This is a genomic window from Streptomyces sp. NPDC052910, from assembly GCF_055585605.1.
In genome coordinates this window covers 680,727-737,837 of record NZ_JBVJJR010000002.1, presented here as the reverse complement: position 1 = coordinate 737,837, position 57,111 = coordinate 680,727, and the positions used below count along the sequence as shown (strand labels likewise).

At 74.4% G+C, this 57,111-nt stretch carries 49 protein-coding genes, 2 pseudogenes and 1 riboswitch (2 of these 52 running past the window's edge); of the genes and pseudogenes, 32 read left to right on the top strand and 19 right to left on the bottom strand.

The window, feature by feature from the left end:
* The 3 genes from ACZ6X9_RS08935 to ACZ6X9_RS08925 all read left to right on the top strand — a co-directional run.
* Positions 1–464: the 3' portion of a carbonic anhydrase gene (locus ACZ6X9_RS08935; protein WP_469777253.1), read on the top strand. It extends 214 nt beyond the left edge of the window; only the last 464 of its 678 coding nucleotides appear in the window; the start codon falls outside the window, past its left edge; its stop codon occupies positions 462–464.
* Between the two features lie 168 nt (positions 465–632).
* Positions 633–1,103 (top strand): cyanase, encoded by a 471-nt coding sequence (cynS, locus tag ACZ6X9_RS08930; RefSeq protein WP_469777252.1) that lies wholly within the window; start codon positions 633–635, stop codon positions 1,101–1,103.
* Between the two features lie 80 nt (positions 1,104–1,183).
* Entirely contained in the window at positions 1,184–1,681 is a 498-nt protein-coding gene (locus tag ACZ6X9_RS08925; protein WP_469777251.1) for a nucleoside deaminase, read from the top strand.
* A 163-nt stretch (positions 1,682–1,844) separates the two neighbouring features.
* Here ACZ6X9_RS08925 and ACZ6X9_RS08920 read toward each other — a convergent pair whose 3' ends face one another.
* The 4 genes from ACZ6X9_RS08920 to ACZ6X9_RS08905 are packed head-to-tail and all read right to left on the bottom strand — an operon-like array spanning position 1,845 to position 6,964.
* Entirely contained in the window at positions 1,845–2,591 is a 747-nt protein-coding gene (locus ACZ6X9_RS08920) for an ABC transporter permease (protein ID WP_469777250.1), read from the bottom strand.
* Positions 2,588–5,278 (bottom strand): ATP-binding cassette domain-containing protein, encoded by a 2,691-nt coding sequence (locus ACZ6X9_RS08915; protein WP_469777249.1) that lies wholly within the window; start codon positions 5,276–5,278, stop codon positions 2,588–2,590. The genes ACZ6X9_RS08920 and ACZ6X9_RS08915 overlap by 4 nt, the downstream gene beginning before the upstream one ends.
* Complete coding sequence (locus ACZ6X9_RS08910; protein WP_469777248.1) at positions 5,268–6,170, bottom strand: glycosyltransferase family protein; 903 nt, start codon at positions 6,168–6,170, stop codon at positions 5,268–5,270. The genes ACZ6X9_RS08915 and ACZ6X9_RS08910 overlap by 11 nt, the downstream gene beginning before the upstream one ends.
* Positions 6,167–6,964: a PIG-L deacetylase family protein gene (locus ACZ6X9_RS08905; RefSeq protein ID WP_469777661.1), complete on the bottom strand. Its 798-nt coding sequence runs from the start codon at positions 6,962–6,964 to the stop codon at positions 6,167–6,169. The genes ACZ6X9_RS08910 and ACZ6X9_RS08905 overlap by 4 nt, the downstream gene beginning before the upstream one ends.
* Before the next feature lie 502 nt (positions 6,965–7,466).
* Here ACZ6X9_RS08905 and ACZ6X9_RS08900 point away from each other — a divergent pair.
* The 3 genes from ACZ6X9_RS08900 (at position 7,467) to ACZ6X9_RS08890 (ending at position 12,675) form a co-directional block, all read left to right on the top strand.
* On the top strand, positions 7,467–10,454 hold the full coding sequence (locus ACZ6X9_RS08900; protein ID WP_469777247.1) for a CHAT domain-containing protein: 2,988 nt from the start codon (positions 7,467–7,469) through the stop codon (positions 10,452–10,454).
* Between the two features lie 207 nt (positions 10,455–10,661).
* Positions 10,662–11,075: a hypothetical protein gene (locus tag ACZ6X9_RS08895; RefSeq protein WP_469777246.1), complete on the top strand. Its 414-nt coding sequence runs from the start codon at positions 10,662–10,664 to the stop codon at positions 11,073–11,075.
* Positions 11,068–12,675 (top strand): CATRA conflict system CASPASE/TPR repeat-associated protein, encoded by a 1,608-nt coding sequence (locus tag ACZ6X9_RS08890; protein WP_469777245.1) that lies wholly within the window; start codon positions 11,068–11,070, stop codon positions 12,673–12,675. Before ACZ6X9_RS08895 ends, ACZ6X9_RS08890 begins: the two co-directional genes overlap by 8 nt.
* Before the next feature lie 337 nt (positions 12,676–13,012).
* Here ACZ6X9_RS08890 and ACZ6X9_RS08885 read toward each other — a convergent pair whose 3' ends face one another.
* Positions 13,013–13,273, bottom strand: a complete 261-nt coding sequence (locus ACZ6X9_RS08885; protein WP_469777244.1) for a hypothetical protein — start codon at positions 13,271–13,273, stop codon at positions 13,013–13,015.
* A gap of 246 nt (positions 13,274–13,519) precedes the next feature.
* On the opposite strand from ACZ6X9_RS08885, the gene ACZ6X9_RS08880 reads away from it, so the two are divergent.
* Positions 13,520–14,758 carry a hypothetical protein gene (locus ACZ6X9_RS08880; RefSeq protein ID WP_469777243.1) on the top strand — a complete coding sequence of 413 codons (1,239 nt, stop codon included), beginning with the start codon at positions 13,520–13,522 and terminating at the stop codon, positions 14,756–14,758.
* 388 nt (positions 14,759–15,146) lie between these two features.
* The gene (locus tag ACZ6X9_RS08875; RefSeq protein WP_469777242.1) at positions 15,147–15,308 is read left to right on the top strand and encodes a hypothetical protein; all 162 of its coding nucleotides are present in this window, start codon (positions 15,147–15,149) and stop codon (positions 15,306–15,308) included.
* Between the two features lie 175 nt (positions 15,309–15,483).
* On the opposite strand, the gene ACZ6X9_RS08870 is transcribed toward ACZ6X9_RS08875, so the two are convergent.
* The 3 genes from ACZ6X9_RS08870 to ACZ6X9_RS08860 all read right to left on the bottom strand — a co-directional run bounded on the left by ACZ6X9_RS08870 (position 15,484) and on the right by ACZ6X9_RS08860 (position 18,033).
* A complete protein-coding gene (locus ACZ6X9_RS08870; RefSeq protein WP_469777241.1) occupies positions 15,484–16,122 on the bottom strand; it encodes a hypothetical protein in 639 nt (212 codons plus the stop codon).
* Positions 16,123–16,127: 5 nt separating this feature from the next.
* Positions 16,128–16,571, bottom strand: coding sequence for a hypothetical protein (locus ACZ6X9_RS08865; protein ID WP_469777240.1), 444 nt, complete (start codon positions 16,569–16,571; stop codon positions 16,128–16,130).
* Between the two features lie 790 nt (positions 16,572–17,361).
* Positions 17,362–18,033 carry a hypothetical protein gene (locus tag ACZ6X9_RS08860; RefSeq protein WP_469777239.1) on the bottom strand — a complete coding sequence of 224 codons (672 nt, stop codon included), beginning with the start codon at positions 18,031–18,033 and terminating at the stop codon, positions 17,362–17,364.
* Between the two features lie 387 nt (positions 18,034–18,420).
* Here ACZ6X9_RS08860 and ACZ6X9_RS08855 point away from each other — a divergent pair.
* A pseudogene (locus tag ACZ6X9_RS08855) lies at positions 18,421–18,646 on the top strand (IS5 family transposase); the annotation flags it as partial.
* 64 nt (positions 18,647–18,710) lie between these two features.
* On the opposite strand, the gene ACZ6X9_RS08850 reads toward ACZ6X9_RS08855, so the two are convergent.
* Positions 18,711–19,184: a MarR family winged helix-turn-helix transcriptional regulator gene (locus ACZ6X9_RS08850; protein WP_469777238.1), complete on the bottom strand. Its 474-nt coding sequence runs from the start codon at positions 19,182–19,184 to the stop codon at positions 18,711–18,713.
* A gap of 225 nt (positions 19,185–19,409) precedes the next feature.
* On the opposite strand from ACZ6X9_RS08850, the gene ACZ6X9_RS08845 reads away from it, so the two are divergent.
* Positions 19,410–20,609, top strand: a complete 1,200-nt coding sequence (locus ACZ6X9_RS08845) for a flavin-containing monooxygenase (RefSeq protein WP_469777237.1) — start codon at positions 19,410–19,412, stop codon at positions 20,607–20,609.
* 473 nt (positions 20,610–21,082) lie between these two features.
* On the opposite strand, the gene ACZ6X9_RS08840 is transcribed toward ACZ6X9_RS08845, so the two are convergent.
* The 3 genes and pseudogenes from ACZ6X9_RS08840 to ACZ6X9_RS08830 form a co-directional block, all read right to left on the bottom strand.
* Positions 21,083–21,535 (bottom strand): cupin domain-containing protein, encoded by a 453-nt coding sequence (locus tag ACZ6X9_RS08840; RefSeq protein ID WP_469777236.1) that lies wholly within the window; start codon positions 21,533–21,535, stop codon positions 21,083–21,085.
* A gap of 302 nt (positions 21,536–21,837) precedes the next feature.
* Positions 21,838–21,966 (bottom strand): annotated as a pseudogene (locus tag ACZ6X9_RS08835) (winged helix-turn-helix transcriptional regulator); the annotation flags it as partial.
* Positions 21,967–22,138: 172 nt separating this feature from the next.
* Positions 22,139–22,273: a hypothetical protein gene (locus ACZ6X9_RS08830; protein ID WP_469777235.1), complete on the bottom strand. Its 135-nt coding sequence runs from the start codon at positions 22,271–22,273 to the stop codon at positions 22,139–22,141.
* Between the two features lie 536 nt (positions 22,274–22,809).
* On the opposite strand from ACZ6X9_RS08830, the gene ACZ6X9_RS08825 reads away from it, so the two are divergent.
* A complete protein-coding gene (locus ACZ6X9_RS08825; protein WP_469777234.1) occupies positions 22,810–23,730 on the top strand; it encodes an NADP-dependent oxidoreductase in 921 nt (306 codons plus the stop codon).
* 120 nt (positions 23,731–23,850) lie between these two features.
* On the opposite strand, the gene ACZ6X9_RS08820 is transcribed toward ACZ6X9_RS08825, so the two are convergent.
* Positions 23,851–24,642: a phytanoyl-CoA dioxygenase family protein gene (locus tag ACZ6X9_RS08820; RefSeq protein WP_469777233.1), complete on the bottom strand. Its 792-nt coding sequence runs from the start codon at positions 24,640–24,642 to the stop codon at positions 23,851–23,853.
* Between the two features lie 406 nt (positions 24,643–25,048).
* On the opposite strand from ACZ6X9_RS08820, the gene ACZ6X9_RS08815 reads away from it, so the two are divergent.
* Entirely contained in the window at positions 25,049–26,362 is a 1,314-nt protein-coding gene (locus tag ACZ6X9_RS08815; protein ID WP_469777232.1) for a cytochrome P450, read from the top strand.
* Positions 26,363–26,471: 109 nt separating this feature from the next.
* Here the strand turns inward: ACZ6X9_RS08815 and ACZ6X9_RS08810 are convergent, their stop codons facing one another.
* On the bottom strand, positions 26,472–27,596 hold the full coding sequence (locus tag ACZ6X9_RS08810; protein ID WP_469777231.1) for a terpene synthase family protein: 1,125 nt from the start codon (positions 27,594–27,596) through the stop codon (positions 26,472–26,474).
* 171 nt (positions 27,597–27,767) lie between these two features.
* Positions 27,768–28,451: an adenosylcobinamide amidohydrolase gene (locus ACZ6X9_RS08805; protein ID WP_469777230.1), complete on the bottom strand. Its 684-nt coding sequence runs from the start codon at positions 28,449–28,451 to the stop codon at positions 27,768–27,770.
* Between the two features lie 270 nt (positions 28,452–28,721).
* Between ACZ6X9_RS08805 and ACZ6X9_RS08800 the strand changes: the two genes are divergently transcribed.
* The 9 genes from ACZ6X9_RS08800 to ACZ6X9_RS08760 all read left to right on the top strand — a co-directional run bounded on the left by ACZ6X9_RS08800 (position 28,722) and on the right by ACZ6X9_RS08760 (position 39,862).
* Positions 28,722–29,081: an STAS domain-containing protein gene (locus ACZ6X9_RS08800; RefSeq protein WP_469777229.1), complete on the top strand. Its 360-nt coding sequence runs from the start codon at positions 28,722–28,724 to the stop codon at positions 29,079–29,081.
* Positions 29,078–30,007 carry an anti-sigma factor RsbA family regulatory protein gene (locus ACZ6X9_RS08795; RefSeq protein WP_469777228.1) on the top strand — a complete coding sequence of 310 codons (930 nt, stop codon included), beginning with the start codon at positions 29,078–29,080 and terminating at the stop codon, positions 30,005–30,007. Before ACZ6X9_RS08800 ends, ACZ6X9_RS08795 begins: the two co-directional genes overlap by 4 nt.
* Before the next feature lie 581 nt (positions 30,008–30,588).
* Positions 30,589–32,109, top strand: coding sequence for a DUF8189 domain-containing protein (locus ACZ6X9_RS08790; RefSeq protein WP_469777227.1), 1,521 nt, complete (start codon positions 30,589–30,591; stop codon positions 32,107–32,109).
* Between the two features lie 107 nt (positions 32,110–32,216).
* Positions 32,217–34,277, top strand: coding sequence for a DUF8189 domain-containing protein (locus tag ACZ6X9_RS08785; RefSeq protein WP_469777226.1), 2,061 nt, complete (start codon positions 32,217–32,219; stop codon positions 34,275–34,277).
* Positions 34,278–34,446: 169 nt separating this feature from the next.
* Positions 34,447–35,283 carry a serine/threonine protein kinase gene (locus ACZ6X9_RS08780; protein ID WP_469777225.1) on the top strand — a complete coding sequence of 279 codons (837 nt, stop codon included), beginning with the start codon at positions 34,447–34,449 and terminating at the stop codon, positions 35,281–35,283.
* Positions 35,284–35,352: 69 nt separating this feature from the next.
* Positions 35,353–37,041 (top strand): serine/threonine-protein kinase, encoded by a 1,689-nt coding sequence (locus ACZ6X9_RS08775; RefSeq protein WP_469777224.1) that lies wholly within the window; start codon positions 35,353–35,355, stop codon positions 37,039–37,041.
* An 829-nt stretch (positions 37,042–37,870) separates the two neighbouring features.
* The gene (locus ACZ6X9_RS08770; protein WP_469777223.1) at positions 37,871–38,851 is read left to right on the top strand and encodes an alpha/beta hydrolase; all 981 of its coding nucleotides are present in this window, start codon (positions 37,871–37,873) and stop codon (positions 38,849–38,851) included.
* Positions 38,852–39,008: 157 nt separating this feature from the next.
* Complete coding sequence (locus tag ACZ6X9_RS08765; RefSeq protein ID WP_469777222.1) at positions 39,009–39,440, top strand: hypothetical protein; 432 nt, start codon at positions 39,009–39,011, stop codon at positions 39,438–39,440.
* A gap of 140 nt (positions 39,441–39,580) precedes the next feature.
* Positions 39,581–39,862, top strand: a complete 282-nt coding sequence (locus ACZ6X9_RS08760; RefSeq protein ID WP_469777221.1) for a ribosomal protein L7/L12 — start codon at positions 39,581–39,583, stop codon at positions 39,860–39,862.
* A 414-nt stretch (positions 39,863–40,276) separates the two neighbouring features.
* On the opposite strand, the gene ACZ6X9_RS08755 is transcribed toward ACZ6X9_RS08760, so the two are convergent.
* Complete coding sequence (locus tag ACZ6X9_RS08755) at positions 40,277–40,687, bottom strand: peptidase inhibitor family I36 protein (RefSeq protein WP_469777220.1); 411 nt, start codon at positions 40,685–40,687, stop codon at positions 40,277–40,279.
* Positions 40,688–41,292: 605 nt separating this feature from the next.
* Between ACZ6X9_RS08755 and ACZ6X9_RS08750 the strand changes: the two genes are divergently transcribed.
* Together ACZ6X9_RS08750 and mmsB are read left to right on the top strand one after the other, a co-directional pair.
* Entirely contained in the window at positions 41,293–41,430 is a 138-nt protein-coding gene (locus tag ACZ6X9_RS08750) for a hypothetical protein (protein ID WP_469777219.1), read from the top strand.
* The gene (gene mmsB, locus ACZ6X9_RS08745; RefSeq protein ID WP_469777218.1) at positions 41,427–42,386 is read left to right on the top strand and encodes a 3-hydroxyisobutyrate dehydrogenase; all 960 of its coding nucleotides are present in this window, start codon (positions 41,427–41,429) and stop codon (positions 42,384–42,386) included. The genes ACZ6X9_RS08750 and mmsB overlap by 4 nt, the downstream gene beginning before the upstream one ends.
* 135 nt (positions 42,387–42,521) lie before the next feature.
* On the opposite strand, the gene metE is transcribed toward mmsB, so the two are convergent.
* Positions 42,522–44,840, bottom strand: coding sequence for a 5-methyltetrahydropteroyltriglutamate--homocysteine S-methyltransferase (gene metE, locus ACZ6X9_RS08740; protein ID WP_469777217.1), 2,319 nt, complete (start codon positions 44,838–44,840; stop codon positions 42,522–42,524).
* Positions 44,841–44,999: 159 nt separating this feature from the next.
* Positions 45,000–45,223, bottom strand: a riboswitch (cobalamin riboswitch).
* A 135-nt stretch (positions 45,224–45,358) separates the two neighbouring features.
* Here metE and ACZ6X9_RS08735 point away from each other — a divergent pair.
* The 5 genes from ACZ6X9_RS08735 (at position 45,359) to ACZ6X9_RS08715 (ending at position 50,210) form a co-directional block, all read left to right on the top strand.
* Positions 45,359–45,934: a 2'-5' RNA ligase family protein gene (locus ACZ6X9_RS08735; RefSeq protein ID WP_469777216.1), complete on the top strand. Its 576-nt coding sequence runs from the start codon at positions 45,359–45,361 to the stop codon at positions 45,932–45,934.
* Positions 45,935–46,330: 396 nt separating this feature from the next.
* Positions 46,331–47,362, top strand: coding sequence for an alpha/beta fold hydrolase (locus ACZ6X9_RS08730; RefSeq protein ID WP_469777215.1), 1,032 nt, complete (start codon positions 46,331–46,333; stop codon positions 47,360–47,362).
* Between the two features lies 1 nt (position 47,363).
* A complete protein-coding gene (locus ACZ6X9_RS08725) occupies positions 47,364–47,603 on the top strand; it encodes a hypothetical protein (protein ID WP_469777214.1) in 240 nt (79 codons plus the stop codon).
* A gap of 267 nt (positions 47,604–47,870) precedes the next feature.
* The gene (gene abc-f / locus ACZ6X9_RS08720) at positions 47,871–49,505 is read left to right on the top strand and encodes a ribosomal protection-like ABC-F family protein (RefSeq protein ID WP_469777213.1); all 1,635 of its coding nucleotides are present in this window, start codon (positions 47,871–47,873) and stop codon (positions 49,503–49,505) included.
* Positions 49,506–49,649: 144 nt separating this feature from the next.
* Positions 49,650–50,210, top strand: a complete 561-nt coding sequence (locus ACZ6X9_RS08715) for a CGNR zinc finger domain-containing protein (RefSeq protein WP_469777660.1) — start codon at positions 49,650–49,652, stop codon at positions 50,208–50,210.
* 81 nt (positions 50,211–50,291) lie between these two features.
* Here ACZ6X9_RS08715 and ACZ6X9_RS08710 read toward each other — a convergent pair whose 3' ends face one another.
* Positions 50,292–50,903, bottom strand: a complete 612-nt coding sequence (locus tag ACZ6X9_RS08710) for a TetR/AcrR family transcriptional regulator (RefSeq protein WP_469777212.1) — start codon at positions 50,901–50,903, stop codon at positions 50,292–50,294.
* Positions 50,904–51,298: 395 nt separating this feature from the next.
* Between ACZ6X9_RS08710 and ACZ6X9_RS08705 the strand changes: the two genes are divergently transcribed.
* The 4 genes from ACZ6X9_RS08705 to ACZ6X9_RS08690 all read left to right on the top strand — a co-directional run bounded on the left by ACZ6X9_RS08705 (position 51,299) and on the right by ACZ6X9_RS08690 (position 56,688).
* A complete protein-coding gene (locus ACZ6X9_RS08705; RefSeq protein WP_469777211.1) occupies positions 51,299–51,856 on the top strand; it encodes a 2Fe-2S iron-sulfur cluster-binding protein in 558 nt (185 codons plus the stop codon).
* Complete coding sequence (locus ACZ6X9_RS08700; RefSeq protein WP_469777210.1) at positions 51,853–52,854, top strand: FAD binding domain-containing protein; 1,002 nt, start codon at positions 51,853–51,855, stop codon at positions 52,852–52,854. The genes ACZ6X9_RS08705 and ACZ6X9_RS08700 overlap by 4 nt, the downstream gene beginning before the upstream one ends.
* Positions 52,851–55,481 carry a xanthine dehydrogenase family protein molybdopterin-binding subunit gene (locus ACZ6X9_RS08695; protein WP_469777209.1) on the top strand — a complete coding sequence of 877 codons (2,631 nt, stop codon included), beginning with the start codon at positions 52,851–52,853 and terminating at the stop codon, positions 55,479–55,481. The genes ACZ6X9_RS08700 and ACZ6X9_RS08695 overlap by 4 nt, the downstream gene beginning before the upstream one ends.
* Positions 55,482–55,770: 289 nt before the next feature.
* Positions 55,771–56,688 (top strand): alpha/beta hydrolase, encoded by a 918-nt coding sequence (locus tag ACZ6X9_RS08690; protein WP_469777208.1) that lies wholly within the window; start codon positions 55,771–55,773, stop codon positions 56,686–56,688.
* Between the two features lie 114 nt (positions 56,689–56,802).
* Here the strand turns inward: ACZ6X9_RS08690 and ACZ6X9_RS08685 are convergent, their stop codons facing one another.
* Positions 56,803–57,111, bottom strand: partial view of a VOC family protein gene (locus tag ACZ6X9_RS08685; protein WP_469777207.1) — the 3' portion only. The gene runs 111 nt beyond the window's last position; the window shows 309 of its 420 coding nt (coding positions 112–420); the start codon falls outside the window, past its right edge — the gene reads right to left on this strand; the stop codon is at positions 56,803–56,805.

Below are 57,111 nucleotides of genomic sequence, written 5' to 3'. Positions count from 1 at the left end.
CCGGCGCCAACGGGGTGGCGGCGAGCATCGAGTACGCCGTCGGCGTGCTGGGTGTGCGCGACATCGTGGTGTGCGGCCACTCCGCCTGCGGTGCGATGACCGCCCTGGCCGAAGGACACGACCTCACCGGCGCGCCGGCGGTCGCGGAGTGGCTGCGGCACGCGGACGCCGCCGTGGCCCGTACCGCCGGCATGGCGGCGGGCCCGGAGAAAGTCGGCGCCCTGGTCCGCCGGAACGTGTACGCGCAGATGGCCAACCTGGCCACCCACCCCTCCGTCGCCCGGGCGCTGGCGGAGAGGAAAGTGACGCTGCACGGCTGGGTCTTCGACATCGCCACCGGGCGCGTCGAAGCTCTCGACGTCACTGGCGTCAATGGCGTCGCTGGCATCACCGACGCCATCGGCGTCACCGGCGCGGGCACCACCCAAGCCACCCACGCCACCCGCACCACCCACGCCGCCTGACCGGGACCCGGCCCCCGCCCGCCCCGGCCCCCGCCCCGGGCCCTGCTCCGAGGCGTTGACGGCACCCGGTCCGCGACCCGACGGGACGCGGACCGCCCCCACCCGAGAATCCGCCGGTCCCCTCCTTTCCCCGAGGACCGGCGCCACCGCACACGTAAGGAACCCCTGATGGTGCACGCCCAGTTCGACCCCACCGCCCGCGAGGCCCTGGCCAACGCCGCCGTGGAGGCAAAGATCCGCAAGAACCTCACCTGGGAGCGGATCGCCGAGGCCTCCGGCCTGTCGGCCGCCTTCACCACCGCCGCGATCCTCGGCCAGCACGCCCTCCCCGAGGCCTCCGCCAAGGCCGTCGCCGAGCTGCTGGGTCTGGACGAGGACGCGGTGACGCTGCTCCAGACCATCCCGACCCGCGGCTCGATCCCCGGCGGCATCCCCACCGACCCGACGATCTACCGCTTCTACGAGATGCTCCAGGTCTATGGCACCACCCTCAAGGCCCTCGTCCACGAGCGGTTCGGCGACGGCATCATCTCCGCGATCAACTTCAAGCTGGACGTGAGGAAGGTCGCCGACCCCGAGGGCGGCGAACGCGCTGTCATCACCCTGGACGGCAAGTACCTGCCGACCAAGCCGTTCTGATCCGGCACGGGCGGGGCCGCACGGTCCCGCCCGGCCCGGCCCCGTCGCCCCCCTCCCCGCACACCGGAAAGGCCCCGTTCATGGACTTCGCACAGCGCACCATCGATCTCGCCCGGCAGAACGTCGCCGAGGGCGGCCGCCCGTTCGCGACCGTCATCGTCAAGGACGGCGAGGTCCTCGCCGAGAGCTCCAACAAGGTCGCCCAGACCGGCGACCCCACCGCCCACGCCGAGATCCTCGCCATCCGCGAGGCGTGCCGGAAGCTGGGCACCGAGCACCTGACCGGCACCACCATCCACGTCCTCGCCCACCCCTGCCCGATGTGCCTGGGCTCGCTCTACTACTGTTCGCCGGACGAGGTCGTCTTCCTGACCACCCGCGACGCCTACGAGCCCCACTACGTCGACGACCGCAAGTACTTCGAACTCGGCTCCTTCTACGACGAGTTCGCCAAGCCGTGGCACGAGCGCCGCCTGCCCATGCGGTACGAGCCCCGCGACGCCGCCGTCGAGGTCTACCGCTTCTGGCAGGAGCGCAACGGCGGCGAACGCCGCGTCGCCGGCGCCCCCACCGCCTGACCTCGCCGCCTGATCCCGCCGCCCGAATCCGCCACCCTGCCCGAGGTGATCGAGAGGGGGGCCCGGATCGCTCCGGACGCCGCTCGACTCCTGGTCTCCGGCGTCCGCGACGCTCCCCGGGGACACGCCGCCCGGGGAGCGTCACCGGGTGCCCGGGCGGGCTTCAGGCGTCGGCGTCCCAGCGGAACGCCCGCAGGGCGATCCCGGTGACGGCGACCGTGAAGAGCGTCAAGGCGAGAACGGGCCGCCACAGGGCGACGAGGTCGCCATGGGGGCTGAGGACGGTGCTGATCGTTCTGTTGAGGTGGGCGAGCGGCAGGAGCCGGGCGGTGTGCTGAAGCCAGAGGGGTGACCGGTCGAGGGCGAAGAAGGTGCCGGAGAGCAGGGCCATGGGCATGACCAGGAAGTTCGCCAGCGCCGAGGCGGCTTCCTCGGTCCTGCAGACCGCACCGACGAGGAGCCCGAGAGCCGAGAAGCTCAGCGCGCCCACCAGGACGGCCGGGACGGCGAGCCACCACCGGGCGCTGGGGCCGGCGCCGAAGGCCGGGAGCGTCGCCACGGCGAGGAACACCCCGGTCTGGGCGAGGGTGACGAGGAGGTTGGTCGCCAGCCGGGCGAACAGGACGGCCGGGACGCCGACCGGGGCGAGCCTGATGCGTCGCAGGAGCCGCCGGTTCCGCCAGGACACGACCGTCACGCCCATGCCGAACACTCCGGTACCGGCCACGGCCCAGCCGAGCATGGGGATCATCCGGGGCAGCGCGCCCTGTGACGTGCCGGAATCCTGGCCGTGCCGGAGCCCGAAGGCGAAGACGAACATCAACGGGAACAGGAAGGTGAACAGCAGGGCGATCCGGTCGCGGACGAAGCCCTTGAGCATGGCCGTCGACAAGGCGCGGAACGCGGTCACGTGAGGGCTCCACCGGTGGTCGCGGCGAGGCGGTGGAACACGTCTTCCAGGGAGGGCGTGGTGACGCCCGCCCGGCCCGGATCCGTGTGGGCGGCCAGTTCCGAGAGCAGCAGGTCCGGCTTGCGGGTGATCAGTACCAGCCCCGAGACGGTGTCGTGGACTTCGTCGGCTCCCGCCAGGCGCTCGGCCTGCGACCTGGTCAGCGCGCCGCCGGGAACCGTCACTCTTGTGCCGCCCCCGTGCTCGGCGACGAGCCGCTCCGGCGTGTCGCAGGCGCGCAGCCTGCCGCCGTCCAGGAAGGCGACGCGGTCGCAGAGCACTTCGGCTTCGTCCAGGTGGTGCGTGGTGTACACGATGGTCGTGCCGCGTGCCTGGACGTCCCGGAGGACCTCCCACAGTCGGCGGCGGGAGCCGGGGTCGAGGGCGGCGGTCGGCTCGTCGAGGAAGAGGATCTCGGGTTCGTGCACCAGGGCGCAGGCGATGGCCAGGCGCTGGCGCTGGCCGCCGGAGAGCCGGCTCTCGGGTACGTCGGCGTGGTCGGCCAGTCCGACGAGGTCCAGCGCGGCGGCGGCCCGCCCGGCCGGCACCCGGTGGAGGGCGGCGAAGGTCCGGAGCTGCTCGCGGGCCGTCAGCCGGTCGAAGAACGCCGAGGTCTGCAGTTGGACGCCCATGCGCGGCAGCAGGCGGGGGTTGCGCGGCCAGGGCGGCTCGCCGAGCACGCTCACCCGGCCGGACCCGGCCGGGCGCAGTCCTTCCAGGATCTCGAGCACGGTGGTCTTGCCCGCGCCGTTGGGGCCGAGCAGTCCGAAGAACTCACCCGCGGCGATGGTGAACGACACCCCCGCGATGACGTCGCGGCCCCCGTAGGCGCGGCGGAGGTCCTCGACCACGACGGCGGGAGCTCCGGCTCGGGGCCGGGGGCGAGGCGACTCGTGCGGCTTGTCGGTGCGCCCGGTGATGTCCCGGGCGGGGGGCCGGGGCGTCGTGGCGCGCGTCCCGTACGCCGCGTACGCCAGGGCGACGGCCGGCCCGCACCCGTAGACCACGGCCGGCACGGCGGCCAGCGCGGCGAGAAGGGGCAGGCCCCGCACGGCCGCCGCCACCGCGAGGGCCACGGCGACCGCGCACAGCACCGTTTCCGCCGTCACCGTCGACAGGGCGGACGTCCACCGCCCGGCCGTTCCGGACTTCGGTGTCCGGTGGAACGACGCCCGGCGACGGTACAGGGCCCCGGCGCATGCACGGGCCATGACCCAGGACTGGGCCCAGTGGACGGCGACCCCCGCCGCCGCTGCCGCCAGGGCGCCGCGCTCGGCGCCGCGGACGGCCAGCAGCAGCCGCACCACCGCGGCCCACACGTACAGCCCGAGCCCGACGGCGGCGACCGTGGCCGTCGCCGGGGTGGGGGCCGGCAGCCCCGCACAGGCCGCGGCCACCGGGACGGTCGCGGCGGCCGGCACCCATTCGGTCAGATACTGCACGGCCAGCCCGCCGTAGGAGAGGCGCTGGGCGAGGGTGAGCCGTCCCGCGGACGGTTTCCCGCCCCACAGCAGGCGGTGGTGCGTCCGCAAGGTGCGGATCATGCCGAAGGCCCACCGGTAGCGCTGCCGGCACAGTCCGGCGAAGTCCACGGGCATCAGCCCGGACCCCAGCACCCGCGGGTCGTACCCGCCGCGCCATCCGGAGGCGAGGAGCCGGAGGGAGAGTTCGGCGTCCTCGGTGACCGAGTCCTCGCCCCACATCCCCGCCTGCTCGACGGCGCCGCGCCGCAGGAGGGCCATGGTGCCCACGCAGATCAGCCCGTTGGCGTCCTGCCGCGCGGGCACGATGGCCGCGTAGTACTGCTCGTACATGTGGAACACCGCCTCGTGCAGTGGCGAGGCGTGCCGGTCGCGGTAGTGCTGGGGGTTCTGCGTGAACGCGACCCGGGGGTCGTCCAGCCTTCGGGCGGCATCGGTCAGGAAGCCCGGTTCGACGTGGTAGTCGGCGTCCACGACGGCGAGGAGTTCCACCCAGTCGGGCAGTCGCCGGATGCCCTCGTTGAGGGCCCCCGCCTTGTGACCGGGCCAGTCGCGCAGCCGGAGGAAGGACACCCGGTCGCCGTGGCGGGCGCAGAACTCCGCCACGGGCCGCCAAGTCGCCTCCTCCGGTGTGTTGTTGTCGATGACCTGGATCGTCCAGCGGCCGGGGTAGTCCTGGGCGAGCAGCCGGCGGACGGTCTCGACGACCAGCTCCGGCGGCTCGTCGTGGGTGGGCACCTGGACACACACCCCCGGCCACGTCGGGGCGCCCGCCCGGCCGGACTTCCCGTCGGAGGGAGAGCCGGCCATGGGTTCCGCGACGCGGGGAGGCCGGCGGCCCAGGGCGAAGACGAGATCGAGGACGGATGCCGTCACCAACACCACCGGGACCACGCCGAGCACCCCGAGCGCCGTGACCGGCCCCGAGCAGAGCCCGGCCACGGCGACGAGACCCGCCTCGGCGACGCACACCACGTACGGCCACAGCCACCAGGGCCGTCCGGCCCGCAGGCCCGGCACCAGGGCCGCGGCGACGCAGGCGGCCATGGCCCAGCCGGCCGGGCCGTCGCCGTTGGCGACCAGCCAGGACACCCACGCCACCGCCGGGGCCAGGCCGAGCGCCCGGGCCGCCCGGTCGCGCCGGCGCCACCGGGGCTCAGCGCGCATCCGCGGGCCATCCCCACAGGTCGAGCCCGGCGAACGCCTCCGGGCCGTGCTCGGCCCACAACCGCTCGCACTCACCGACGTACCAGGTCTCGTGGTCGGGGTCGATCAGCTCCCGCCGGTACCCGTCCCACCAGGCGCCCGGCACCTTCGACCGCTTCATGTCCCGCTCGTCCAGCGCCCGCGAGTACTTCGCGTCGAGTTCCGCCACCGACTGGCGCCCGGGCCAGCGGGCCTGCTCGAACAGCTTGTACGCGCGGTGCTTCCACACCAGCCGTTTCCACGCCGCCCACTGGAGGTGCATCACGCCGCCCGCCCGGTGGGTGAGCACCGGGGTCGGGACCACACCGTCCAGCGCGCCCCTCGGCGCACGGTGGTGGTGCTGGTACCCGTCCCCTCGCTCCGGCGCCCAGTGCAAACCGTCCCGGTCGGCCACCGCCACCGAGACGAACGACCGGCACCACTCTGAGCCGTCGTCACGGAAATGATCCAGATCCCGCCAGACGGGGATCTGCGGCAGGTCCAGCACCTGGCCCGGGGCCAGCGCGGTGATCCACCCCCGCAGACGGGGAAGGAGATTCGCCGTCAGCACCTCGTCGGCGTCCACCAGACCCAGGTGCGTGCCGCCGGCCGCGCGCGCGAGCTCCAGGAGCCGCTGCCGCTGGTGCATCTCGTCCCAACGCGACGTGTCGGGCCAGGTCTCCGTCACGACCCTGCCCGGCCCGGCCTCCGCCGCCACCTCGGACACGATCCGGGACGTGGCGTCCGTGGACGCGTGTTCCAGCACCACGACGGTGTCGCACCACCGCAACGCCCCACGCAACGAACAGCCGAGCACCCAGGACTCGTTGCGCACCAGCATGCATCCGACGACCTTCGCGCGTCCCGCCGTCACGCGTCCGCTCCCTCCGCCAGGACACCGACGCGGTCCGCGCCCGCCTGCCCCCCGACCGGCACCTCGCGGGCGGCGTCGGTGCGCACCCGCCACGCCATCTCGTACCGCAGGAACGACTCCCACCTGACGCCGTCGGCGGGATCGAGGGGCAGCGCGGCCAACTGGGACGCGTAGGCCAGGACCGCGGCCTCCTTCACGGCCCGCTCCCGGGCCGACAGCGCCACGGACTCACCCACCGGGTCCCGCGCCGAGAGTCCCCGCACGGCCAGCTCGTTCTCCAGCCAGTAGTCCGGATCGAGGCAGGGCCTCGGCCCCTGGCCGCTCACCCAGGACGGCCAGCCGGCGAACAGCGCGTACGGCAGCTCCGCGTAGCACACGACGGCCGGCGGCACGACCGTCGACTCGACGGCGGTGAAGACCGCGTCCCGTACCGCCACATGGTCGGGATGGCCGCCGATCCCCGCCGGCACCCACACCTCGGACGCCGACCGCGCGAACTCCGCCAGCCGGGCCGCCAGGCCGGCCGGATCCGGCGGGGCGTCGCGATACTGGCCGTCCAGCTCGTCCAGCCGCCGGAAGGGCACGCCCAGCGTCCTCATCGCCGCGTCGTCCTCGGCCACCCGTTCCGCATGCCGACGCGCCGAGGACCGCGCCCGGGTCAGCCGGTCCCAGTGCGTCAGCGTCACGTGCGCGGGCGGCGCGCCCGCGAAGACCGTCACCACCTCGGAACCCGGCCGCATCAGCCGCACGGCAGCGGACAGCACGGCGTCGTCCATGTGGGGAGAGAACACCACGGTCGTCAATCGGCCCACCTCCGCCGGGGATTACAGCACGGGCGTGACGGATGCTCCGCGTCACGGATCCGGCGCGAGGGCCGCCCCTCCGCACGTCCTGAGGTGCCGTCGCGCTGCGTCGGCACGGGACCGAGGCGAGGTCGGCGCAACGTCTCCGCCGCCATGAACCTTCACTCGATCGAGGGCGTCCGGTCGGCCGTTTCCGCCCGGCCGGACTCAGCCGGTGCGGCCGGACCCGACCGGTGCGGCCGGACTCGACCGGTGCGGCGGGGGAAGACGGGTGACTCACCGCGCCGCGACGGCCGGAGCGGCTCACTCGGCGGCCGACGGGGGCGTGTGGTACGGGTGGCGTGCGCGGGTGGCGCGCCTCGAACGCTCCTACAACGGAGGGGGATCGGCTGCCTAGCATGTCTATTCGGGGGTCCCCTCCTACGGGTGGACGCGCCTCGCGGCACGCCGGCCCCGCCACCCGGGGCGCCGGGCCGGGAGACAGGAGCGCACGATGACCGACACGGGCGTGGTGAGGGCGGTCGAGCGCCGGCTCCGGGAGGCCCTCGCCGGCGAGGACGCCGCCACCCTCGACACCCCGGAAGCGCTGGCCGAGGCGGCCGGGCTCGCCGAGGCCGTGCTGACCGCGCACCCGCCCACCGGCGCCGGCCCGCCGCTCGAAGAGCTGCGCCCGCTGCGCCTGCTGGGCCTGTTTCACTGGTTCCGCTACCTCGGCCGGGACGAGGACGACCTCCGGCACCTCGACCGGGTGACCGCCGCCCGCTGCTTCGCCGCCCTCGGCGACCGGGCGCCGGACGGCGTCCCCGCGGAAGCCCTGCCGGACGTCGACTTCATCCGGGCGGCGGCCGGTCCGCACCCGCCCGCCGCCGACGGCACGACGGCCGCGATCCGCGCCCACCTGGAGACGCTCTTCGACGAACTGCGGCACCACCGCGACCGGATGGTCCTCGAAGGCTTCCTGCGCACCTTCTGTGCCCTCGTCGACCACCCCGCGTCCCGCCGCGCCGCCGACCACGACGACCTCCTGGACGACCTGGGCCGGGCCGTCCTGCTCGCCGCCGAACTCAACCCCGAGGGACGGCGGCAACTCGGCGTCGACATCGTCCGCGAACGCCTCCTGCGGGGCGACGACGACCCGTCGCGGCACACCCGCTACCGCCTGGTCCTCGCCCGGGCCCTCCAGGCCCGCTTCGTCCGCACCGGGGACTCCAGCCTCCTCGACACCGCCCTCCACGAGGCACGCCTGGCCGTCGAACGGCCGGCCCCGGCGGGAGACGTCAGACTGCGGCACGCCGCCGTGACGACCCTCGGCACGGTCCTGCGCCACCGGTACGAACGCTCCGGCTCGGTCGACGACCTGACCGAGGCCGTCGACTGCTTCGGCCTCGCCGTGCACATCGCCGTGGGCACCCCGCTGTACGGGGCGGCCCTGGCCAACTACTCCGACGCGCTGCGACTCCGCCACCCGGGCTCGGCACCCCGGCTCTCGCAGGCCGTGGACGCCGCCCGCGCCGCCCTCGCCACCGCCGCGCCCGGGGGCCGCGCCTGGCTCCGCTTCGCCTCCGTCCTCACCAACGCGCTCCGGATGCGGTTCGACGCGGCCGGCCGGCCGGCGGACCTCGACGAGGCCATAGAGCTGGGCCGGGCCTGCGTCCGGCTCAGCCGCCCGGACACCCCCGAGGGCGCGGTCTTCCGCACCAACCTCGTCAACTCGCTCCAGTACAGGGTGGCGGGGGACCCCGGCGGCCCTCCGGAGGCGGAGCCGCTCCGGCACGAGGCCGCCGGCCTGCTGAGGGAAGTGGTCACCTCCGCCGGGAGCCAGGCCCCGGTCCGGCTGGCCGCCGCCCGGGCATGGGGCCGGCTCGCCGCCGAGGTCCACGACCGGCCCGGCGCCGAGCGGGCGTACCGCGAGGCCCTGGCGATCCGCGGGGCGATGAGCCAGACACACCTGGAACCGGCCGACCGGGAGCGCGCGCTCACCCTCTTCGAGGACCTGGTGACCGACGCCGCCGCCGCGGCGCTGGAGGTGGGCGACCCGGCGGCGGCCGTGAGACGGCTGGAGGACGGGCGCGGCATCCTCCTCTCCCAGATGGCCGACGAGTGGGACCTCGAAGCGCTCGCCGGACACGACCCCGGCCTGGCGCACGAGGTCCGCGCCCTGGACCGCCGCCGCCACGAGACCGGCCCGCACCCGGGCGATCCCGACGACGATCCGGCCTACGCGGACACGCTGGGCCGGATCCGCCGCCTCCCCGGCTTCGAGCGCTTCCGGCGCCCCGCCCCCGCCGACCACCCGGCGGACGCGGGACCCGACCCCGTGGTACTGATCAACGTCAGCGTCCACCGTTCCGACGCCCTCGTCATCCGCGCCGGCGAGCCGGGCGGCGCCGGGGCCTTCCTCGGCCCGGACCGCGAGGGCGGCCGTGTCGAAGTCGTCCCGCTGCCCGGAGCCACACCGGCCGCGGTCGACGAGCAAGTGGCCCGCTGGTGGGACGAGTCCGGAGCCGGCCGGGACGGCCGGCTCCGGAGCGTACAGACCTGGCTCTGGCGGTACGTCGTCGGACCCGTGCTCGACCACCTCGGGTACGGGCGGCCGGTCAGCCCCGACACCGCCCGCTGGCCCCGGGTCCAGTGGTGCCCCACCGGCCGCCTCGCCCTGCTGCCCCTGCACGCGGCCCTCGACCCCGGCTCCGCCTCTGGGGCGTGCGCCGTCGACCGCGTCGTCTCCTCCTACACACCCACCCTGCGGATGCTGCGCCAGGCCGGCCGGCGCGCCGCCGAAAGCGCCCGCACCGAGGGTCGGTTGCTCACCGTCGCCATGGCACGGACGCCGGGGCAGAGCCGCCTGCACGACACGGTGGCGGCGGCGGGCCGGATCGCCGCCGCGTACGACGGCGAGACGCTGGTCGACGCCGGCGCCCGCGCGGCCGACGTGGAACGGGAGCTCGCCCGCCACGCGTGGGCCGTCCTGTGCGCGCACACCGAGGAGAACCCCGACGACCCCAGCGCCTCCGGGCTGCTGCTCCACGACGAACCGCTGCGCGTGGCCCGGATCAGGGCGCGGCGCTTCGGCAGCGGCCGGTTCGCCTGCCTGCTGCTCACCTGCCACGGCGGTTACGCGGGGAACAGGTACACCAACGAAGCGGCCCACTTGGGCGCGGCCTTCCAAGTGGCCGGTTATCCCCACGTGATCAGTTCGCTGATGCCGGCCTTCGACAACGCCGCCGCGAAAATCGCCCTGCACTTCTTCGACCTGGACCCGGCCGCACGGACCGAGACGACCGCCGGTGGGCACCGGAACGGGACGCCGCCCGTTCGCCGGCCCCCGGCGGCGGGCCCGGCGCGGCGCCGGATCGACCCCGCCCTCGCTCTGCACGACGCGGTGCGGAGCGTCCGGCGGAGCGCCCCGCGCAACCCGTTGATCTGGGCGCCCTACCTGCACTTCGGGCCCAGCCGGTCCGCCGCCGTCATCACCGCTTGAACAGCCGTACTGCGTGAACAGCCGCACTGCATGAACAGCCGTACTAGTTGAGAACCGTACCGACCGAGCGGCCTTACCGCGCGGAGGCACTGCTTGGAGGGCGGCACCGCTGGGGAGGCAGCACCGCTGGGGAGGCAGCACCGTCCGCGAGGGCGCATACCGCGTACGCCACCGCCTGTCGAGCGACACCGAGTGGAGGGAGTCACCGTGGGAGACCCGGACCCGGCCGAGGAGTGGGAGTACCTGCGCTCCGAGATCGTGGCCTACCTGTACCCGCCGGACCGCTGGGCGGCGGCGTCACCGGACACGTGGGCCCGGGCGGACGCCCAACTCGACCTGCTGGCCAACGCCTTCGCGCGGAGCGAACTGGAGCGGGCGCAGGACGCCTACGGGCACCTCCAGGAGATACTCTCCACGCGCATGGCCAAGGCGGCCCGGCCTCCCGATCCGGACGACCTGGTCGAACTGCCGGAGTCGACCCTCCTCCGGATGAACACCTTCATCAGGGACGTGGCGCCGTACCCGCCGGAGCCGGCCGGTCCGCCGGAGCCCGCCGACCCACCGCGGCCCGCCGATCCGCCCCGCCCGCCGGACCGCTCCGGCACGGGTTCCGGTGGCTGAGCCGGTCCTGCGCGGCCGGGCGCTCCTGGTCCTGGCCGCCGCCGCGCCGGAGGAGCCGCAGGCGGTCGCGGCGTTGCGGACGCTGTGGGAGCACTGCGGGGAGTTCGCCATGGACGTCCCTCCCGCCGGCTGGAACCTGGAGGCCGGCTTCCCGACCGGCCGGCAGCTCCGCGACGAACTCGCCCGCACCCGGGCCGGCGGGCCGCGGGTGATCCGTGCCCGCGAGCGGCCGAGGCCGGGGCCGGACGGCGGATCCTCCGTCCATCAGGCGTTCCTCTTCATCGAGCACGACGTCCTGGGGATGACCGTCATGCTGGCGCCGGGAGAGACCCCCGAGGCGGGGGAGACCGCCGACTGGGCGGAGCTGGACCGCCGCTGGTCCGCCCGGCGCACCACCCTGCCCACCGGTCGGCTCCTGTTCCACCACCGCGTCTACACCGCGCTGGCCGGGCCGCCCGGAGACCCGGGCGATCCCGGGGACCCCGACGTCCTGGCGACCGACGCGGGCGCGGCGGCCGCCGCCGACCGCCTCGCCCGGGACGTCCCCGGCGTACGGCCGGGTGCCTGGCAACAGCAGTGGCAGCGCACGGCCGAGGGCGCGCTGATCTGGCACCTCGGCACCGTCGGCGGACCGGCGTCCCCGGAGCGCCGCGTCGCCGCGCTCGTCGCCGCGGAGGGGGAGGACCGGCTGGACGCGTGGCTGTGGCAGCCCCGAGGACCGTACGCGGTCGCGCCGTTCGTCCGGTACACCGTGCACGTCGGCAAGATGCACCGCCAACTGGCGGCCTACCGCACGTCCCGCGACTTCGGCGCCCTGCACCGTGAACTGACCGACCGCGCCGACCGGCTGGCCCGGCTGCACAGGGACTTCACCGCCCGGGAATCCCCGGCGCTGTTCGACGAGTTGCTGCGGGCGCAGGGCCTGGTGAAGGACCTCCAGGTCGGCACGGCCGGGCTCGTCCGCACCCTGACCCTGCGGCGGTCGGCGCTGCGCACCGTGGAGATCGCGCTGTACAACATGGAGGACGCCGTCCCCTTACGCCCCTCGGAGGTCCGGCCGCACTCCCTCTTCGACACCGACCGCCGGGAGGGCGCGCGGTTCCGGCACGTCGTGGAGGACGACACGTGCTACCTCGGTGACCTGAGGGAGCAGGTGAGCGAGCTCGTCCGGATCACCGACACGACAGTGGCCGTCCAACTGGCCCGTCGCGAGCAGCGCATGACTCTGCTCCAGACCGCCTTCCTCGGTGCCGTGCTCACGGGGCTGACGGCCGTCCAGGCCCTCGGCTACCACGTACCGGCGCCGGGATATCTGCACGGCGCGGTGGTGACCGTTCTCGCGGTGCTGGCCTTCGCCCTTCCCCTGGCCGCCCACCGCAAGGCGACGGGCCGCGCGGCGGCCTCCGCTGGGCCGCTCACCCGGGTCGACACGGCCGTCTTCGCGGGCGCGGGCGCGGCGGGCGGCTGGCTGCTGACGGCGGTGGTGTCCTGGCGTCTGTGGTCGTCGGCGGCGGAGTGGTGGTGGTCGGTCATGGGCGCGGCGGGGGGAGCGCTGGTGGTGGGGGCGGGCGGATGGTGGCGGCGGCGGAGGGCCGGGTAGGGGGGCGTAGGGGGGCGCGTCGGGGGACCGGTGAGGGCGGGGGGCGCGCGGCGGCCCGGGGCGCGACCGAGGACGCGGCGAGGGAGGTGGCGAGGGGAGCCGCTTGGCGGCCGCCGGGCCCGTCCTCCCCGGGCGGCCTACCAATCCGCCCGCGGCGCACCGGGCGGTCGGCTGTCGGGCGGCACGCGACGTACCCGACGGCCCTACCGGGCGGCGTGCCCGGGCGGCCGGCGATGCCGCCGCCGGGCGCGGCCCAGGGCGGCGCTCAGCACAGACGCGGTCGGTGGCTGACAGCCCGCACGCCACTCTGTCACCCGAAGAGCTGGTGCTGCCGCGATCACCCGTCCAGCCCCAGGCAACGGCAGGCACGGCGGGCAGTGGACAGAGCGCGGTCCATCTCGGCCTGAGCGGGCCAGCCGTCCTCCGGGTGGGCGCAGCGGTTGCGTACCAGCCGCAGGTGTTCGAGATCGTGAAGGGCGAGGTCCGTGTGCCGGGCGAGATACGTGACGCACCGCTGCGGGCGGGCCCGGCGCTGCAGTACCCCCCAGGCGTACAGGAGTTCATGAAGTCCCTGGGGCGAGTGAAACGTGAGGGTCACGGCAGCTCCGGACACAGCGAGGCCGAGGCGCGAACGGTGCCTGGCCGGTCGGGTGGGATGCCTTGATTGCAAGGCCCGGCGCCGTCATTCGCCACTATTCCGTAGAAAGTTGGAGCACTTTGGATGGCGTTGAAGAGGACTGGAGCCCGTTGGACGGATGCCGCCACCTGTCCGGGCGGCCCGGTCTAGGCTGCGCTCCACCGACCGCCCGGGGAAAGGGCGGAGGAGTGCGGGAGGGGTACGGACGTGGTCGATAGCGAGGACGCGGCGGCGCAGGAGGGCGCGGTGCAGGAGCTCGCGCGGTACATGCGCGAGCTGTGGGTGAGGAACGGATCGCCCAGCTACGAGGACATCGTCAAGCGGGTCTGTAAGAACGACCCGTCCGCGTCGCTGTCCAAGAGCACCTTGACGCACGTCTTCAACGGCCGCGGCTTGCCACACCGCAGGAACATCGAGGCCGTCGCCCGGGCGCTCGGCGACCAGGCGGCCGCGACCGAAGCACTGCGGATGTGGGACACGGCGCGCAGGCAGCGCAACGAAGCCGCGGCCGCCGGCCGCACGGTGAAAACGGCGAGAACAGCGAGAGCGGAGACAGAGGGGGCCCCGAACGACGCCGCGCCGGCCGGGGGTCCCGGCACCGGCCGGCGTCGGCTCGTGCCCAGGAAGGTGACCACCGTCGCCGCGGTCGTATTGCTTGCCGCGGGCGCCGGCATCTGGTGGATGACCGATCACCAGGCCCCGGCAAAGGCCGCCGACGGCCGTACCGGTGCCTCGGCGGCGTCCGCCGCCGGGCACGGACGACCCGCTCCCCTGTCGTCGGCAGCCGGCGCGTCGCCGGACGGACCGGTCTGGACGGGCAAGTCGCCCCTGGCCGTGCGCGCCGCATGGTCCGACGACGTGTGCGGCCCGACCATCTGGTACGACGGCCCGGCGGAGCGGTACTTCACCGCGTGGAAGAACCACACGAAGGACGCGACGGCGAAGGAGTTCGTCAGTGACCAGTACAGTCCGCCGGTGGCCATGACGGTGCAGGGCCGCACCGAGGAGTCGGTGATTCTCACGGGCGTGGAGGTCACGGTTGTACGCAGCGCTCCTGCGCCGACCCGAGGCGTCGTCATCAACACCGCGTACGGCTGCGGTGGGGAGCAGCCCCAGCGGCCGTTCACCGCGGACTTCGCTCGCCGGCCGGTGAAGGTGACCGCCGACGCCGGCCAGGACAACGACGGCAAAGCGATCCCGCCGGTGCGCTTCCCCTTCAAGGTCAGCCTCACCGACCCCGAGGACTTCGTCATCCACGCGAAGAACACCACCGGCGACTGCGCGTTCGCGATCACCCTGCACTGGGTCGCCGACGGCAAGGCCGGCACCACGACCCTGGACAACGGCGGCAAAGGCTTCCGTCTCATCAAGACCACGTCACTGCCGGCCTACCGGTTCAACGGGGACATGGAACGGCCCGGCCTCGTACGCGTCCCGTCGATCTGACGAAGTCCCGCCGAGCTTCGCCCTGTCACCCGCGATCGGCGCAAGCGGCCGGGCCTTCCACGCCTCGGTCCAGATGCGGCCGCATCCCAGGTCGGCCAGGTGCGCGAAGACGGTCCCCACCCCTGATGCACGGCCCTGAAGGCCACACTGACCCCTGCTGGCCGGCAAGGGGGCCAGTGTGACAGGTCGCCCTGACCTCCCATCAGGTTGACATCGAGCTGGGCTCAAGGGGTACGACAAGGGCCCCGCCGATGCGAGGCCGCTTCCCAGGGCGCGGTCGCGGGTCGGGTCGCTCACCCTCGCAGTCTGCCGCGCCGCCCGTCCGACGGCCGCGCCCTGGGTGCTGTGCGGCCGTCAGACGCCGTGCGAGCCCGGCTCAGAAGAACCGGTGGATGCCGCCGTGAAGGTCTTCGTCGAAGATGGCGGCCCCGTCGCCGGCGCGCTCACCGCCGATCACGACGCTGCCGGTGATCTGGTCGCCGGTGCCAAGGTGAACGGCATGAGCAGGCCGCGAAGTACGCGGTGTACGGCAGGGCGTCGGTTGCCGTGACCCTCGGCGCGGAGCTGAGCGACGGGGTGTGGGAACTGTAGGCCGCACCCCATCGCTGAGGGCGGCTCTACCGCCGGCCATGGGCCGAACCGGCGGAGCCCTGCCCGTCGGCCGGGCCTCGCCGGATAGATGGTTGAGCCCGGCCGGCGTGGCCGGCCTCCGGCCTCGGGACCTGTCACCAGTGGGTCAGGTCCACGGCGCGGGAACAGTGCGGATCGGAGTCGTCCGCTGTCCACCGTTCCTCTTCGGTGATCAGGGAGGGCAGGGCCGCGGTCAAGGCAGTGATGGCACCGGACAGACACACATCGGCGGCCACCACACCGGGGGTCTCCGTCGTGTCGAGGTAGAGACGGAACCGGTCCTGCCCCGTGAAGAGGAAGCCGCGTAGACGTGTGCTCGACTGCTCCTTTGCGAAAGGGCAAGCGATGGTGCGAAGAATCCTCAACGCATTGTCGTCCGGGGTGTCGGCGACTGGTTCCACGTCAGTCTGCTCCACGCGGACGAGCATCATGCCCATCACCGTGCTGACACGATCGCTGGAGTGGAACCGGGTACCTGTGAGCACGGAGCGCAGGATTCCGATGATGTCGTAAGCGGTCAGCAGCCCATCGTCCGCCCGCAAGGGGATCTCGTAAGCGATCAGCTCGTCCGGTACGCAGGTGTGCTCACCTCCTGTGACGATGCGGATGGCCTCGGCCGACGGTGGTACGGGGAGGATGCCTCGGATGAACTGAGCACCGGCAAGAGGGGCGTGGATGTGGTGGAGCAGCAGGCGGGTGACGTCCGCCTGCTGGTCTGCGATCTCTTCATGCATAGTGGTCACTCGTTGAGCCGGTTGGGGCACTTGTTCATGCCCTTGCAGTAGGCGGTAATGACGCCGATCTTCTGTCCGGCGCCTGCATCGTAGCGGCCGTCGGCGGTCTTGCGGGGGTACTGGACGATGACGATGATCCTGACGTGGCGGCCTCCGTTGATGGCGTCACCCCAGTATTCGAGCCGGTCGCCGTTCTTCTTGTCGACCTTGCCGGATATGGCGGCGTTGACGGCCCTACACGTCTTGATTTTGTGCGGTCCGGAGAAGTGGTTCCAGCCGAGTTCGGAGTTGCCGAACCGTGTAGGTACCTTCCTGCCGTCCGGGTCGGTCTGCCGGCACTTGACTCGCGTGTTCCAGGAGGGCCCTGCGTGCGCGGGTGCCGCGATGGTGGCGAAGAGGGCGGTCGCCGCGATGGTGGCGAAGAGGGCGGTCGCCGCGATGGTTGTCACCGATAACGCTGCGATCTTCTTCGTTACTCGACCATGACGCCTTCCCTCATGGGGAGTCGAGCAGGTTTCGCGACAGGGGGCGGCGGTGGGGAAGGAGTGGCTTGGGCTTAGGGAGGGGCACACGCTCGCGTCAGTGGTGATCTGCGGATTCGCGCTGCTCCAGCGACCGCGCGAGAAGGACTTCGGATCGCCTGAACGACCCCTGAAACCGTGGCAGTTTCCGAGCCCAAGGCTGTGTTCCATGTGGTGAGGCGGATCGCGTCCGTCACGGCGGGCCGGTGCCGGAGAGGGCGGCCACCGTGGCGGCGAGCGGCCTGCCGCGCGGCGCGGAGCGCGACACGGGCGAGATCCACGCCTTACGACCGTGAGTTGGGGGCCATCAGGCCACATCCCCGGCGGAGTCTGGATTCGGTGGCGGGCGCACACGCTGCGGGTCGGCAGCGTCTGTCGGCCGCACGGCCCGCCGCGGCGGGCCCGGCCCGGGCAGAGCAGCGGTTGTTGCTCGCGGAAGGGACACGCCTGGCCGGAGTCGGAGTCGAGGAGCGTGCCGTCGTCGCACCGTACTTCGCCGCACTGCCAACGCTGCGGCAGGCCCCGGCCGATCAGCCATCCCATCGGGTTCCGGATCGGCCTGCCGAGGCGCATCTGCTCCTCCAGGCGGCGGGCGAGCCGGTCCGCGAGGACCTGCGCGCGTCCGACGGACTGGTGAAGCCGCGCAGCCGGGCCGGCTCCCGACGGACCGCCGTCTCCACCAGGCGGCGGGTGGGACGGTTGCGGGACGGCCGGAGTGTCAGCAGGCCTCGTGGGTCAGTGCGTCGCGGACTTCGGCGATCCGCACCTCGAGGTCGCGGTAGAGGTCGGTGACCTTGCGGCCCTCCACGTCCACGAGGCCGGCGTCCAGGTCGCGCAGCCGGTCCTCGGCGGCGTGCAACCGGGCCTCCAGGGTGAACCGGCCCGTCGCGCCGCCGGGCCGGGCGAGTTCGGCGCGGGCGGCGGCGAGGGAGGCGTGGATGCGCTCGCGGATCGGAGCGATCTTCCCGGGCAGGGCCACCAGATTGTCCCGCAGGTCGACGAACGCGTCGTGCGTGGCCGTGAGGGAGTCGAGCAGTCCCTCGGCGTCCTCGGCGAGCCCGTGGAACTGCGCGGCCGCTTCGTCGAGCGCCAAGGCGTCCTCGGTTTCGGGGTGACGCCAGAGGTCGCGCGCCTCCTCGTAGTGGATCCGCGCCTCCCGCCAGGGTTCCAGCGCCTGCTGGGCCGACGCGAGATGGGCCTGCAAGGCCTTCACCGGTACACCGTCACCGCGACCGAGCAGCAAGTGGATCTCCGCCAGGGTCCCCTCGAAGCGCGCGAGCTCGCGGTCGAGCCGTGCGTACGTCTGCCCCGCCCGCTCCATCGCGTCCATCAGCTCCGCGAGGGCCGCCGCCTCGAGCCGACCGTACGCCTTGCGCCGCCGCCCCCACATGACCGTCTCCCTTTCGACCCGACAGGACATCAAAATCCCATGAACAGCGCTCTTGTGTTCGACTACTGCAAGAGCGTACGGCGTCGGGCGAGATCACCTGCACCGGCGGCGCCGAGTCCCGGTACTCCCAGCGGGCCGACCGCTCGAGGCCGTCCGGAAAGGCCGCCGCCGCGCTGGCGATGGCGTCCCCTTTCCGGCTGCGGTCCTGCCCGGCCGTGGCGCCGGCCCGGGCCGACAGCACGGGCACGTCGCTGGTCCTGCGGTCGGCAATCGCCTGCCGCAGCTCGCCGAACAGGGAACACCGCCGTTCAGCGAGACGCTCCAAGTGCTGCGACAGCCACGCCCGGGACTCTTCCAAGGCGGCCGCCGCGGCCTGGTCGCGTTCTATCCCTGGGCATCTACATGGAGGTCACCGCCCGCAAGCCCGGGATCAGGGGATTCACTCCGATCCCGAAACGGCGGGCAGTCGAGCGGCCCTACGGCCGGCTCATGCTCCGCCGCCGCCTGGCCCGCGACTGCGAAACCTGCCGCCACCCGCTCCGAAGCGGTGATCCACCTCGCCATGACCGACCTCATGGCTCGCCGCCTCACCGGCGGGAACACCCTCTCCTGACACCGCCCGAAGAAGGCTGCTCAACAGTCCATCTCGGGACGAGACATGCGGCGACAACGACCTCTCAGGCGAGGTTGTCCGCGACGCGGCGGAGCACGGAGACCGCCACCTCGTACTCCTCCTCCGGGATGTCCCCGACGAGCTCCGCGCGCACTCGCGCCATGTGGTCCTTCGCCGTCCCGAGGCCCGCGCGGCCCCGGTCCGTGAGGGTCAGGCGGCCGTCCGCGTCACCGATGAGCCAGCCCCGGTGGAGGAGTGCGTCGGCGGCGAGGGTCATCACCTCGGCGCCCATGCCGTACGGCACGTTCACGGCACGGATTTCTTCCCTGCTCAGGCCGTGCTCGGCCCGGACGATGTTGTTGAGTGCCCACCACTGGGGCTGGGTCAGGTCGATGTGCGCCAGGGCGGCCTGCGAGTGCCGCAGGATCGCCTCGGTGGCGTGCCACGCGACGAGGGCGATGGGGGGCTGGCCGGGCGGGGTGGTGCCGGTTCGGGGGATGCTCGTGGTGCTGTTTCGCGAGGTGCCGACGTTCGTCATGATCAAGAAGCTAGGACCTCAAGTGCGGTTGAGGTCAAGGTCGGTATCGGTCGTGGCCCGCCCCGGATCCAGGGATTCGTCGCAACGCGCCGTCCTCCGGTCGGCCTTGTGGTCCTCGGGCCCTGCCGACGTGTGCGAACCGCGTGACCTCGGCGTCGTCCGGCCGTTTTCATGGCGATGGGTCGAGAACCGGATGTATCCGTGCAACGCACATGTGTCGTAACGGTGGTTGGGGCCGGCCCCAGTGGCCTGGCGGTCGCCGCGATGCTGCGCCGTGCCGGGGTTTCCACGGTGGTGCTGGAGCGGGGCGAGCGGGTGGGAAAGAGCTGGGCCGACCACTACGACCATCTCAGGCTGCACACGGTGCGGGGTGCGTCGCGGCTTCCCGGCCTGGGGCTCCCGCGTGAGTACGGCCCCTGGGTCGGCCGGGACGACTTCCTGCGCTACCTGGAGCGCTACCGCGAGCACCACCGGCTTCCGGTGCGCCTGCGGACCACGGTGGAGCGTATCGAGCCGGGCCGCGCCGGGGCGGTGGAGCGGTGGCGGGTGCACACCGGCGACGGCGTGGTCGCGGCACGGGCGGTGGTGGTGGCCACCGGGCGCTGTCACACCCCTCATCTGCCGGACTGGCCCGGCCGGCAGGAGTACCGCGGCCGTCTGCTGCACGCGGCTCACTACCGCGGCCCCACCCTCTACCGTGGCAGCTCGGTGCTCGTGGTGGGCGCCGGGAACAGCGGCACGGAGATCGCGAGCGTACTGGCGGGCGCGGGGGCCGACCGGGTGTGGCTGTCCTTCCGCACTCCTCCGAACATCCTGCCGCGCGACTCCAGCCGCTGGCACCTGCTCGGACGCCTGACGGAGTCCCTGCCCCTGGCCTTGCGGGACCGCTCGGCGCTGTTCACCCAGCGCTGCTCGGTGCCCGATCTGACGCCCTTCGGCATTCCCCGGCCCCGCCAGGGGCCCTTCACCCGCAACGCGGAGGAGGGCAACAACCCGGTGCTCGACCACGGGTTCGTGGAGGCCGTGCGGGCCGGCCGGGTCCTGCCGGTGGCGGCGGTGACCGGCTTCGACAGCGACCGGGTGGTCCTGGCCGACGGCACCCGTTTGCGCCCCGACGTCGTCATCGCCGCCACCGGCTACCGCACGGGCCTCGAACGACTGCTGCCGGACCTGGACGTGCTCGACGCCTCGGGCCGACCCGTCGTCCACGGCGCGAAGACCTCCTCCGCCGCCCCGCACCTGTACTTCGCGGGCTTCACCAATCCTCTCGGCGGCGCCTTGCACCAGGCGCGGGTGGAAGCACGCGCGATCGCCCGGAGCATCGTGGCCGACACCCCACGGGTGCCCGGGCCACGCCGCACGTCCGGTCCGGGCCGGAGCCGACCCGGACCGGACCGGGGACGAGGGACGCCCGAGGCCCGGTGAGCCAAGGCGCGCCACGCCACGTCGCGCCATGTCGCACCACGGCCCGGCACCCCACCGCATCGCAGCGCCGGGGGCGGGCGGCGTACGCCGGGTGGGGAGCCTCGCGGCGAGTGAGAGGCCGAAGGGCGGTCCCGGCGCGGTGGGCTGGGGGTGACACCTTCTTCCGTGCTCGTGACACCGCCGCCGTTACAGCTCGCAGGCGTGACCCGTCCGGAGGCCTGTCCCGGCTGCCGGCCCGTCCTGTCTGCCGGTCAGTGGGACGGAGGAGAGAGAGGACCCCACGCACGCACCCCGCTCGGCGGCCGACGGCGTGCCCGGTGAGCCGTCGGGGGCCGACGATCCCCCCTGCGCCTCGTTCTGGAACCCGCGCACCTTGCTGGAGTGGCATCCCGGAACGGACGTGGGCGCGGTGTTCAACTGCTCGCGGACCTCACCGCGCGGCCGTGCCCGACGGCTTCCGGTCGGGGCCGGGCTCAGGGCTGCCAGGTCTCGGTGGCGTACTTGCTCATCACCTCGGCGATGTCGGCGGGGTCGAGGCCGTCGGGGCCGGGCTTGAGGCGCTGGAGGTCGCGGAAGTACTCGATGTACAGGTCGGGGGTGGAGGTGAACAGGATGCTCGCGTCCTGGTCGGCATCGGGGTTGCCGAAGGTGTGCGGGGTGCCGATGGGGGCGGTGACCAGTTGGCCGGGTCCGACGCGGTGGGTGTCGCGACCGGAGGTGAAGTCGACGGTGCCGGAGAGGACGAAGAAGGTCTCCTCGTGCTCGCGGTGCAGGTGCTGCGGCGGGCCGGAGAAGCCGGGGGCGAGCCAGAGCTCGGCGATCCCGAGGCGCTTGTTCGTGCGGGAGCCGTCCTCCAGGATGCGAACCCGGGTCGATCCCATGTCGAGGAGGTCACCGTCGCTCTCGGTGACGAGGTTGATGGTCATGGCCGAGGACCTCTTTCGTGCGTGGTCTGACCGGATAATGCTCAGTTTGTGCCGGTGGGGGATGGTCGGCGCGATGGGGGCGCGGGTCGTTTGCCACGGGCCGCACGGGCCGCACGGGCCGCACGGGCCGCAGGGGCCGCAGGAGCCGGAGGGCAGGGCACGGACTTCCACGCTAATGGCCCGCGAAGAGTGGTTTCCCTGAGGAAAGTGCTCGGCAGTGGACGTGAAACGGCAGGTCGGAGCGGTGGGAAACGGGGGCCGGCGCGCCCCGCCCCCGCCCACCCCGGTTCAGGCTTGAGCCTTCACCCTTCAGCCCAGGCTTCTTCCTCGGCGCGTGCCGCGTCGTAGGCGCGGCGGGCGGCTTCGACGCCGCCCAGGTGAGCCTCGCCCCAGGCGGTGAGGGCCTGGAAGACGGGGGTGAGGGTGCGCCCGAGATCGGTGAGCGTGTACTCGACGCGTGGGGGGGATGTCGGGGTGGTACGTGCGGGTGATCAGGCCGTCCCGTTCGAGCTGCCGCAGACGGCTGGTGAGGATCTTCGGGGTGATCTCGGGGATCAGGCGTTGCAGGGCGTTGAAACGCAGGGTGCCGTGGTGACCGAGGGTTCACAGGATGGGAGTGGTCCAGCGGCTGAAGATGATGTCGCCGACCGGGCTGACGGGGCAGGCGACCACGGCCTCGCTGGGCCGGCCGGCGGAGTCGCGAGCGGGCCGGGGGCTTGGCTCGGGGTGGCGGGGCATGAGAGTGGCTCCGGGAAGGGTGCAGAGGCGGGGGCGGCCGCCTGTCGCCATGGCGGGCGGGCGGGCGGTGGCCGGGTCGGCGGGCGGTGACGGCGCTTGAGGTCCGCGAGGGTCGGCGGGCCCGACCGTTCGGGAACCCCGTCGGCGTCCTGGCGCTGTCGCGACGCCCGACCGGCGCTTTCCTCTAGGAAACCACTTTCCTGGAGCTAGTAGCGTGGGGAATGCGCTGTGGGCGTCACACCGCGCAGGCCGGTTCAGCCCGTCGACCCGTCGACCCGTCGCCCGTCGATGCGACAGGTGGCGGCGGCTGCATCGGGACCGCGTCTCGCGCGGTGCAGCGCCCGTCGTGTGTCACGTCACGTCACGCCGCGCCCCCCGGGCGCCCGGACGCCGGGCGGGTGAACAGCGCGCCCAGCCCGACCGGACGGGGCCGTCCACCGGGCAGGCACCAAGAGCACCAGCACCAGCACCGGCATCAGCCCCCCGTACCACCCTGCCCGCTCGCCCACCCTGCCCACTCGATGAAGGAGCTCCCCATGCCTCAGGCGATTCGTTTCTCCGACTACGGCGACGCCGACGTCCTGCACCTGACGGACATTCCGCTGCCCGAGCCGGGCCCCGGCCAGGTACGCGTCGCCGTCAGGGCCGTCGGCGTCAACGGCATCGACTGGAAGATCCGCAAGGGTCTCTTCGGCGACGGCCGGCCCCTGGCCTCGCCGCTCGGCACCGGCAGCGAGCTGTCCGGACTCGTCGACGCCGTCGGCGAGGGCGTCACCCGGTGGCGGGCGGGGCAGGCCGTCTTCGGCCGTTCCGCCTTCCGCAGCGCCGCCGCCACCCACGATCTGGCCGACGCCGACGACCTCATCGCCAAACCCGACCGGCTCACCTTCGAGCAGGCCGCCGCCCTGCCCATCGCCGTCGAGACCGCCCACCGCGCGCTGAACGAACTCGGTGTCACCGCCGGGCAGACCCTGCTCGTCCACGCCGCCGCCGGGGGCGTCGGGCTGACCGCCACCCAACTCGCCGTCGCCCGCGGTGTCACAGTCATCGGCACCGCCGGGCCGGGCAACCACCCCTTCCTGCGGCAGATCGGCGCGATTCCCGTCACCTACGGCGAGGGCCTCGTCGACCGTGTCCGTGCCACCGCACCCCAGGGCGTCGACGCCGTCCTCGACGCCTCCGGCCGTGGCGTCCTGCCCGACTCCCTCACCCTCACCGGCACTCCGGACGCCGTCCTGACCATCGCCGACCCCACCGCCGCCGACCACGGCGTCCGCTGCTCCGCCACCCCCGGCCCCCTGGCGCCCGCCTTCGACGAAGCGCTTCCCCTGCTCGACGACGGCCGGCTCCGTATGCCGATCGACAGCGTCTACCCCCTCAGCCGCACCGCCGACGCCCAACGCCACAGCGAAAAAGGCCACCTCCAAGGAAAGATCGTCATCACGGTCGACGGCTGACGAGGATGGGCACGGCCCGGTTCGTCACAGCGGGCGCACGGCCGGGCCCCGGCACCGGGCGGAGTGGCAGATGCCCCTCCGCCTTCCCACGAGGGGGATGCCGTGCCGGCCGGGCCTTTCTCAACGAAGGGCGGTGACCGCGCTGTCCAGCCCGAGGCCCTGACGGATCGCGATCTCCACGGGCGAGTACGCGCCGTCGGCCCGTTCCAGTTCGTACGGCGCGGCCGGCAGCAGCGGCGGCTGGGTCATGAAGCGCGGGCGCACCCCGTGGTGCGGCTGTGCCGAGTGCACCAGGAACGGGTGACAGAGGAAGACGTCGCCCGGGGAGCCGGTGGCGAAGGCGAGCGGCCGGTGGTCGGAGGCCGCCACCACTTCGGGCGCGATGGCCAGCCCACTGGCCCCGTCCTCCCCGTACTTCTCCAGCACCTTCGGCACGTCGAGGTGCGAGCCGACCCGGATCCGGGTCGGGGCGTCCTCCTCGCGCACCTCGCTGAAGAGGAACAGCATCAGCAACGCCCGGCCCCGGGAGCGCAGATTGGTGAAATACCAGCTCTCGCCCTCCGGCATGTAACTGCCCTCGATGTGCCACCCCGCGTCGTCCGGCTCCTCCTCGTGCGGGAAGCGCAGCGGGAACGTGCCCAGTGAGTAGCGCGGCTCCCAGCGTCCCGGGCCGACGAGCAGGTCGTACGCGTGGTGCAGCTCGGGTGAGTTGGGTGCGGCGGCGAAGGGTCCCTGCCCCATGCCGGCCACCCAGTGCACGGGCCGCGTCCACGTCGACGGGTCGTCCGGGTCGCAGCCCGTCTCCCGCCACAGCAACCGCGCGCAGTCCGCGGCCACCCGAGGCGCGACGGCGCCTTCCAACTTCACGAAGCCGTCACTGAGGAAGCGGGATACCAAGGTCTTGTCATCCATGCCCCCATCGTGCGGCGCCCCCGGCCCCGCCCACCCGACATTCCCCGCACCGTCTTTGTCGGGTGCCGCCGGGCTTCCGGGACGCTGTCGCCGTGGTCAGGGGCCTGCGGGGCGGCGGCCGCCCGTGGCGACGCGGGAGCGGGCGCGAACCGCCGTGAACGGTCGCGCACGACGCCCGTGCGCGGGCGGTGCCCACTTCGCGGCAGGCCTCCCGCCGGGGCTGGACCGCCGCCCCGCCGGGTAGGCATCAGGACGAAGGGGAAGCGCCGGGACGTTCCCTGTACCTCGCTCCCCGTACCCCTGCGCCGCTCGCCCCACCCCTGTCCCGTATCCCGAACCGGCCGCGATCGACCTGCGAAGGCGGTGCTCGATGCTCGTGTCGTCCACTGAGGGGCGTCTCCCCGTCGTGCCTCTGCACCGAGTGGTGGCCCAGGTGGTGGCGAACGGTCCGTTGGGTCTGATGGAGGAGACGAGCCGGCAGGCGCGGGGCGAGGTGGTGCGGCTGGGGCTGGGGCCTTTCCGGCCGTTGCTGGTCACCCACCCCGAGCACCTGCGGCACGTGCTGCGCGACGGTGCGGAGAACTACGTCCGCGGGACCGCGATGTGGAACGCGCTGGGCCGGCTGACCGGACAGGGCATCGCGGGGGAGGGGCCGGGGTGGCTGGCCAGCCGCGACGCGTTGCGCAAGGCGATGTCCGGCACCTACTTGCAGCAGGTGGGCGCGACCATCGCCGATGCCGTCGAAGGGGCGGTGGCGGAGTTGGCCGCCCGGGCGGAGCACGGGCCGGTGGACGCGGTGGCGGAGATGACCCGCCTGGTGCACCGGGTCATCAACCCGGTCTTCTTCGCCTCCCGCATCAGCGCCGCCCAGTGCGACCGGCTCGGTGGGGAGGTGGCCGGCGCGCTGGGTTCGCTGTTGTGGCGGATGGCGATGCCGTTCGTCCCGCACTGGGTTCCCGTGCCGGGGGACCGGGCGTTCGCCCGCGCGACGGCCGTCATCAAGGGCATCCTGCTGCCGGTCATCGAGCGGGCCCGGCGCGCGGAGTACGACGGCCCCGACCTGATGAGCGCCTTGCTGCGGGCCCGGGACGCCCAGGGGCGGCCGCTCGGCGACGAACACGTCCGGCAGGACATCGTGGCCCTGTTCGTGGCCGGTTCGGAATCCAGCGCGCTCACGCTCACCTGGGCGTGGGTGGTGCTCTCCCGCCACCCGGACGTCGCGGCCCGCATCCGCCGGGAGGCCGACGAGGTGCTGGCCGGCGGGCCGCCGAGGGCCGAGCACGCGCGGCGCCTGGTGTACACGCAGCGGGTGCTGGCCGAGGTGATGCGGCTGTACTCCATGGCCTGGGCGGTGCCCCGGGTCGCCCGACAGGACGACCGGCTCGGCCGGGTCCCGGTGCCGGCCGGCACGACCCTCGTCGTCTCCCCGTACCTGACGCACCGGCTGGACGCCTTCTGGCCCGATCCGCTGCGCTTCGAACCCGGCCGGTTCGAGAGGAGCGCCGTACGGGAACGCCACCCGCTGGCCTACCTGCCGTTCGGCGACGGCGCCCACCAGTGCGTGGGCCAGGCCTTCTTCACCCTGGAGGCGACGCTCGTACTGGCCGCCGTATCGAGCCGGTACGACGTGCGCGTGCTCGGTGATCCCCGGCCCCGCCTGGCCGTGGCCCTGCCCCCCGACCGGCCCGTCGGCCTCACCCTCACACCGCGTGCCCGCTGAAGGACGTGTCCGCGGAGGGGCCTGCCCGCGGAGGGGCGTGCCCGCTGAGGGTCGTACCCGGTGAAGGAAGGGCGCCGCCCAGCTCGCGAGGGCCGTGCCGTCCGCCCGGTCAGTCGAATCCGGGGATCTCCCACAGCCAGGACAGGGACGCGATGCCGGGAGGCCCGGTGGGCGGGGCGGTGCCGGTGAAGGACCCGGTGGTGACCACGGCCCCCGGGTGGCGGCCGTCCGGGTCGCTGTAACGCCCGGCGCGCAGGCCCCACTCCACGTTGCCCCTGAGCAAGGTCGACAGGTGCCCGAGATGCCGCCGCAGCGGCCCGCTCGCCGTGGGCAGGACCTGCTCGCGCAGGTGCGCGAACCGGGCCGTGAGACGGTTGGTCAGCGCCGCGGCGGCCTCCAGCGCCTGGTGTACCGGCAGTCCCCGCTCCTGGGCCAGGATGTCCACCAGGTTCAGCAGGCAGCCGGTGGCGTGCGCGCTGCGCGCGGCCAGCCACCGCTCCTTGCCGTAGGAGAACAGGTCGTCGTCGAAGGCCGCCGTGGTGAACGCCAGCTCGCGCAAAGCCCGTACGGCAGGGGAGGCCGCCTCCCGCTCCGGGATCTCCGCGCCGTCGACGATCTCCGCCCAGTCGAGTGTGACCGGGCCCGCGGCGGTGTGCTGCCGCATGTGCGCGTAGTCGTTCAGCGCGGGCGTCCGGCACCCGGCCCGGCACGCGAACTCCCACAGCACGGCGTGGAACCAACCCCGGTGATCCTCGATCACCCGCGCCCACTGCACGTCGGTACTCCGGGCACGGCCGCGCTCGGCCAGATCGCGCACGGCGGCCAGCAGGGCGTCCCCGGGCGGGCCCATCACCGCGTGCGGCACCTGCAGCACCCGCAGGACCCGTGAGGCCACCGTCGCGAAGTCACCCGGGCGCGTACTGGCCGCGCCCTCGTCACAGTGGGCGTCGTCGAAGGCGAACATCAGCGTGCACCAGTCCACCGCCAACTGCAGTCGCCCGGCCGGCGCCCGGGGCATGATGCGCCCGTAGAACTCGCCGCAATCGTTGTTGAGCATCCGCGACCGCTCGGGCTCGCGCCGGCCCAGCCCGAAACCGTTGAGCCAGCGCCCTCCCCGCTCCGTCATCCGCCCGGCATCGGGATGCGCGGGCGAGTCGAACGGACAGTAGCGGGGCGCGAGCACCACCCGCACCCGCGCGCCGTCCTCCTCCCACACCACCTGCGCCACCGCCATGCGACACCTCCCACAGCCCGTTCCTTCCGGATGACTACCCGGCTGCGCGGCGCCCGCGGGGGAACCCGCTGTCGCACACCCGAGCGGTCGCACGTCGGTGCCGTCGGTGAGGCGCCGCGGAGGACGGCGTCCGCCCGGAGCCAGCGGCGGGTACCGCGCGGGGCCGACGCGTCAGTGCGCCGCCCCCGCCGCGCTCCGGACGGCGGTGTGGACGGCTCGGGCGAGGCGGGAGCCCCACAGGGAGCGGGGGCCGGCGAAGGCGTGGGGCTCCTCACCGGGGCTCGGGACGCGTGCGGCGACGCAGACCGCGTCGGTGGGGGTGCCGGAGCAGTCGAAGCCGGCGTCGAGCAGGGCCTGCACCTTGGCCTCGGTGGCCGTGGCCACGGCGTTGACCAGTGCCGCGTCGGTCAGCGGGGCCGGGACGGCGAGGACGATGTTGACGGTGCCGGGCCGGGGGACGGCGCTCGTGCCGTCGGCGGGCGAGGCGGCCCAGCCCCGTACGCCGAGCCCCGCGGTGGCGAACGCCTCGGCGCCGCCGTCGCGCGCGTGGCCGTGGGCCCGGACGTCGGCGGCCGTGATCAGCCCGACGCCGGGCCCGCGCACGCCCGCCCCGGCGGCCAGGGCGGTGAGGTGCCGGTCCGGGTCGGTGCGCCGGTAGCCGTGCGCAACCTGGGCGTTGAGGACCCAGGCACGCTCGCCGATGCCGCCGCCGAGCACCGCGCTGCTGACCATCCGCCACCCGGGGCCCGCACGCCACAGCAGGGCGTGCAGTCTCTCGCCGTCCTCGACGCGGGACAGGCACTCCACCGGCAGCGGGCCGCCGACGGCGCGGGGCGGGGGGACGACAGCGTTCACCGGGAGGGCGCTCCTCTGGGGACGGCAGGGGTGGGGGGAGTGGTGGGGGCGATGGGGGCCAGGTGATCGTATGACGGGTGGTGTGGGCCGTCCTCCGCCGGCCGGTGCGCGCTCGCTTCCGCGCCTTCACCCACGTCCGGCTCCGGGGCGGAGGTCACGCCCGGTGGGCCACTGCGTAGACTTCGTGGCGAGGGGACCTTCCCCTCCGCCCGCGCCGTGTCGAAGCCGGGGGACGGCAGGTGGCCGGCGGACGTCGTGAGGAGACCGAGGGTGGAGACCCCACACGCGGTGGGCGGGGCCGACGGCCCGGAGGGGCCCGCGCGGGCCGCGTTGGAGGTGGGCCCGTTGCCCGGCCGTCCAGGGATACGCGCCAGAGGCGAGATCAGCGTGATCACCCGCCCGTCCTGGGAAGCGGCCCTGACCGAGCTGGCCCGGCGGCACGGGGACGTGTCGTACGTGGAACTGTCGGGGGCCGAGTTCCTCGACGTGGGCGGGGTGACGGCGCTCGCGGTCACGGCCCTGCGCCTGCCCGCCGGGAGGATCGTGGTGGAGCACCCGCCACCCCACGTGCCGCGGGTGCTGGAGATGTTCTGGCCGGGATTGCGGCGGATCGAGGTGGTACCGCGATGAGCACGGCGGTCGTCGACGAGGAGTTCGAGCACCCGGCGCTGTTCTACCGGACCGAGGAGGAGTACACCGAGCAGACGCTCTCCTTCGTACGCGAGGGACTGGCCGCGGGCGAACCGGTGGCGGTCGCCGTCCCCGGCCCCAACCTGGAACTGATCAGGACGGGGCTGGGCGCGGACGGCGACGGCATGCTGTTCCTGGACATGACCGAGGCCGGGCGCAACCCGGGCCGGATCATCCCCCGGGTCCTGCGGGGGTTCGCCGACGCCCATCCCACCGGACGGGTGCGGATCATCGGCGAGCCGATCTGGGCGGGCCGCAGCGCGGTCGAGTACCCGGCGTGCGCGCAGCACGAGGCGCTGATCAACGCGGCGTTCGCGGGCCGGGCGGTGACGATCCTGTGCCCCTACGACGAGGCGCGGCTGGACGAGGACGTCCTGGCCGACGCGCGGGTCACCCACCCCACCGTCATCACCGGCGGCCGTACCGAGTTCAGCGCCGCCTACGACTGGGAGGCGGTCGTCGCCCGGTACAACGAGGCGCTGCCGGCCGTGCCGCACGCCGCGGTCTTCTCCTTCGGCGCCGAGGAACTGTCCGCCGTCCGGACGTTCGCCGTCGCCGAGGCGGCGCGGTGCGGGCTGGCAGGCCCGCGGCTGATGGACGCGGAGCTGGCCGTCGCCGAGCTCACGACCAACAGCGTGATCCACGGCGGCGGCCGGGGGACCCTGGCCATCTGGTCCGAGGACGGGCAGATCGTGTGCGAGGTCCGCGACGCCGGACGGCTGACCGATCCCCTCGCCGGCCGCAGGCCGCCGGAGCCCGGGCAGCTCGGCGGGCGGGGGCTGATGCTCGTCCACTACGTGTCCGACCTCGTACGGCTGCACACCGGCGACGAGGGCACCACGGTGCGGTTCTACCTGGGACTGTGACGAGGCACCGGCCGGAGGCCGGAGAACGGGCGGCCGCCCAGGGTTGGCGGCTGCTCCTGATCCGGCCCGCGCTGGCCTGATCGGGCTCGCGTGGGCCTGGGCGGGCCTGACCGGGCCGTCTTCCTGACCGGGCCGTCTTCCTGATCGGGTTGCCCTTGACCGGGCTGCCGCCCCCGACGGGCCCACTCTCCGACGGGCCTACCCCCCCCGTCGAGGCCTACCCGCCGACCGGGCCAACCGCCGCCCCGGCCAACCGTCGCCCCCGGCCGCCCCGACCGGGCCGCCCCTTGACCGGGCCGCCCCCGCCCCGGCCGCCCCCGGAGAAGCCGGGCGGCTCGGGCGTCCGGCGAGCCCCCGGCAGGCGACCGCCGCCGCCCGCCCGGTATCCGATCCGGACGGGGTCTGTCAGTCCGTAGCGTTCCGGATGTCCCGGCCGGTCGGCCGTGGTTACCGTTCCCCCGCCGGTTCCCATGAGCACGTCGTCCGCGTTCCCTGCCCTCGTACGTCACCCGACGCACCGGGCTCATGGCGTGACCGCGCAAGCAACCGGTCCCACAAGCCCGATTGGTGAGGAACGCGCCATGGTCCAGGGTCTGCGCCGACGCGCGCTGCGCCTCGTTCTGGCGGTGACGGTCGCCGTCCTGCCCCCACTGGTGGCCGCCTCGCCGGCCGCCGCCGCCCCCGCCGCGGGATTCGCCGCCTCCTGCCCGGCGGCGGGCTTCATCTCCGACCCGTACGGAGGGGCCCGCGACCACGACGGCATCGACATCGCCAACGGCCGCGGCACTCCCATCTACGCCGTCGGCGACGGCGAAGTGATCAACTCCGGGCCCGCCCAGGGGTACGGCCAGTGGATCCGCATCCTCCATCCCGACGGGACCGTGACCGAGTACGGGCACATGTACCAGCGGGACGTCGCGGTGGGGGAGCGGGTGACCGCGGGCCAGCGCATCGCGCTCATGGGGGCCGAAGGGGAGGCCTCCGGGCCCCACCTCCACCTCCGGGTGCGGCGCGACACCGGCATGAGCCACGGCATCGACCCCCTCCCGTACCTCGCGGCCCGCGGTGTGACCGTGCCCTGCACGCCGGGGCAGCGGCCCCGGCCCACGCCGCCGGTGTACCCGCTGGAGTCGGGGCGGGTGGTGTCCGCGCGGTCCGCCGACGGCCGGCTGGAGGTGTTCGCGGCCGGGGCGGACGGGGTGCACCACGCCTGGCAGTCGCAGGTGAACGGCAACTGGTCGGAGTGGGAGCGGCCGGGCGGTCCCGGCAACGCGCAGCTCGCGATCGCGCCGAACGCGGACGGACGCCTGGAGGCCTTCGCCGTCAACGGCAACGTCTTCCGACACCGTTACCAGCTCAGCCCCAGCGGCGCCTGGTCGGACTGGGAGGACTTCGGCACCGGCGGCGGCACCGTCGCCGCGGGCGTCAACGCCGACGGCCGGATCGAGGTCTTCGCCTCGGGCCCGGAGGGGGTGTTCCACCGTTACCAGCAGGCGCCCAACAGCGGCTGGTCGGGCTGGGAGTCCACGGGCGGCGGCCCGGCCGGCAGCCGGGTGAAGATGGAGAAGGCGCCGGACGGCCGGCTGGAGGTCTTCGCGCTGAACGGGAGCACCTTCCGCCACCAGTACCAGACGGCGGTCAACGGCGGCTGGTCCGCGTGGGAGGAGTTCGGCGAGGGCGGTCACGACGTGACCGTCGACCACAACGCGGACGGGCGTCTCGAAGTGTTCGCGTCCGGTCCCGCCGGGGTGTTCCACCGGTACCAGACCGGCCGCGACGGCTGGTCCGGCTGGGAAGCCACCCGGGGCCCCGCCGACAGCGAACTCACCAGCGACCGCACCGCCGACGGGCGGGTGGAGGTCTTCGCCGTCAACCGCGACACCGCCATGCACATCTGGCAACAGGGCCTCAACGCCGCCTACGGTGACTGGGATTCGTTCGGCCCCGGCGGCACCGGGGTCGGGGCCGCGGCCAACGCCGACGGCCGCGTCGAGGTCTTCAGGACCAGCGGGGCCGGGGTCCACCACCGGTGGCAGACCGGCTTCAGCACCTGGTCGGACTGGTCCTGGGTGAACAGCACCTCCGGACCGCCGGTCACCTGACGCGACACCCGCGGCCGGCCGGGGAGGAAGGAGCCCCGGGGCCCGTCTCCTCCCGCCTCCCTCACCACACCTCCCGCCCTCTCCCGCCTCTCCCGGAGACAGACCTCATGCATCCGATCAGCAGACGCCGACTGCTCCGAAGCTCCACCGCCGCGGGCGCGCTCGCGCTGTTCGGAGCTCGTGCCACCCCGGCCGCCGCCGCGCCCGCACCGGGCCCCACGACCACCACCCCGCCCGCCCCCGTCCCGCCGCACCGGTGGGCCGGCGCGGGGCCCTTCACCCTCGTCCACGACCCGTCGCGCCCGGGTGAGCGGCGTTATCTCAACGACCACACGCTGATCGAGGCGGGAGGCCGCTGGCACCTCTTCGGCATCGTGGGCGTCAGCGCGCCGCCCGGCCGGTCCCCCGACAGCGCGGCCGAAATCTCCTTCGCCCACGCGTCCGCGCCGCACCCCCGCGGTCCCTGGACCGCGCACGCCGACGCGCTGACCGTCGACCCCGCCTACTTCGGGGAGGAACACCTGTGGGCGCCGCACGTCGTCGCGGCCGGCGGCCGGTACTGGATGTTCTACGCCGCGGGCGGCCGTGCCGGTGCCGCGATCAACCTCGCCACCTCCACCGACCTGTTCACCTGGACCCGCGTCCCGTCCGGCCCCCTCTTCCGGGGGATCGCGGCGCGCGACCCGATGGTGGTGCGGATCGGCGGCCGGTGGGTGATGTACTACACCGAGGTGTCCGGCCCCGACGGCCGGCACGTGGTCGCGTTCCGGAGCTCCGACGACCTGCTGCGCTGGAGCGAGCCGGGCACCGCCTTCACCGACGAGAGCACCACCGCGACCGTGTCGGTCACCGAGTCCCCGTTCGTCGTCGAACGGGACGGCTGGTACTACCTGTTCACCGGTCCGCGCAACGGTTACGACGGCACCGACGTGCTCGCCTCACGGGACCCCTTCCGCTTCGGCCTCGACGGCTACGCGGGCCATGTGCCCGGGCACGCCGTGGAGGTGGTCACCGCCGGAGGGCAGTGGTATGCCACCGCCGCGGGCTGGTTCCACCAGGGGCTCCACGTGGCCCCGTTGGACTGGCGGGACACCCCACCGCCCTGGCAGAGCCCGGACAACCCGGCCGTCGGCCTGGACGTCGACGGTCGCCTGAACGTCTTCGCCCAGGACGCGGACGACCGTTCGCTGCTGCGGCGCACCCAGCTCGGCCCGGGGAGCGACGCCTGGTCGCCGTGGGAGCCGTTCGGCGGGCCGGCCGGAGCCGTGCCCACCCTCGGCCGTGACGCCGACGGCCGGCTGGAGGTGTTCTCCCTGGCCCCCGGCGGCGCCGCGCTCGACCACCGCGCCCAGCGCCCGGACGGCAGTTGGGAGGGCTGGGAGAGGTTCGGCGGCCCGGCGGGCGCCGCTCCGGCGGTGGCCCGTGCCGCCGACGGCCGGCTGGAGGTCTTCGCGCTCGCCCCGGGCGGCGCCGCCATCGCCCGGCGCCGCCAGCGGTCGCCCGGGGCGGCGGCGTGGGACGAGTGGGACCCCGGTTTCGGCGGGCCCGCGGGCGCGCCGCCCGTCGTCGCGGCCAACGCCGACGGCCGGCTGGAGGTGTTCGTCCTCGCGCCCGGCGGAGCCGGCGTCCTCCACCGGTGGCAGGAGGCGCCGAACGGCACCTGGGCACGATGGGACCGCTTCGGCACCGCGGCCGGCACCGCGCCGCGGGTGGCACGGGACGGCAGCGGCCGGCTCACCGTCCTCGCCGTCGCCCCGTCCGGCCTGGCCACCTTCCACCGGCGGCAGACGGTGCCGAGCGGCGGCTGGGACGAATGGCGGCCGCTGTTCGGCTGGACGGACGCGGCCCCCGCGCTCGTCCCCGACGCCGCGGGCCGGCTCACCGCGTTCGCCGTGCCGCCCGGCGGAGAGCCGCTCACCAGCCGCCGGCAGGCCGCGCCCGGCGGCACGTGGGAGGCCGAGGGCGGCTTCGAGGCCTCCGGCGTCCGGTTCGCCGGCACTCCCACGGCGGTGGCCGACGCGGCCGGCCGGATCCACGTCTTCGCCGTCACCCGCGAGGGCCGGCCGCTGCTCCGCGTCCAGGCGGGGCCGAACGGGGTCTGGCGGCCGTGGGCGGCCTTCGGCGACCGGACGGTCGCGCCCGTCCGGCCGGGCAGCCCGGCCTACTGAGACCTTTCTCACCGAGGCCCGTTCCCGTCGGCGGGACGCCGCGGATGGCCGGTGCCCGCTTCACACCGTGACGGACGACGCACCTCGGGCTCCGCCGACCCGGAGCTTCTCCCTGACCTCATGGATATATTCGGCTGCGAAGTGTCGCCGAGGGGGTGAGGAGAGGTCCGTGAGCGGGATAGTGATCCATCTGCCGCCGGGGAACGGTGACGCGGGGGAGGCGAGCCACGACGGCGGTGCGCCGAGCGACGTCCGGGCGGGCGGCGGCGTGACCTTACGGCTCGGGCCGGGGGAAGTGGCCAGGTTCGGCCGGGGGTCGGCGACGGTACCCGTCGAGCTGCGCCTCGTCGACGAGGCGGTCTCCCGGCTCGCGGGCGAGATCCGGGTCACCGACGACCACTGGCAGCTCAGCAACTTCAGCACCGCCCAGAGCTACCTGGTGGAGAACCCGGAAGGGGCGGGTGAGTACCTGAGGGTGCCGCCGCGCCGGGTCGGGGTGCCCATTCCGTTCGAGTTCGCGCGGGTCGTGCTGCCCACCCGCCGCGAGGGCGGGGCCGCCTTCCAGGTGTTCGCGCCCGACCACGTCTACCTCGACCACGACGCCGCGGGCGGGCCGTGGGGGACCCGGACGGTCACCGCGTACTCCCTGGACGAGACCGCCACCTACTTCCTCGTCCTCGTCGCCCTGTGCGAGCCGCGGCTGCGCGACGAGTCGCCCGTCGCGGTCCCCACGACCCCGCAGATCGTCGAGCGGCTCAGGAACCACCCCGCCTGCGACCGGCTGACGGCCCGGGCCGTCAGCTCGCACATCGACTACCTGGCCGAGGAGAAGATCCGCGTCGACGCGCCGGCCGGGGGCGACGCCGGCCGGGCGGCCCGCCGGAACGGCAAACGGGAGGCGATCGTCGGGGTCGCGCTGCGGTTCGGTCTCGTACGGGAGGAGCACCTGGCGCTGCTGCCCCCCAGGACGAATCCGGGCAGAGCGGCGCCGCGGACCGCCGGATGAGAGGCGGCGGCCCGCCCGCCCGCCGGGGCGCGCGGCGCACGGCCCGGACCCACGAGCGGAGGTGACGGCATGGAAGAGCTCGCTCCCGGCCATCGCGTCGGCGCCTGGGAGATCGTCGCGCCGATCGGGGCGGGCGGCTGGGCGACGGTGTACGCGGGCCGGCCGGTGGCCGAGGGCGCGGGACCGGGCGGGGACGCGTGTCCGTCCGGTGAAGCGGCGCGTCCGTCCGGCGATGGTCCCCATGCGCGTCTGTCCGGCGATGGTCCGCACCCGCGTCCGTCCGGCGATGGTCCGCACCCGCGCCCGTCCGGTGACGGTCCGCATACGCGTCCGTCCGGCGAGGACGCGCGTCCGTCCGGCGCGGCGGCCGAGGTCGCGCTCAAGATCCTCTCGACCGAGGGGCTGGCCCCCCGCCAGGCACGCGGCGTGGCCGAGGCCGCCCGCCGCGAGGTCGAACTCGGCTCGCGCGCCCGCCATCCCCGGCTGATCCGCCTGCTCGACTCCTTCGTGCTCAGCCGGCCCGGCGACCCGTACCTGGACGGCGCCATCGTCCTGGTCATGGAACGCGCGGCGGGCAGCCTGCGCGACCGCCTCGCGGCCGGCGTCCCGCGGAGCGAGGGGGCCCGGCTCGTCACCGAGATCTGCGAGGGCCTGGCCCACCTGCACCGCAGCGGCTGGGTGCACGGCGACCTCAAACCGGACAACGTCCTGCTGATGCCGGACGGTTCGGTCCGGCTCTCCGACTTCGGGCTCGCCACCGAACTGACCGCCACCCAGGGCACCCACGGCTACGCGCCCCCCATGGGCACCTTCGACTACCTGCCGCCCGAGCGCTGGAAGGCCCCCCTCGGCGAACACGGTGTACGGGTCCGGCCCAGCGCCGACGTGTGGGCCCTCGGCATCCTAATCCACCAGGTGTTCGCGTCCGGGGCCACGCCGTTTCCCGGCGCCACACCGGTGTCACGCGCCGCGGCCGCGCAGGAGTACGCGGAGGGACGGACCCCGCTGCGCATCGACCCCGCCGTACCGCCGTTCTGGCGGGAACTGATCACCGACTGCCTCGCCCCGACACACGCCGTGCGCGCGGCCCACACCGCCGACGCGCTGCTGGCCCGCATCGGCGGCCGGCCGGCCGGGGAACGGGCCAGGGAGTCGGACGAGGCGCCGGACGAGGCGCCCACCGGGGAGCTCGCCGACGGCGCGGCCGGCGCGGCGCCGTCCCCCCGCCCGGTGCGTCCGGACCGGCGCAGACGTGTCCGGGCCGCGGCGGCCCTGGCCGCCTCGGTGTGCGCGGTGGTGGCGGCCAGTTGGGCGTACGCCGGAGGCATGCTCCGGGGCGGGTCGGGACCGTCCCGCGAGGCGACGGGCTCGACCGCGGCGACGTCGGCGGGCACCGCCGCCGAGGCCCGGCCCGGGCCGACGGGCGGCCGGATCCGGGTGTTCAACGTGGAGCGGCACTGCCGCGACCGCACCGACCACGCCCGGGACTGCAGCCTCGGGCTGGCGATCGACCCCCTGCGGCCCTACACCATCGACAACGTCGTCCCCACCCGCGTGTGGCACGGCGACGTCCTCGCCGCCGACTGCCAACTGGCCAAGGGCGTGCCCATCGTGGACGAGACCGGCACCTGGTCCTCCCTCTGGTTCCGCGTCCACCTGCCCGACGACTCCCGCCCGGGCGGCGCCTGGCTCCCCGCCGTGCGCACCAAGGACCGTCCGGCCATTCCGGCGTGCCCGCGCCCCACGCCGACGGGGTGAGCCGAAGGCGGCGGCCTCCGGCGAACCGTCACGATGCCGGCGGGGCCCCGGAGGCCGCCGGGGCGGGCCGGATGCCTCCGGCGGGGCGAGCGGGGCGCCTTCGCCGGGCCGACTCGGACGTCTTCGGATCGATCCGGATGTCTTCGGGTCGACCCGGATGTCTCTGGCCTGATCAGGGCATCCTTGGGTCGACCGGACGTCTCCGGGCCGTGCCCGATGGCGGCCGGGCCGAACGCGTCCGGCGGCCCGGACTCCCGTACCGGCGGTTCGACCCGCTCCCCTCCGACCGGAGCGAACCCCGCACAGTCGGCCCGACCTTGACGCGACCGTTCCAGTCTGACGCGCCGGCCCGCCGCGCCGGCCCGATCTGACGCGCGGTCTCGACCGGCCCGGCGCGGCTGCCGCATCGGCCCGGTCTGCCGCACCGCTCCGACCCGCTCGATCCGACGCAACGGGTCTTACCGGCCCGATCCGACGCAATGGGCCTGACGGAGCCGACGGGCCCGGCCCGTGGCCACCGTCTCGCAGGCCGCGCATGCGCGCCTCCGCGCGATCCCGCCCACCCGCAGTCAGCAGCCCGCAGCCTGCCCCGGTTCCCACCCCACCCCCACCTGCGCATCCCTCCCGCATCCCTCCCCAAGGGCACCACCGGAAGTCCTACCGGCGGCCCGCCCCCGCCGTCACTCCGGAACCTTCCGGATGTCCGTCCTCATCGACCCCTGGTTACCGTGCGGGCCGGCGCGTGGTCCTCGTTCCCTCCCCCCGTCGGACGCGGAACCGGGCCACCACCGGCCGGGGATTTCACCCTCACTTCACCCAGGAGGTCATCTTGAGCGAGTACCGTCCCACGCGCCGAGGCGTTCTGAAGGCCGTAGGCGGCCTCTCCGCGGGGCTGGCGGTGGCCGGCGGGGGCCTTCTCGCCGGGGCTTCGGCGGCCCATGCCGTGGGAGACGGCTTCGGGCTCCGCGTCGTGGAACGCGGCGAGAACGACCCCCGTATGCGGTACTACCGCTTCCAGACCGCCGAGATCGGCTGGAAACCGGCCGTCAACGTCCTGCTGCCCGACGACTATCACACCAGCGGCCGCACCTACCCGGTCCTGTACATGCTGCACGGCGGCGGGGGCGACTTCATCGAGTTCGACCGTGCCGGCATCCGCGAACTGACCGCCGGCAAGCCGATCATCGTCGTGATGCCCGACGGCGGCCGTACGGGCTGGTACTCGAACCCGGTGAGTTCCACCGTCGGCCCGCGCAACTGGGAGAACTTCCACATCAACCAGCTCATCCCGTGGATCGACGCCAACTTCCGCACCTTCGCCGAGTACGACGGCCGGGCCGTCGGCGGTTTCTCGATGGGCGGCTTCGGCGCGCTGAAGTACACGGCCAAGTACTACGGTCACTTCGCCTCGGTCAGCTCCTACTCCGGCCCGGCCAGCCTGCGCCGCGACGGCGGTCTCGTCGTCCACTGGGCCAACGTCACCTCCGCCCTGGACCTGGGCGGCGGCACCGTGTACGGGGCGCCTTTCTGGGACCAGGCCAGGGTCAGCGCCGACAACCCCGTCGAGCGCGTCGAGAGCTATCGCAACAAGCGCATCTTCATGGTCGCGGGCACCAGCCCCGACCCGGTCAACCTCTTCGACCGGGCCAACGAGACCCAGGTCCTCGCCGGTCAGCGGGAGTTCCGCGGCCTCCTGGACCGTGCGGGCATCCCGTACGAGGCCCACGAGGACAAGGGCGGCCACTACTTCCGCAAGGATTTCTTCGGCGACGACCTCAACGGCATCATCGGCCGTCTCCGGAAGGCCTGACGGCCTGGCGGCCGGTAGGCCGGTCCCGCGCCCGCCGGGCGAGCGGTCCCGGCGGACGTGGGCGGGCGGGTCAGGCGTCAGGCGGCGGCAGCGCGGGAAGGATCCCGGAGAATCCCGGCCACAGGCCCCAGGGCCGTAGAAAGCTCCAGGAGATCACATGAGCGGTCGCCTGTTCCACGCGTCGAGGAGAACCTCAGCCCACGAGAGCACCGAGCGTCGAGGAGTCGCGGACAAGGGACGGTGGTTCGCCGGCCGTGCCGTCGGACGCACCACTCGCAGGATCGCCTGCGTCGGGGCCGCGGTCGCCGCGGTCACGGTGCTCCTGGCGCCGCCCGCGTCGGCCGTCAAGCCGGGCGACCGGTTCCGTTACGGCAGCCTGGACTGCCTCGCCACCGCGGACGCGCAGTGGAACGGGGCACTGAGCTGCACCGGCACCATGAACGTCTCCTGGCGGGCCAAGGTCAAGTGCTACCTGGGTTTCACGTACTACGGTCCGTGGCAGAACAACGCCTCCGGCGGCACCAAGGAGTCCAAGACCGACTCCTCGTGCCGGTTCTACGTGGACGACATCAGCATCGACGCCGCCTGACTCGAGGAAAAGCACGTCCTGACCCGCGGGAGAGAAAACCCGGCCCTGTCCCAGGACGGGCTTTCCCCGGTTCCGCCGTCCCCCACACGCTGCCCACGACGGCGCGTCGGCGCCGTCCCGGCATCCCCTAGGCTGCGGCCATGGACACGACATGGTGGCCCTTGCTCATCCCGCTCGTGGGAGTGCTGGCCTGGGATCTCGGCAGCCGGCTCGACCGGGTCAACCGCAGGATGTCCCGGCTGGAGCGCAAGGTCGACCTGATGCTGAACCACTTGGGAATCAGCGAGAACGGCCCGGAGCTCGACCGGATCGCCGATCTCGCGCGCCGAGGGCAGAAGTTGACGGCGATCAAGGCGTACCGGCAGCTCACGGGGGAGGGCCTGAAGGAGGCCAAGGCCGCGGTCGACCGGCTGGCGGCGTAGGGCGTACACCGCCGGGCCCGACGGAGGCCGTACCGGCACCGCCGCCGGTGGCACGCATGGCGGGCACGCCCCGCGCCCGCGCGGCGGCGGTCGGTTGGTGCCGGGGCGGGGCCGGGCGTCGGATGGGCGCGGCAGGAGTCCGACGCGCTCGGGGTGCCTTTCGGCTTGCGCCGCCGGCCGACCGACGACGGGTGTCTGGGCGTCCCGCGTGAGAACCGGCGGGCGGAGGATGAGGGCGCGCCCCCGGTGTGAGACGGCGGGCACAGCGCTGCAGGCCCTGTCCGAGGAGGCGCGGCCGCCCCTCCATGGTTGTCAGAGGGCGAGTCGAGTGGGGAGCGGCGCACTCCGCCGGCCCGGGCCCCATGTTCCCGGTTCCCGGGCCGGCTGTTCCCGGGCCGTCGTCCTCCCGCGCGGTCAGCGGCTCTCGCCTGGCGGGGTGCCGCAGCTCGGGCCGCCCGGGCCGTCGAACTGCACCGAACTGAAGAAGTCCTGGTAGGAGGGGAAGAAGTTGCCCTTGCCGGTCGGACCGGCGGAGGTCACGGTCGTACAGCCGCTGTAGTTCGCGTCGGACCAGAGGTAGATGGTGGAAGCCGTCCGGTTCCAGTCCGACTTGGCCCGGTCGTTCATGCCGAGGGCCGCGAGGTCCGGGGTGCTCCTGCGCAGCGTGATCATGTCGCCGGTGCCGTCGAGGCCGGAGAACATGCAGTAGTAGCCGGCCGGGCAGCGGTCGTACCCGTCGGCGGCGTGGGCCGGGGCGGCGGCCGGCAGTGCGGCGACGGCCGTCACGGCCAGCGGAACGAGCAGAGTGCGCAACGCGTTCTTCACGTTCTGGGGCTCCTTGGTCCGGTCGGCGGGGGATGACGCCGGAGGCGGTGGGGGCCGGCCGGGGACGGCCGGGCGAGTGGAGGAAACACTTCCCTCCCTCCCTACCCCGCCACGGCACACGGAGCACACCGGTTGAGGTGACGGCGCATCGGGGAGCGCACGCGGGCAGGTGCACGCGGGCGTGCGCGGGCCGATTTCCCGCCCGGGACGACCCTGGACTCGGCAGGACGCCCAACTATATGGTCAGGGCCGACAAGCCCGTGGTGCAGGCACGTTGGCGGAAATCCGGTACGTCCCGCCGTGGCCAAAGGCGCGTGGGCAACGGCGACAGGCCGTCCGGACCTGGCGGTCGCCGACCGGGGGAACGTCACTGGCGGAGCGGCGACGCGACGCCGGGAAGGCGGCAGGCGCGTGGTGATCCGGGAGCCGGGATGCCGGGCCGCCGCCCAACGGGCGGGAGCCGAACCGGAAGGCCCGCGTCTCCCGCCACGCCCCGCCCCCGCCCACGCCGGCCCCCGGCTTCCGGCCCCCGGCCCCGGGCCGGCCCCCGGCCTTGCCCCGACAGCGGGCGTCCATCCCCGGCCCGTCGGCGAGAACCGGCCTCCGTGCCGGACGCCCGCCGTGCCCCCACGTTCGCCGACGGCTCCGCCGAGGACGTCGTCGGCCGCTGCTTCGCCCCGCTCGGCGACCCGGGGGCCGTTCCCGCCCCCGGCGACGCTCCACTACAGGAGGTGCCCTGGTGACTGCGACCCCCGCCAACCCGACGACGAACGCGCCGACCGCCACGGAAGGCAAGGCCGTCGGCTTCGTCGGCCTGGGCAACATGGGCGGACCGATGGCCGCCAACCTCGTGAAGGCGGGACATCGGGTGACCGGTTTCGATCTGCTGCCGGAGGCCGTTCGGGCCGCCGGCGCGAAGGGGGTCCGGCCGGCCGCGTCGGCCGCCGAGGCGGTGGCCGAGGCGGACGTCGTCTTCACGATGCTGCCGGCGGGACGGGACGTCCTCGGCCTCTACAAGGACGAGGGGCTGCTGTCCGCCGCGCGGCCCGGCACCCTGTTTGTGGACTGTTCGACGATCGACGTGGCTGACGCGCGGACCGCCCACGAGGTGGTGCGCGAGGCGGGGCACCGGCCCCTGGACGCGCCCGTCTCGGGCGGGGTGTTCGGCGCCGAGGCCGCCACGCTGACCTTCATGGCCGGCGGCGACGCGGCGGAGTTCGCGGCCGCCGAACCGGTGCTGGCCGCGATGGGGCGCAGATCCGTGCACTGCGGGCCCGCCGGGGCCGGGCAGGCCGCCAAGATCTGCAACAACATGATCCTCGGCATCTCGATGATCGCCGTCAGCGAGGCCTTCGTCCTCGGCGAGAGCCTCGGCCTCTCCCGGGAGGCCCTGTTCGACGTGGCCTCCACCTCCTCCGGCCAGTGCTGGGCCCTGACCGTCAACTGCCCTGTGCCCGGCCCCGTCCCGGCCAGCCCCGCCAACCACGACTACCGGCCCGGCTTCGCCGCCCCGCTGATGGCCAAGGACCTCGGACTCGCCGCCGACGCCATCCGCGCCGGCGGCGTGGACGCCGTCCTCGGGCTGCGCGCGGCCGAGTTGTACGCCGCGTTCGCCGAGGGCCGGGGAGCGGGGGAGGACTTCTCCGGGATCATTCGCGCGATACAGGACCGCTCCGGGAAGGGCGACGGAGCTGTGTGACGTACGGTGCCGTCCGTGCCGCCGACGCATCCGACAGGGAGCCGGGTGCGTCGGCGCGCCGGTGCCTCCGCCTGCCCGCCCCCGCCCGCGCGCGCCGGCGGACGGGGGGAGGGGAGCGGCCACGGCCCGGGCCCGTCAGGTCCCGGACAGCTCGGCGCGGACGGTCCGGGCGGCGGCCACCAGGTTCTCCAGCGAGGTCCGGGTCTCCGGCCAGCCGCGGGTCTTCAGGCCGCAGTCGGGGTTGACCCACAGCCGTTCCGCGGGGATCGCCTTCAGGCCGGTGCGCAGCAGGTCGGCCGCCTCCTCCGCGCCCGGTACGCGCGGGGAGTGGATGTCGTACACGCCCGGACCGGCCTCGCGCGGGTAGCCGTGGGCGGCCAGGTCGCGGGCGGCCTGCATGTGCGAGCGGGCCGCCTCCAGGCTGATGACGTCGGCGTCGAGGTCGTCGATGGCCCGGACGATGTCCCCGAACTCGGCGTAGCACATGTGCGTGTGGATCTGGGTGTCCGGCCGCACGCCACCGGTGGTGAGCCGGAACGCCTCGGTGGCCCACTCCAGGTAGGCCGGGCGGTCCGCGGCGCGCAGCGGCAGGGTCTCCCGCAGCGCGGGCTCGTCGACCTGGACGACCGGTGTACCGGCCGCCTCCAGGTCGCCGACCTCGTCGCGCAGGGCGAGGGCCACCTGCCGGGCCGTCTCGGCGAGCGGCTGGTCGTCGCGGACGAACGACCAGGCGAGCATGGTGACCGGACCGGTGAGCATGCCCTTGACGGGACGCTCGGTGAGGGACCGGGCGTACGTCGTCCAGCGCACCGTCATCGGTTCCGGGCGCGAGACGTCGCCGGCCAGGATCGGCGGGCGGACGTAGCGGGTGCCGTACGACTGCACCCAGCCGTGCCGGGTGGCGAGGTAGCCGGTCAGCCGCTCGGCGAAGTACTGGACCATGTCGTCGCGTTCGGGCTCGCCGTGCACGAGGACGTCCAGGCCCGCCTTCTCCTGGAAGGCGATCACCTCCCGGATCTCCGCCTCGACGCGCTGTTCGTAGCCGGCCGCGTCGAGCCGTCCGGCCCGCAGACCGGCCCGGACGGCGCGGAGTTCGTCGGTCTGCGGGAAGGATCCGATGGTCGTGGTCGGCAGCAGCGGCAGTCGGAGCCGGGCGCGCTGGGCGGCGGCCCGCTCGGGGTAAGGGCCGGTGCGGCGGCTGTCGGCCGCGGTGACGGCGGCGGCCCGGGCCCGGACCGCCGGGTCGTGGGTGATCGGAGAGGCGGCCCGGGAGGCCAGGTCGGCGCGGTTGGCGGCCAATCGGGCGGCGATGGCGCCGGTGCCGTGGGTCAGGCCCCGGGCGAGGGTGGCGACCTCGTCCGCCTTCTGCTGCGCGAACGCGAGCCAGCGCAGGATCTGGGGGTCGACGTCGCGTTCGGCGGTGGCGTCGAGCGGGACGTGGAGCAGCGAGCAGGAGGCCGCCACGTCGACCCGCTCGGCGAGCCCCAGCAGGGTGCCGAGGGTGGTCAGCGACTTCTCCAGGTCGGCGACCCAGATGTTGCGCCCGTCGACGACACCCGCGACCAGCCGCTTGCCGGGCAGCCCGCCCACGGCGGCCAGCGCGTCCAGGTTGGCGGCGGCGGGCCCGGTGAAGTCCAGGGCGAGCCCCTCCACCGGGGCTTTGGCCAGGACCGGGAGGGCCTCGCCGAGCCGGTCGAAGTAGGAGGCCACCAGCAGCTTCGGCCGGTCGGTGGCGGTACCGAGGTCGCGGTACGCCCGCGCGGCCGCGCCGAGTTGCGCGGGCGTACGGTCCTGGACGAGGGCCGGCTCGTCGAGCTGCACCCACTCGGCGCCCGCCGCGCGCAGGTCGGACAGGACCTCGGCGTAGACGGGCAGCAGCCGGTCGAGCAGGGTCAGCGGGTCGAAGTCCGGTGCGACGCCGGGCGCGGGCTTGGCCAGCAGGAGGTAGGTGACGGGACCGACCAGGACGGGCCGCGGGGTCAGGCCCAGGGCCAGCGCCTCCTTGACCTCCTCCGTGTACTTGGACGAGTCGGTGGCGAAGACCGTGTCCGGCCCCAGCTCCGGCACCAGGTAGTGGTAGTTGGTGTCGAACCACTTGGTCATCTCCAGCGGCGCCACGTCCTGGGTGCCGCGGGCCATGGCGAAGTAGCCGGCCAGTTCGTCGGCTTCCACCGCGGCGCGGTGGCGGGCGGGGATCGCGCCGACCATGACGGTGGTGTCGAGGACGTGGTCGTAGTACGAGAAGTCGCCGGCCGGCACCTCGTGGACGCCGGCCCGCGTCAGCTCCCGCCAGGTGTCCCGGCGCAGACCGGCGGCGACGGACCGGAGCCCGGCCGCGTCGACGCGGCCCTTCCAGTACCCCTCGACGGCCTTCTTCAGTTCCCGGTTCCGCCCCTGACGGGGGTAGCCGTACACGGTGGCCCGTGCTGCCGCGGCCGCGGGCTTGGTGGTCACGGAGATCTCCTTCGCGAGCTCGTTCCCTGGGATCCCGGCACGGATCGGGGGCGCGAAGGACGACGGACCGGGCGGTGACGCGCGTGGCTCGGCGCGGCCGTCCGCCTGGTGTGTACGCCGACCCGCCCTCGAGGTCACCGGGATGTCCGCGCACGGTGGGCCGTACGCGGGCAGTGGGCAGGTCTTCGGACTCGCGGGCGCGCCTCGTGTCGTACGAGACACCTACTGGCCGTCGCTTCCCGGGCCCGGTACGCCGGGCCCAGTGCGTATGACGGCGGTCGTTCCCGCTCACCGCTGCGGGGCAGTCCCGGATTCGCACCGGGTTCCCTCTTGCGACGCCTCCCGCCTGGCGGACGGGGCGAACCGACTGCACCCGCCACCCTAGAGGCTGCGAGGCCGCCGGTGGAAGGGAGTTCGTGACGGGAAAGGTGAGCCGGGATACGTGGGACGCGCTGTGCGGCGGGCGGACGGGGGCCGTCCGACTCGTGCGGAGCCGGTGCGGCGGGGAGCATGGAGGGGTGGGCGGCGACTTGTTCCCCGGGGTGGCGCCGACGGCCCGGACGGCTGTGGCGTGGCTGCCGCCGCGCGCGTTGTGGCCGGTGATCCAGGACATCCGCCGGGAGCACGACCCGCAGGTGCGGCGGTGGCCCCCGCATGTGAACCTGCTGTTCGGCTTCGTGCCCGAGGAGGAGTTCCCCCGGGCCCTGCCGCCGCTCTCCGCCGCGGCGGCCGAGTGCCCGGCCTTCCCGGCCCGGCCGGCGGGCGTCCGGTACTTCCGGCACCGGCGGTACGCCACGGTGTGGCTCGACCCGGCGGCCGCGGGCCGGGCCCCCTGGGAGCTGCTGTACGAGGAGCTGACGTCCCGCTTCCCGCTCTGTGGCGGTCGCGGCGACCGCTTCGTCCCGCACCTCTCGCTCGGCCGCACCACGCGGCCGCGCGCCCTGGCCGCCGAGCTCACGCCGCGGCTCGGGACGCTGTCGGCGGAGGTCGAGGAGATCACCCTGCTCTCCCGGCGCGGGGAGGAGGAGCCGATGCGGGCGCGGGCCGTGATCACGCTGGGGACGGGGGAGGTGCGGCAGCCGTCGGCGGAGTAAGGGCGGGTCCGTCCGAGGGCGTGCTCCCCGGCGGACGGCGTGGAGCACGCGGTGGCGGGCGGTGGAGGAGCACTGCCTGCGGGGCGCCGATCCGCACGCGCGGGTGGACCCGGTCGTGGGCGGGGTGTGAGGGGTGTTCGTTTGAGGGGGGTTCGTGCTCCTTCCTTTCGCCGTTCCCTGCGGGGCTGCGCCCCCCACGCCCCCGAGCGCGCCCGGGGTGCGCGTCTTCAGGCGCGGGACGGGTGGCGAGGTCGGGGTCGGTCGGCGAGCAAGCCTCCTCGTACCGCGCGGAGTTGCATGGCGTCACCTGTTTGACCGGTGACGCGCGCCGTGCCATAGTCGTCGGCACGCCCGCTGTCCCGGGCCCAGGCACTTCGCACGCACGGAGGGCTCGACATGATCGATCGGCGGACGTTCGGCAAGGCGCTCGGCCTCGGAGCAGGCGGCGCGGTCACTTCGGGGCCGGCACCGGCGTGGGCCGCGGCGGAACGGCGGAGCGGTGCCGGAGGCTCCCGCGGGCGCGGCGCGTTCCCCCCGCTCAAGAAGGTCAGGGCGGGTCTGCTGGAGGTCGGTTACGCCGAGGCGGGGCCGGCGCACGGGCCGCCGGTCGTCTGTCTGCACGGCTGGCCGTACGACATCCACAGCTTCGCCGAGGTCGCGCCCCTGCTGGCGGCCGAGGGGTACCGGGTGATCGTTCCCTTTCTGCGCGGCCACGGCACCACCCGTTTCCTCTCCGGCCGGACCTTCCGCAACGGGCAGCAGTCCGCCCTCGCCCTCGACACCGTCGCCCTGATGGACGCGCTGGGGCTGGAGAAGGCGGTGCTCGCCGGGTTCGACTGGGGGGCCAGGACCGCCGGTATCGTCGCGGCGCTGTGGCCCGAGCGCTGCAAGGCCCTGGTGTCGGTCGGCGGTTACCTGGTCGTCGACCGGGAGGCGAACCTCCGGCCGCTGGCGCCCGCGGCCGAACACGCCTGGTGGTACCAGTTCTACTTCGCCACCGAGCGCGGCCGGGCCGCCATGGAGGACCAGGACAAGCGGCACGACCTCACCCGGCTGGTCTGGGACACCGTCTCCCCGACCTGGGACTTCGACGACGCCACCTTCGGGCGCACGGCCGCCGCCTTCGAGAACCCGGACTACGCCGCCATCGTGATCCACAACTACCGCTGGCGGCTGAGCCTCGCCGAGGGCGAGCGGCGGTACGAGCCGTACGAGAAGCGGCTCGCCGCCCGGCCGTTCATCGCTGTGCCGACGGTGACGCTCGACGCCGAGCGGGACCCGTTCACGGCCCCGGGCGACGGGTCTTCCTACCGGGACCGGTTCACGGGCCCCTATGACCACCGGACCCTGAAGGGGATCGGCCACAACCTGCCCCAGGAGGCGCCCGAGGCGTTCGCCCGGGCCGTCATCGACGCCGATCGTCTGTGACGTGACGTTCCATCAATTCCAGTGGAGTGGAAGGATCGAGAAGATGACGACACGGGAAAGCGGGATGCGGGACGGCGACTCGGCCGTGCGCCACGCGCGGTTCGGCGCGCTGCCCGAGCGGATCGCCTACGAGGACATGACCGAGGAGAAGGCGGCCTCGCCCGGGGCCCCGGAGTACGGCGCCGGCGGCCCCGAGGTGCGGACCCATCTCGCCTGCCTGGCCTGGGACCTGGGGCTCTGAGGCGTCACCCGCGCACCGCGGCCGTGTGGCTGGTATGGTGAAGGCGTCAATGATCTTTCGCAGAGGAGACCGGACATGGTGGGTGACGACGACATCTCCGGGTGATACCCGGATCTGATCGGCCACCGGCAGGCGCGCTCCGAGCGGTACCGCCGTCGTGGTCGTCTCGTCCTCCCCTTTTCCCTGTGTTCAGGCGCAGTGCTCTCCGCGCGACGGTTCTTCGCGCGGCGGGGAGCTCTGCCCTCGGTTCCACGCGAGGTCATCCACATGTCCGACGTTTCCGTCATCTGCTCCCAGCTCGCCTTCTCCTGGCCCGACGACACCCCGGTCTTCGAGGACCTGTCCTTCACCGTCGGCGCCGGACGTACGGGGCTGGTGGCGCCCAACGGTTCCGGCAAGAGCACCCTGCTGAAGCTCATCGCCGGCGAACTCCGCCCGACCGCCGGTGCCCTGAGCGTGCACGGCACGACCGGCTACCTCCCGCAGACCCTCCCCCTCGCCGGCGAACCGACGGTGGCCGAGATCCTGGGCGTCGACGCGGTCGTCCGCGCCATCGACGCCGTCGAGTCCGGTGACGTGAGCGAGGAACACTTCGCCACCATCGGCGACGACTGGGACATCGAGGAGCGCACCCGCGCCCAGCTCGACCGGCTCGGCCTCGGCCACCTCGCCCTCGACCGGACCCTGGGCACGCTCAGCGGCGGCCAGATCGTCAGCCTCGGCCTGGCGGCGCAGTTGCTCAAGCGGCCCGACGTGCTGCTGCTGGACGAACCGACCAACAACCTCGACATCGAAGCACGCCACAAGCTCTACGACGTCCTCTCGGACTGGAACGGCACCCTCCTGCTCGTCAGCCACGACCGGGCACTGCTCGACCGCATGGACCGCATCGCCGAACTCGACCGGGGTGAACTGCGCCTGTACGGCGGCACCTTCACCCAGTACGAGCAGGCCGTACGGGCCGAGCAGGAGGTCGCGGAGAAGAACGTCCGCAACGCCGAGCAGGAGCTGAAGCGGGAGAAGCGCGAGATGCAGCAGGCCCGCGAACGGGCCGAGAAGCGCGCGAGCAACGCCGCCCGCAACCTCAAGAACGCCGGCCTCCCGCGCATTTTCGCCGGGAACATGAAGCGCGGCGCCCAGGAGTCCGCCGGCCGGGCCGGCCAGACGCACGCCACCCGCGTCCACGAGGCGCGCGCCCGGCTCGACGAGGCGGGCCGCGCCCTGCGGGACGAGCAGCGGCTCGTCCTGGAACTGCCCGACACCGACGTCCCCGCCGGCCGCACCCTCGTCCTCGGCGAGCGGCTGCGGGTGCGCCACGGCGAGCGCGACCTGTTCGCGGGGGACGGCGTCGACCTGACCATCCGCGGACCCGAGCGCATCGCGCTCACCGGGCCCAACGGCGCGGGCAAGACCACGCTGCTGCGGCTGATCACCGGCGACCTGACCCCGGACGCCGGGACGGTCAGGCGGGCCGACGGGCGGATCGCCTCCCTCTCGCAGCGCCTCGACCTGCTCGACCCCGGCCGTACCGTGGCCGAGAACTTCGCGGCGGCCGCCCCGCACCGGCCGGAGGCGGAGCGGATGAACCTGCTCGCGCGGTTCCTGTTCCGCGGCCCCGGCGCGCACCTGCCCGTACGCGCCCTCTCCGGCGGCGAACTCCTGCGCGCCACGCTCGCCTGCGTCCTGTGCGCCGAACCGGCCCCGCAGTTGCTGCTGCTGGACGAACCGACGAACAACCTCGACCTGGTCGGGGTGGGACAGCTCGAGAGCGCCCTGGCCTGCTACCGGGGCGCGTTCGTGGTCGTCAGCCACGACGAGCGCTTCCTCGAACGCATCGGCGTGCGGCGGTGGTTGCGGGTCGCGGACGGGGAGCTGACGGAGACGGGAGCGCCGGGCGCCTGAGCCCGGCGGGCCCCGGGGGTGCCGGGTGGCGTGACCGCCCTTGCGAGGTGAGGCCGCGGAGTGCCCGTGGCCACCCTCGCGGGGTCGGGCCGCGCGGAACCGGCCGTTCTTGCGGGTGCCGTCATCACCCGCCAGGATGGTGACGTGAACCTGGACCACGCCTTCGTGTGCGGCGATCCCGCCCTGGACTTCGCGGCCACCCTCCGGGCCCGCCGCACGGCGCGGTTCGAGATGTTCGCGACGCCGGACCGGCTCGACGCCTGGTACGTGGAGTCCGGCCTCGTCGACGCCGTCTCGCCCGCCCGCCCGGCCGACGTGGAGCGGGCGACGGCCGTCCGCGAGGCCGTCTACCGACTGGTCACGGCCCGGCGCCTCGGCTCGGACTTCGAGGACGAGCCGCTGGCCGTGGTCAACGACGCGGCGCTCGCCGCACCCGCCGCGCCCCGGCTGACCCGCTCCGGCCGCTGGACGGCGGCGACGCAGCGCGAGGCGCTGTCGGCCGTCGCCCGGCACGCGGTGGAGCTGCTGAGCGGCCCGGACGTGCCCCTGCTCAAGGAGTGCGGCAACCCCGAGTGCACCCGCGTCTACATCGACCGCTCGCGCGGGCGGCGGCGGCAGTGGTGCGGCATGGAGTCCTGCGGCAACAAGATCAAGGCCGCCGCGTACCGCGCCCGCAGGAAGACCGCCGTCGCCACGGCCGGGTGACCTGCCTGATCCGCTGGCCGGCGGTCCCGCGACCCGGTGTCCCGGTGTTCTGGTGTCCTGGCGTCCTGGTGTTCCGGGCGGTCAGCCTTCCGTCGCGGGGCGCCCGGGCGCGCCCGCCCGCAGGCCGTCCATGACGAGGTCGAAGAGGCGGCCGGCGCGCTCATGGGCGTCGGGGCACGCGCCGATGTGCCAGAGTCCGGCGATGGCGAGGAGGAAGTCGTCGGCCGTCACCCCGGGGCGGATGGTGCCGGCCCGCTCGTTGGCGTCCAGGAGCAGTTCGACGGCGGCCGTGACCGGGGCGTGGCCCCAGCGGGCCGGGGCGGCGGGAGCGCGGGTGGCCTCGCGCATCGCGTCGGCCAGGCCCGCCTTGGCCGCCGCGTACCGGGCCAGCCGGTCCAGCCACTCGCGCAGGGCCCGGTCGGGCGGCCGGGCCGCGAGCAGCCGGCGGGCGGCCTCGTGGACCTGCTGGACCTCGAAGCGGTAGACCTCCAGGATGAGCGACTCCCGGTCGGGGAAGTTCCGGTAGAGGGTTCCCTGCCCGACACCCGCCCTCTTCGCGATCGTGCTGAGCGCGACGGCGGGGGAGCGCGTCAGCTCCGCCAGGGCCGCCGCCAGGATGCGCTCGCGGTTGCGCCGGGCGTCCGAGCGCCGGTGCGGGGGGTCGCCGCCCTGCTGTGGCACCGTCGTCCGCACCCGCCCTCGCCCTCCGTCCGCGCCCGGTCCTGGGCCTTGCCCGGTGGACCGGCCGTCCGCTAGGTTCACGTAACCGGACAGTTGTCCGCCGACACTCCGCCGCGCAAGTGCCGTACGCACAGCCCACCTTAGCGGGGCCCCGGAGGCGGTACGGGCCGGTCGCCCGCCGCGTCACCGGGCACCCGCGTCGTCCGCGCTCCCGCGTCGTGCGACGGCGAACCCGTGGACGGACGTCAGGGTCGGGACCGGCGTGGCCGCGCATGGCCGGGCGCCCTCCCGTCCAGCGCCACACCGCCGATCGCACACCGTCCGTTCAGCGCCATCCCGCCGCCCGGCACCGCTTCGTCCAGCGCCACCCCGTCCGCCAGCGCCGACTCCCCGCCGAAGAGGCCGCCATGACCGCACCGACGTCCAGCGTCGTCACCCTGCACGTCAACGGAGAACCCCACACCCTCACCGTCGACCACCGCACCACCCTGCTCGACGCCCTGCGCGAGCGCCTGGACCTGACCGGCACCAAGAAAGGCTGCGACCAAGGCCAGTGCGGCGCCTGCACCGTTCTGCTCGACGGCCGCCGCGCCGTGTCCTGCCTCCAGCTCGCCGTCGCCGCCGAGGGGCGCGCGATCACCACGATCGAGGGCGTCGCCGACGGCGAGCGGCTGCACCCCGTCCAGCAGGCGTTCCTCGAACTCGACGGCTACCAGTGCGGCTACTGCACCCCCGGGCAGATCTGCTCGGCCATCGCCGTCCTCGACGAGCACGCCGCCGGCCTGCCCAGCGCGGTGACCGCCGACGTCCGCCCCGAGGCGGGGCCGCCCGCCCTCACCGACGCCGAGATCCGGGAGCGGATGAGCGGCAACCTGTGCCGCTGCGGCGCCTACCCGACGATCGTCCGCGCCGTCGCACGGGCCGCCGGCGAACGGGCGCGGACCACCGGGGCGGTGGTGGCGTGAGGGAGTTCCGCTACCACCGCGCCGCCGACACGGCCGACGCCGTCGCCCTGCTCGCCGCCCACCCCGAGGCCCGGCCGCTCGGCGGCGGCACCAACCTCGTCGACCTGATGAAGACCGGTGTCGAGCGCCCCGAGCTCCTCGTCGACCTGCGGGACCTCCCCCTCGACCGGATCGAGGCCACCGCCGACGGGGGCCTGCGCGCCGGTGCGACGGTCACCAACAGCGACCTGGCCGCACACCCCGAAGTGCGCCGCCGCTACCCGGCGTTGGCGCAGGCCGTCCTCGCCGGCGCCTCGGGACAACTGCGCAACATGGCCACGGTCGGCGGCAACCTGCTCCAGCGCACCCGCTGCGGGTACTTCACCGCCGGGGCGGCGAGCGCCGCGCCGTGCAACAAGCGCGCACCGGGCAGCGGTTGCGCCGCCCTCACCGGCGAGCACCGCGACCACGCCGTCTTCGACGCCTCCCCGCACTGCGTCGCCGTCCACCCCTCCGACATGGCCGTCGCCCTGGCCGCCTTCGACGCCGTCGTCACCTACGAGACGGCGGACGGGCCCGGGGAGGTGCCCCTCACCGCCCTCCACCGGCCGGTGGGCGGCACCCCGCACCGGGAGACCACGCTGCCGCCCGGCGCGCTGGTCACCGGCGTCGTCCTGCCGCCGGCCCCGCCCGGCGCCTCCCGCTACCGCAAGGTGCGCGACCGCGCCTCCTACGCCTTCGCCCTCGGGTCACTCGCCGCCGTCCTCGACGTCCGGGACGGCATCGTCCACGAGGCGCGGCTCGCCTTCGGCGCGGTCGCCTCCCGCCCCTGGCGGGCCCACCGGGCCGAAGCCGCCCTGACCGGCAACCCGGCCGGCACCGCCGCGTTCACCGCCGCCGCCGACGCCGAACTGTCCGCCGCCCGGCCCCTGCCGCACAACGGCTACAAACTGCCGCTGCTGCGTGGTCTGGTGGCCGACGTCCTGACCGAACTCGCCGAGGAGGCCGCCACCCGATGACCACGGCAAGGAACGCCGAGCACACGAGCGCGGCGGTGACCGCCGAAGGGGACGCCACGGCGACAGAGGCCGGCGGGGCCGCCGTGACGGCGGACTCCGCGGGGGCCCGCACGACTCCGACGCACGTGCCGCACGTGCCATGCGGTGACGGGGCGCCGGAGGCCGACGGGCGCACCTCGACGGCGGAGGCCGACAGGGCCCTTACGGCGACGAACGCGGTGCGCGTCGACGCGGCGCCGGAAGCCGCCGGGCCTGCCGTGGTGACGGTCGCCGGCGAGCCCTGCGGGGTGGCGCGCGCGACGCGCGCCCGTGGGGCGTCGGCCGCCACCGGTACCTCCACGGCTACGGACACCGGTACTTCCAGGGCCGCAGGCACCGGTACCTCCAGGGCCACGAACACCGGTACCTCCACGGCCACGGACACCAGTACCGGCACGCTTCCCGCAGCCGTGAACGCCACCACCTCTCCTACGGCGAAGAACACCACCCCACCCCCCACGACACCGGCCGTCGGCACCCCGCGCATCCGTCTGGAGGGGCGCGACAAGGTCACCGGCGCCGCCCGTTACGCCGCCGACCACCCCGCCGAGGGCCTCGCCCACGGCTGGATCGTGGTGTCCACCGTGGCCCGCGGGCGCGTCCGCTCGGTGGACGACGCCGCCGTCCTGGCGATGCCCGGTGTCCTCGCCGTCCTGCACCACGGCAACGCGCCGCGCCTGGAGGAGGACTTCCACGGCACCTTCGGACCCGACGCCACCGCCCGGATCCTCCAGCACGACCGGGTGCCGCATATGGGCTGGCCGGTCGCGCTCGTCGTGGCCGGGACGCCCGAGCAGGCCAGGGAGGCGGCGGAGGCGCTCGTCGTCACCTACGACACCGAGCCGCACGACGTGGACCTCAGGCCCGACCACCCCCGATGCCGGGCGGCGGAGACCGTGGCCATGGGCCCGGGCACCACCGACAAAGGCGACGTGGAGGCCGAACTCGCCGCCTCCGACGCGGTCGTGGACGCCTGGTACACCACCCCGGAGGAGTACCACAGCCCCCTGGAGCCCCACGCGGCCATGGCGCGCTGGGACGGCGGACGGCTGGAGGTCGTGGACTCCACCCAGGGCGCCTACGCGACCGCCCGGGACCTCGCCCGGCTCCTGGGCCTCGACCCGACGGCCGTACGCCTGCGCTCCGAGCACGTCGGCGGCGGTTTCGGCAGCAAGGCCCAGGCCCGCCCGCACCTCGTCCTCGCCGCCATGGCGGCGACCGTGCTCGGCCGGCCGGTGCGCGTCGCCCTCACGCGGCACCAGATGTTCTCGCTCGTCGGCCACCGCAGCGCCACCGTCCAGCGCGTCCGGCTGGGCGCCGGCGCGGACGGCCGACTGCGCGCCCTGGAGCACACGGCGCTCAGCGCCACCTCCACGGTCCGCGAGTTCGTCGAGCCGAGCGCCGCCTACGGGCGGACCATATACGACGCGAGCGGCCACCGCACCGTCCACCGGGTGCTGTCCCTCGACATCCCCACGCCCACCTATATGCGCGCCCCCGGCGAGGCCCCCGGCTCCTTCGCGCTGGAATGCGCGCTGGACGAACTCGCCGAACGCTGCGGCCTGGACCCGATCGCGCTGCGCGCCCGCAACGAACCCGCCGTCGGCCCCGTCTCCGGGCTCCCCTTCGCCGGCCGCCGCCTGACCGACTGCTTCGCCGAAGGGGCCCGCCGCTTCGACTGGGCCGGGCGCGACCCGCGGCCGGGCGTCCGCCGTGACGGCCGTTGGCTCCTCGGCACCGGCACGGCGGCGTCGTCCTTCTTCACCGGTGTCTTCCCGGCGACCGCCACCGCGACCGCGCACCCCGACGGTACGTTCACCGTCCGCATCGCCGCCGCCGACATCGGCACCGGGGCACGCACCGCCCTCACCCAACTGGCCGCCGACGCACTGGAGGTGGCGCCGGAACGGGTCCGCGTCCGCATCGCCGACAGCGACTTCGGCGACGCCTGGGTCGCCGGCGGCTCCATGGGCACCCGCTCCTGGGGCTGGGCCGTCCGGCTCGCGGCGCGCGACCTGCGCGAACGCCTCGCCCCGGGCGTCACCGTGCCACCCGGCGGCATCACCGTCCGCGCGGACACGGAAGCGGCGGTACGCGCCCTCGCCGCGTCCGAACGGCACGCCTACGGCGCGCAGTTCGCCGAGGTCGCCGTCGACCCGGGCAGTGGCGAGATCCGCGTCCGCCGCCTGCTCGGCGTCTTCGCCGCGGGCCCCATCGTCAACCCGCTCACCGCCCGGAGCCAGCTCACCGGCGGCATGGTCTGGGGGCTGTCCATGGCCCTGCACGAGGAAGCCGTCCGGGACACCACGACGGGCGGCCTCGCCCACACCGATCTCGCCGGTTACCACATCGCGGCCCACGCGGACGTTCCCGCCGTCGAGGCGCACTGGCTGGACGACCCGGACCCCGACGATCCCGTCGGCATCAAGGGAATCGGCGAGATCGGCACGGTCGGCTCCGCGGCGGCCGTCGTCAACGCTGTCTGGCACGCGACCGGCGTCCGCCACCGCGACCTGCCCCTCCGGCCCGACCGCGTCCTGGCGGGCGCCGCGGCCCTCCGCGAGGGGCACGCCGCCGGACGCCGCTGAGGACCCGGCCGCCCGGACCGCCGGGGGCGGGGCGTCGCCGTCGCCACCGTCGTCCTCGCCACCGTTGTCCTCGCCACGTCCCCACCGCCGGAGCCGCCGTCACGGGGAGCGCCCCGCGCGGCCCCGGGGCCCGGCGTCCCGGCCGGGCCGGCGGGTTCCGTGGCCGCGGAAGCGGGACGTCATCGCCGCCCGCCGCACCACTCGGCGGGCCGAAGGGGGCGGGCGTCGGATTTGGCGCACCGGGCTGGCGGTAACGTGCGTTCGAGATCCCGAGCGATGAGGAGGGCGCGTGCGCTTCGCGTTGGACGCACTGTCGGTCGAGGTACCCGCGGAACAGGTCGAGGAAGCCCGCGCCTTCTACCGGGCGCGGGCCGCGGGCCGGGGCCCCGGCTCGGCCGAGGAGCTCCGGGAGGCACGGGCGAAGAGGCCCGCTCCGCGTCCCGCCGTACCGCCCGCCGTGGAGGAGACGGCCGAGACCGCGGGGGCCCGTGTCCCCGTCCGGATCCTCACACCGTCCGGGGGGCCGCCGCGCGGCGTCCACCTGGACATCCACGGCGGCGGCTTCTACCTGGACAGCGCGGCGCACGGAGACCGGCGCAACCGCGAACTCGCGGACGCCCTGGGCGTCGCCGTCGTCAGTGTCGACTACCGGCTGGCACCCGAACACCCCTGGCCGGCAGCGCCCGACGACTGCGAGGCGGCGGCCCTCTGGCTCGTCGAGCAGTCCGGCGCCCGCTTCGGAACCTCTCGGCTGACGATCGGCGGGAGCTCCGCGGGCGCCACCCTCGCCCTGGCCACCCTGCTCAGACTGCGGGACAGGGGCGCCGTCGGCCTGTTCACCGGCGCCGCCCTCCGGTTCGGCACCTACGACCTGAGCGCGCGGACCCCGGCCGGCCGCCGCATCGCCGACGAGTACTTCCTCCAGGCGTACGTCGGCCACGTCGAGGACCGGACCATCCCCGACGTCTCCCCCCTCTACGGCGACCTCCGCGGCCTGCCCCCGACGCTGCTCGTCGTCGGCGCCGAGGACGTGGTGCTGGAGGACAACCTGGCGATGGCCGGCCGGCTGTCGGCGGCCGGCAACGACGTCGACCTCCGCGTCTACCCCGAGGCGCCCCACGGCTTCACGGGCCACCCCACGAGCCTGGCCGGCACGGCGCTCGCCGACATCGCGTCCTGGCTGGGCGACCGGACCACACGGCCGTAGGCGACCCGTCCGCCGGTGCCCGCACCCGCCCCGCCCACCCAGCCCGCCGCCGCCGCCGCGGCGGGCAGGGCAGGCCCGGGCCGGGCACCGGGCTCGGTGGGGTCCCGGCCGCCCTCAGCGGTCCTTGCGCGGCTGCGTGAAGCGGAGCATGTTGCCCGCCGGGTCGCGGAAGGCGCAGTCACGGACGCCGTACGGCTGGTCCACGGGCTCCTGGAGCACCTCGGCGCCGGTGGCGCGGATGCGTTCGAAGGTCGCGTCACAGTCGTCCGTGGAGAAGATCACGCCGCGCAGCATGCCCTTGGCCAGCAGCTCCGCCATCGCCTCCCGGTCGGCGGGGGAGGCATTGGGGTTGGCGGCCGGCGGTTCGAGGACGATCTCCACGTCCGGCTGCGCGGGCGACCCGACGGTCACCCACCGCATCCC

Excerpts from the sequence above, each read along its gene's own strand:
- cynS (WP_469777252.1), top strand. The coding sequence starts at position 633 with ATGGTGCACGCCCAGTTCGACCCCACCGCCCGCGAGGCCCTGGCCAAC.
- ACZ6X9_RS08925 (WP_469777251.1), top strand. The coding sequence starts at position 1,184 with ATGGACTTCGCACAGCGCACCATCGATCTCGCCCGGCAGAACGTCGCC.
- ACZ6X9_RS08915 (WP_469777249.1), bottom strand. The coding sequence starts at position 5,278 with ATGCGCGCTGAGCCCCGGTGGCGCCGGCGCGACCGGGCGGCCCGGGCG.
- ACZ6X9_RS08900 (WP_469777247.1), top strand. The coding sequence starts at position 7,467 with ATGACCGACACGGGCGTGGTGAGGGCGGTCGAGCGCCGGCTCCGGGAG.
- ACZ6X9_RS08870 (WP_469777241.1), bottom strand. The coding sequence starts at position 16,122 with ATGCATGAAGAGATCGCAGACCAGCAGGCGGACGTCACCCGCCTGCTG.
- ACZ6X9_RS08860 (WP_469777239.1), bottom strand. The coding sequence starts at position 18,033 with ATGTGGGGGCGGCGGCGCAAGGCGTACGGTCGGCTCGAGGCGGCGGCC.
- ACZ6X9_RS08850 (WP_469777238.1), bottom strand. The coding sequence starts at position 19,184 with ATGACGAACGTCGGCACCTCGCGAAACAGCACCACGAGCATCCCCCGA.
- ACZ6X9_RS08840 (WP_469777236.1), bottom strand. The coding sequence starts at position 21,535 with ATGACCATCAACCTCGTCACCGAGAGCGACGGTGACCTCCTCGACATG.
- ACZ6X9_RS08830 (WP_469777235.1), bottom strand. The coding sequence starts at position 22,273 with ATGCCCCGCCACCCCGAGCCAAGCCCCCGGCCCGCTCGCGACTCCGCC.
- ACZ6X9_RS08825 (WP_469777234.1), top strand. The coding sequence starts at position 22,810 with ATGCCTCAGGCGATTCGTTTCTCCGACTACGGCGACGCCGACGTCCTG.
- ACZ6X9_RS08820 (WP_469777233.1), bottom strand. The coding sequence starts at position 24,642 with ATGGATGACAAGACCTTGGTATCCCGCTTCCTCAGTGACGGCTTCGTG.
- ACZ6X9_RS08810 (WP_469777231.1), bottom strand. The coding sequence starts at position 27,596 with ATGGCGGTGGCGCAGGTGGTGTGGGAGGAGGACGGCGCGCGGGTGCGG.
- ACZ6X9_RS08795 (WP_469777228.1), top strand. The coding sequence starts at position 29,078 with ATGAGCACGGCGGTCGTCGACGAGGAGTTCGAGCACCCGGCGCTGTTC.
- ACZ6X9_RS08790 (WP_469777227.1), top strand. The coding sequence starts at position 30,589 with ATGGTCCAGGGTCTGCGCCGACGCGCGCTGCGCCTCGTTCTGGCGGTG.
- ACZ6X9_RS08785 (WP_469777226.1), top strand. The coding sequence starts at position 32,217 with ATGCATCCGATCAGCAGACGCCGACTGCTCCGAAGCTCCACCGCCGCG.
- ACZ6X9_RS08775 (WP_469777224.1), top strand. The coding sequence starts at position 35,353 with ATGGAAGAGCTCGCTCCCGGCCATCGCGTCGGCGCCTGGGAGATCGTC.
- ACZ6X9_RS08765 (WP_469777222.1), top strand. The coding sequence starts at position 39,009 with ATGAGCGGTCGCCTGTTCCACGCGTCGAGGAGAACCTCAGCCCACGAG.
- ACZ6X9_RS08760 (WP_469777221.1), top strand. The coding sequence starts at position 39,581 with ATGGACACGACATGGTGGCCCTTGCTCATCCCGCTCGTGGGAGTGCTG.
- ACZ6X9_RS08730 (WP_469777215.1), top strand. The coding sequence starts at position 46,331 with ATGATCGATCGGCGGACGTTCGGCAAGGCGCTCGGCCTCGGAGCAGGC.
- abc-f (WP_469777213.1), top strand. The coding sequence starts at position 47,871 with ATGTCCGACGTTTCCGTCATCTGCTCCCAGCTCGCCTTCTCCTGGCCC.
- ACZ6X9_RS08705 (WP_469777211.1), top strand. The coding sequence starts at position 51,299 with ATGACCGCACCGACGTCCAGCGTCGTCACCCTGCACGTCAACGGAGAA.
- ACZ6X9_RS08695 (WP_469777209.1), top strand. The coding sequence starts at position 52,851 with ATGACCACGGCAAGGAACGCCGAGCACACGAGCGCGGCGGTGACCGCC.